General features: G+C 59.5%; 49 protein-coding genes (2 of these 49 cut by a window edge). 28 read left to right on the top strand and 21 right to left on the bottom strand.

Annotation, left to right across the window (positions count from 1 at the left end; genetic code table 11):
* The 23 genes from mnmA to ACM6IN_RS08970 form a co-directional block, all read left to right on the top strand.
* Window positions 1–49: the 3' end of a tRNA 2-thiouridine(34) synthase MnmA gene (mnmA, locus tag ACM6IN_RS09080; RefSeq protein ID WP_047601682.1), read on the top strand. The gene continues 1,076 nt to the left of window position 1, outside the view; the window shows 49 of its 1,125 coding nt (coding positions 1,077–1,125); the start codon falls outside the window, past its left edge; the stop codon is at window positions 47–49.
* Entirely contained in the window at window positions 46–669 is a 624-nt protein-coding gene (gene hflD / locus ACM6IN_RS09075; RefSeq protein ID WP_007920199.1) for a high frequency lysogenization protein HflD, read from the top strand. The genes mnmA and hflD overlap by 4 nt, the downstream gene beginning before the upstream one ends.
* Window positions 670–796: 127 nt before the next feature.
* Window positions 797–2,167, top strand: coding sequence for an adenylosuccinate lyase (gene purB / locus ACM6IN_RS09070; RefSeq protein ID WP_003223822.1), 1,371 nt, complete (start codon window positions 797–799; stop codon window positions 2,165–2,167).
* An 86-nt stretch (window positions 2,168–2,253) separates the two neighbouring features.
* Complete coding sequence (locus tag ACM6IN_RS09065) at window positions 2,254–3,423, top strand: JmjC domain-containing protein (RefSeq protein WP_414915824.1); 1,170 nt, start codon at window positions 2,254–2,256, stop codon at window positions 3,421–3,423.
* On the top strand, window positions 3,416–3,841 hold the full coding sequence (locus ACM6IN_RS09060) for a GNAT family N-acetyltransferase (RefSeq protein WP_034155132.1): 426 nt from the start codon (window positions 3,416–3,418) through the stop codon (window positions 3,839–3,841). Before ACM6IN_RS09065 ends, ACM6IN_RS09060 begins: the two co-directional genes overlap by 8 nt.
* A gap of 215 nt (window positions 3,842–4,056) precedes the next feature.
* Complete coding sequence (locus ACM6IN_RS09055) at window positions 4,057–4,818, top strand: secretin N-terminal domain-containing protein (protein WP_414915823.1); 762 nt, start codon at window positions 4,057–4,059, stop codon at window positions 4,816–4,818.
* Between the two features lie 473 nt (window positions 4,819–5,291).
* Window positions 5,292–6,617, top strand: coding sequence for an isocitrate lyase (gene aceA / locus ACM6IN_RS09050; RefSeq protein ID WP_007920195.1), 1,326 nt, complete (start codon window positions 5,292–5,294; stop codon window positions 6,615–6,617).
* 635 nt (window positions 6,618–7,252) lie between these two features.
* Complete coding sequence (locus ACM6IN_RS09045; protein ID WP_003223812.1) at window positions 7,253–7,666, top strand: NADH-quinone oxidoreductase subunit A; 414 nt, start codon at window positions 7,253–7,255, stop codon at window positions 7,664–7,666.
* A 10-nt stretch (window positions 7,667–7,676) separates the two neighbouring features.
* Window positions 7,677–8,351 (top strand): NuoB/complex I 20 kDa subunit family protein, encoded by a 675-nt coding sequence (locus ACM6IN_RS09040; RefSeq protein ID WP_007920192.1) that lies wholly within the window; start codon window positions 7,677–7,679, stop codon window positions 8,349–8,351.
* Between the two features lie 74 nt (window positions 8,352–8,425).
* A complete protein-coding gene (gene nuoC / locus ACM6IN_RS09035; RefSeq protein ID WP_007920189.1) occupies window positions 8,426–10,210 on the top strand; it encodes an NADH-quinone oxidoreductase subunit C/D in 1,785 nt (594 codons plus the stop codon).
* A 2-nt stretch (window positions 10,211–10,212) separates the two neighbouring features.
* The gene (gene nuoE, locus ACM6IN_RS09030; protein WP_007920186.1) at window positions 10,213–10,710 is read left to right on the top strand and encodes an NADH-quinone oxidoreductase subunit NuoE; all 498 of its coding nucleotides are present in this window, start codon (window positions 10,213–10,215) and stop codon (window positions 10,708–10,710) included.
* Window positions 10,707–12,062, top strand: coding sequence for an NADH-quinone oxidoreductase subunit NuoF (gene nuoF, locus ACM6IN_RS09025; RefSeq protein WP_007920184.1), 1,356 nt, complete (start codon window positions 10,707–10,709; stop codon window positions 12,060–12,062). The genes nuoE and nuoF overlap by 4 nt, the downstream gene beginning before the upstream one ends.
* 136 nt (window positions 12,063–12,198) lie before the next feature.
* Window positions 12,199–14,913, top strand: coding sequence for an NADH-quinone oxidoreductase subunit NuoG (gene nuoG, locus ACM6IN_RS09020; protein ID WP_414915822.1), 2,715 nt, complete (start codon window positions 12,199–12,201; stop codon window positions 14,911–14,913).
* Window positions 14,910–15,917, top strand: a complete 1,008-nt coding sequence (gene nuoH, locus ACM6IN_RS09015) for an NADH-quinone oxidoreductase subunit NuoH (RefSeq protein ID WP_007920179.1) — start codon at window positions 14,910–14,912, stop codon at window positions 15,915–15,917. The genes nuoG and nuoH overlap by 4 nt, the downstream gene beginning before the upstream one ends.
* An 11-nt stretch (window positions 15,918–15,928) precedes the next feature.
* On the top strand, window positions 15,929–16,477 hold the full coding sequence (gene nuoI / locus ACM6IN_RS09010; RefSeq protein WP_007920177.1) for an NADH-quinone oxidoreductase subunit NuoI: 549 nt from the start codon (window positions 15,929–15,931) through the stop codon (window positions 16,475–16,477).
* 9 nt (window positions 16,478–16,486) lie between these two features.
* Window positions 16,487–16,987 carry an NADH-quinone oxidoreductase subunit J gene (nuoJ, locus tag ACM6IN_RS09005; RefSeq protein ID WP_007920176.1) on the top strand — a complete coding sequence of 167 codons (501 nt, stop codon included), beginning with the start codon at window positions 16,487–16,489 and terminating at the stop codon, window positions 16,985–16,987.
* 3 nt (window positions 16,988–16,990) lie between these two features.
* Window positions 16,991–17,299, top strand: a complete 309-nt coding sequence (gene nuoK / locus ACM6IN_RS09000; protein ID WP_003223790.1) for an NADH-quinone oxidoreductase subunit NuoK — start codon at window positions 16,991–16,993, stop codon at window positions 17,297–17,299.
* On the top strand, window positions 17,296–19,149 hold the full coding sequence (gene nuoL, locus ACM6IN_RS08995) for an NADH-quinone oxidoreductase subunit L (RefSeq protein WP_007920175.1): 1,854 nt from the start codon (window positions 17,296–17,298) through the stop codon (window positions 19,147–19,149). The genes nuoK and nuoL overlap by 4 nt, the downstream gene beginning before the upstream one ends.
* Before the next feature lie 39 nt (window positions 19,150–19,188).
* Window positions 19,189–20,721, top strand: a complete 1,533-nt coding sequence (gene nuoM / locus ACM6IN_RS08990) for an NADH-quinone oxidoreductase subunit M (RefSeq protein WP_414915821.1) — start codon at window positions 19,189–19,191, stop codon at window positions 20,719–20,721.
* A gap of 7 nt (window positions 20,722–20,728) precedes the next feature.
* Complete coding sequence (nuoN, locus tag ACM6IN_RS08985; RefSeq protein WP_007920173.1) at window positions 20,729–22,192, top strand: NADH-quinone oxidoreductase subunit NuoN; 1,464 nt, start codon at window positions 20,729–20,731, stop codon at window positions 22,190–22,192.
* Between the two features lie 427 nt (window positions 22,193–22,619).
* Complete coding sequence (locus tag ACM6IN_RS08980) at window positions 22,620–22,970, top strand: toxin (RefSeq protein WP_093434372.1); 351 nt, start codon at window positions 22,620–22,622, stop codon at window positions 22,968–22,970.
* Window positions 22,960–23,274, top strand: a complete 315-nt coding sequence (locus ACM6IN_RS08975; RefSeq protein ID WP_027614657.1) for a helix-turn-helix domain-containing protein — start codon at window positions 22,960–22,962, stop codon at window positions 23,272–23,274. The genes ACM6IN_RS08980 and ACM6IN_RS08975 overlap by 11 nt, the downstream gene beginning before the upstream one ends.
* 173 nt (window positions 23,275–23,447) lie before the next feature.
* On the top strand, window positions 23,448–24,773 hold the full coding sequence (locus ACM6IN_RS08970; RefSeq protein ID WP_414915820.1) for an OprD family porin: 1,326 nt from the start codon (window positions 23,448–23,450) through the stop codon (window positions 24,771–24,773).
* 557 nt (window positions 24,774–25,330) lie between these two features.
* Here ACM6IN_RS08970 and ACM6IN_RS08965 read toward each other — a convergent pair.
* The 6 genes from ACM6IN_RS08965 to ACM6IN_RS08940 form a co-directional block, all read right to left on the bottom strand.
* A complete protein-coding gene (locus ACM6IN_RS08965) occupies window positions 25,331–25,711 on the bottom strand; it encodes a DUF6124 family protein (RefSeq protein WP_414915819.1) in 381 nt (126 codons plus the stop codon).
* Window positions 25,712–26,186: 475 nt separating this feature from the next.
* Window positions 26,187–26,519, bottom strand: a complete 333-nt coding sequence (locus ACM6IN_RS08960; protein ID WP_414916085.1) for a DUF2790 domain-containing protein — start codon at window positions 26,517–26,519, stop codon at window positions 26,187–26,189.
* A 78-nt stretch (window positions 26,520–26,597) separates the two neighbouring features.
* The gene (locus ACM6IN_RS08955; RefSeq protein ID WP_414915818.1) at window positions 26,598–26,801 is read right to left on the bottom strand and encodes a co-regulatory protein PtrA N-terminal domain-containing protein; all 204 of its coding nucleotides are present in this window, start codon (window positions 26,799–26,801) and stop codon (window positions 26,598–26,600) included.
* Window positions 26,802–27,023: 222 nt separating this feature from the next.
* Window positions 27,024–30,173, bottom strand: a complete 3,150-nt coding sequence (locus tag ACM6IN_RS08950; protein ID WP_414915817.1) for a CusA/CzcA family heavy metal efflux RND transporter — start codon at window positions 30,171–30,173, stop codon at window positions 27,024–27,026.
* Window positions 30,174–30,187: 14 nt separating this feature from the next.
* Complete coding sequence (locus tag ACM6IN_RS08945; protein ID WP_414915816.1) at window positions 30,188–31,375, bottom strand: efflux RND transporter periplasmic adaptor subunit; 1,188 nt, start codon at window positions 31,373–31,375, stop codon at window positions 30,188–30,190.
* A gap of 49 nt (window positions 31,376–31,424) precedes the next feature.
* Window positions 31,425–32,672, bottom strand: coding sequence for a TolC family protein (locus ACM6IN_RS08940; protein WP_095113694.1), 1,248 nt, complete (start codon window positions 32,670–32,672; stop codon window positions 31,425–31,427).
* A gap of 536 nt (window positions 32,673–33,208) precedes the next feature.
* On the opposite strand from ACM6IN_RS08940, the gene ACM6IN_RS08935 reads away from it, so the two are divergent.
* Window positions 33,209–33,883, top strand: coding sequence for a heavy metal response regulator transcription factor (locus ACM6IN_RS08935; RefSeq protein WP_007920164.1), 675 nt, complete (start codon window positions 33,209–33,211; stop codon window positions 33,881–33,883).
* A complete protein-coding gene (locus ACM6IN_RS08930) occupies window positions 33,880–35,313 on the top strand; it encodes a heavy metal sensor histidine kinase (protein ID WP_414915815.1) in 1,434 nt (477 codons plus the stop codon). The genes ACM6IN_RS08935 and ACM6IN_RS08930 overlap by 4 nt, the downstream gene beginning before the upstream one ends.
* Window positions 35,314–35,708: 395 nt before the next feature.
* Here the strand turns inward: ACM6IN_RS08930 and ACM6IN_RS08925 are convergent, their stop codons facing one another.
* From ACM6IN_RS08925 to ACM6IN_RS08900, 6 genes are read right to left on the bottom strand one after another with little or no spacing between them, the layout of a single operon-like run.
* Window positions 35,709–37,451: an ABC transporter substrate-binding protein gene (locus ACM6IN_RS08925; RefSeq protein WP_007912488.1), complete on the bottom strand. Its 1,743-nt coding sequence runs from the start codon at window positions 37,449–37,451 to the stop codon at window positions 35,709–35,711.
* Between the two features lie 47 nt (window positions 37,452–37,498).
* Complete coding sequence (locus ACM6IN_RS08920; protein WP_007912485.1) at window positions 37,499–37,771, bottom strand: DUF2160 domain-containing protein; 273 nt, start codon at window positions 37,769–37,771, stop codon at window positions 37,499–37,501.
* 10 nt (window positions 37,772–37,781) lie between these two features.
* Window positions 37,782–38,582, bottom strand: coding sequence for a carbohydrate ABC transporter permease (locus ACM6IN_RS08915; RefSeq protein ID WP_003192012.1), 801 nt, complete (start codon window positions 38,580–38,582; stop codon window positions 37,782–37,784).
* A 9-nt stretch (window positions 38,583–38,591) separates the two neighbouring features.
* Window positions 38,592–39,458, bottom strand: coding sequence for a carbohydrate ABC transporter permease (locus ACM6IN_RS08910; protein WP_007912484.1), 867 nt, complete (start codon window positions 39,456–39,458; stop codon window positions 38,592–38,594).
* A complete protein-coding gene (locus tag ACM6IN_RS08905; protein WP_007912482.1) occupies window positions 39,455–40,564 on the bottom strand; it encodes an ABC transporter ATP-binding protein in 1,110 nt (369 codons plus the stop codon). Before ACM6IN_RS08905 ends, ACM6IN_RS08910 begins: the two co-directional genes overlap by 4 nt.
* A complete protein-coding gene (locus ACM6IN_RS08900) occupies window positions 40,564–41,658 on the bottom strand; it encodes an ABC transporter ATP-binding protein (protein WP_007912480.1) in 1,095 nt (364 codons plus the stop codon). Before ACM6IN_RS08900 ends, ACM6IN_RS08905 begins: the two co-directional genes overlap by 1 nt.
* 257 nt (window positions 41,659–41,915) lie before the next feature.
* Here ACM6IN_RS08900 and ACM6IN_RS08895 point away from each other — a divergent pair, with 257 nt between their 5' ends.
* Window positions 41,916–43,754 (top strand): sigma-54-dependent Fis family transcriptional regulator, encoded by a 1,839-nt coding sequence (locus ACM6IN_RS08895; protein ID WP_007912478.1) that lies wholly within the window; start codon window positions 41,916–41,918, stop codon window positions 43,752–43,754.
* Between the two features lie 188 nt (window positions 43,755–43,942).
* Here ACM6IN_RS08895 and ACM6IN_RS08890 read toward each other — a convergent pair whose 3' ends face one another.
* The 3 genes from ACM6IN_RS08890 to ACM6IN_RS08880 all read right to left on the bottom strand — a co-directional run bounded on the left by ACM6IN_RS08890 (window position 43,943) and on the right by ACM6IN_RS08880 (window position 48,721).
* The gene (locus tag ACM6IN_RS08890; RefSeq protein ID WP_007912476.1) at window positions 43,943–45,160 is read right to left on the bottom strand and encodes an MFS transporter; all 1,218 of its coding nucleotides are present in this window, start codon (window positions 45,158–45,160) and stop codon (window positions 43,943–43,945) included.
* Window positions 45,161–45,619: 459 nt separating this feature from the next.
* Window positions 45,620–47,002, bottom strand: a complete 1,383-nt coding sequence (gene cysS, locus ACM6IN_RS08885; RefSeq protein WP_007912474.1) for a cysteine--tRNA ligase — start codon at window positions 47,000–47,002, stop codon at window positions 45,620–45,622.
* Window positions 47,003–47,023: 21 nt separating this feature from the next.
* The gene (locus ACM6IN_RS08880) at window positions 47,024–48,721 is read right to left on the bottom strand and encodes a glutamine--tRNA ligase/YqeY domain fusion protein (protein WP_123376214.1); all 1,698 of its coding nucleotides are present in this window, start codon (window positions 48,719–48,721) and stop codon (window positions 47,024–47,026) included.
* Between the two features lie 250 nt (window positions 48,722–48,971).
* Here ACM6IN_RS08880 and ACM6IN_RS08875 point away from each other — a divergent pair, with 250 nt between their 5' ends.
* Both ACM6IN_RS08875 and lpxH read left to right on the top strand, forming a co-directional pair.
* On the top strand, window positions 48,972–49,478 hold the full coding sequence (locus ACM6IN_RS08875) for a peptidylprolyl isomerase (RefSeq protein ID WP_007912469.1): 507 nt from the start codon (window positions 48,972–48,974) through the stop codon (window positions 49,476–49,478).
* Window positions 49,475–50,221, top strand: a complete 747-nt coding sequence (lpxH, locus tag ACM6IN_RS08870) for a UDP-2,3-diacylglucosamine diphosphatase (protein WP_414915814.1) — start codon at window positions 49,475–49,477, stop codon at window positions 50,219–50,221. Before ACM6IN_RS08875 ends, lpxH begins: the two co-directional genes overlap by 4 nt.
* A gap of 292 nt (window positions 50,222–50,513) precedes the next feature.
* On the opposite strand, the gene ACM6IN_RS08865 is transcribed toward lpxH, so the two are convergent.
* The 6 genes from ACM6IN_RS08865 to ACM6IN_RS08840 form a co-directional block, all read right to left on the bottom strand.
* Entirely contained in the window at window positions 50,514–52,043 is a 1,530-nt protein-coding gene (locus ACM6IN_RS08865) for a DHA2 family efflux MFS transporter permease subunit (protein ID WP_007912465.1), read from the bottom strand.
* A gap of 137 nt (window positions 52,044–52,180) precedes the next feature.
* Complete coding sequence (locus ACM6IN_RS08860) at window positions 52,181–53,383, bottom strand: efflux RND transporter periplasmic adaptor subunit (protein ID WP_008082123.1); 1,203 nt, start codon at window positions 53,381–53,383, stop codon at window positions 52,181–52,183.
* Window positions 53,384–53,398: 15 nt separating this feature from the next.
* Entirely contained in the window at window positions 53,399–54,868 is a 1,470-nt protein-coding gene (locus tag ACM6IN_RS08855) for an efflux transporter outer membrane subunit (RefSeq protein ID WP_414915813.1), read from the bottom strand.
* Window positions 54,858–55,340: a MarR family winged helix-turn-helix transcriptional regulator gene (locus ACM6IN_RS08850; protein WP_077573642.1), complete on the bottom strand. Its 483-nt coding sequence runs from the start codon at window positions 55,338–55,340 to the stop codon at window positions 54,858–54,860. The genes ACM6IN_RS08855 and ACM6IN_RS08850 overlap by 11 nt, the downstream gene beginning before the upstream one ends.
* 229 nt (window positions 55,341–55,569) lie before the next feature.
* Complete coding sequence (locus ACM6IN_RS08845; protein ID WP_414915812.1) at window positions 55,570–56,889, bottom strand: HdeD family acid-resistance protein; 1,320 nt, start codon at window positions 56,887–56,889, stop codon at window positions 55,570–55,572.
* 118 nt (window positions 56,890–57,007) lie between these two features.
* On the bottom strand, window positions 57,008–57,671 hold the end of the coding sequence (locus ACM6IN_RS08840; RefSeq protein ID WP_414915811.1) for a translocation/assembly module TamB domain-containing protein. The gene runs 3,011 nt beyond the window's last position; 664 of the gene's 3,675 nt are visible here — the last part of the coding sequence; its start codon lies beyond the right edge, outside the window; its stop codon occupies window positions 57,008–57,010.

The following is a 57,671-nucleotide window of genomic DNA, read 5'->3' as shown; positions in this document are numbered from 1 at the left end:
CGGTGGCGGCGTGATCGAAGTGGCCGAACCGTGGAGCGGCCAGGCATGAGCCCGACTCAGGAGCAACTGACGGCGCTGGGCGGTGTGTTTCTCGCCGCCGTACTGGTCGACCGGATCGCCAAGACCGGGCAGACCAGCGAGGCCGGCCTGACCTGCATGCTCGGCAGCCTGTTGGTGCGCGACCCGAAAGACACGCTGGACGTCTACGGCGGCGATGACCTCAATCTGCGCGAAGGCTATCGAGCGCTGATCGGTGCACTGGAACGCGACCCAAGCACGCTGCAACGCGAGCCATTGCGCTACGCCCTGTCGATGCTCGGCCTGGAACGTCAACTGGCCAAGCGCGACGACATGCTCGACACCATCGGCAAGCGCTTGCCGCAGATCCAGTCGCAGGTCGAGCATTTCGGCCCGGCCCACGAAAACGTGGTCGCGGCTTGCGGCGCGCTGTATCAGGACACCCTGAGCACCCTGCGCCAACGTATTCAGGTGCACGGCGACATGCGCAACCTGCAGCAGCCGAGCAATGCCTCGAAAATCCGCGCCCTGCTCCTTGCCGGTATCCGTTCGGCACGTCTGTGGCGGCAGCTCGGCGGCCATCGCTGGCAGTTGGTGATCAGCCGACGCAAGCTGCTCAAAGAGCTGTATCCGTTGATGCGCAGCGAGTAAAACGCCGCGCAATAAAAGCTTTGTAGTCTGTAACGCGTAATACGCCGGTCAGTTGGCAACGGACCGGCGGATTTTTTCATGTATGATACGCGCCCCATTTCGTTGCCCGACTGTCCGAGAACACCCCATGCAGCTTTCTTCGCTCACTGCGGTTTCCCCTGTTGACGGCCGCTACGCCGGCAAAACCCAGGCCCTGCGCCCGATTTTCAGCGAGTACGGTTTGATCCGTGCCCGTGTTCTGGTTGAAGTGCGCTGGCTCCAGCGCCTGGCCGCCCACGCGGGTATCCCTGAAGTGCCAGCCTTCTCCGCCGAGGCCAACGCCGTTCTCAATGAACTGGCTGAAAACTTCTCGCTGGAGCACGCCGAGCGCGTCAAAGAGATCGAGCGCACCACCAACCACGACGTCAAAGCGATCGAATACCTGCTCAAAGAGCAGGCGGCCAAGTTGCCGGAGCTGGCCAAGGTCAGCGAGTTCATCCACTTTGCCTGCACCAGCGAAGACATCAACAACCTGTCCCACGCCCTGATGCTGCGCGAAGGCCGTGACGACGTGATGCTGCCGCTGATGCGCCAGACCGCCAACGCCATCCGCGAACTGGCCATCCGTTTCGCTGACGTGCCGATGCTGTCGCGCACCCACGGCCAACCAGCCTCCCCGACGACTTTGGGTAAAGAGCTGGCGAACGTGGTTTACCGTCTCGAGCGTCAGATCGCTCAAGTCGCTGCCGTGCCGCTGCTGGGCAAAATCAACGGCGCCGTCGGCAACTACAACGCACACCTGTCGGCCTATCCGCAGATCGACTGGGAAGCCAACGCCCGCGCCTTCATCGAAGACGAGCTGGGCCTGGGCTTCAACCCGTACACCACGCAGATCGAACCGCACGACTACATCGCCGAACTGTTCGACGCGATCGCGCGCTTCAACACCATCCTGATCGACTTCGACCGTGACATCTGGGGCTATATCTCCCTGGGTTATTTCAAGCAGCGCACCATCGCTGGCGAAATCGGTTCGTCGACCATGCCGCACAAGGTCAACCCGATCGACTTCGAAAACTCCGAAGGCAACCTGGGTATCGCCAACGCGCTGTTCCAGCACCTGGCGAGCAAACTGCCGATCTCCCGCTGGCAGCGCGACCTGACCGACTCCACCGTACTGCGCAACCTCGGTGTTGGCTTCGCCCACAGCGTGATCGCCTACGAAGCCAGCCTCAAAGGCATCAGCAAACTGGAGCTCAACGAGCAGAAGATTGCCGCTGACCTCGACGCTTGCTGGGAAGTGTTGGCCGAGCCGATCCAGACCGTGATGCGCCGCTACAACATCGAAAACCCGTACGAGAAGCTGAAAGAACTGACCCGCGGCAAGGGCATCAGCCCGGAAGCGTTGCAGACTTTCATCGATGGTCTGGACATGCCTGCCGAAGCGAAAGCCGAGCTCAAGCAACTGACCCCGGCCAACTACATCGGCAACGCTGTAGCGCAAGCCAAACGCATCTGATCGACCGCTTGATCCGTTTGAGACGCCCGGCCGCGCCGGGCGTTTTTATTCCCGTCTGAAAAGTGCTTTTTTTCAATAGGTTACATATGAATTCCGATATTCCTCTTCAACTTCTGGGCGGCCTCACTGCACGCGAATTCCTGCGCGACTACTGGCAGAAAAAGCCACTGCTGATCCGTCAGGCGATTCCTGACTTCGAAAGCCCGATCGACGCCGACGAACTGGCCGGCCTGGCCCTGGAAGAAGAAGTCGAATCGCGCCTGGTGATCGAGCACGGCGAGCGTCCATGGGAACTGCGTCGCGGCCCGTTCGCTGAAGACGAGTTCAGCAAATTGCCGGAAAAAGAGTGGACCTTGCTGGTGCAAGCGGTCGACCAATTCGTGCCGGAAGTCAGCGAGTTGCTGGAAAACTTCCGCTTCCTGCCGAGCTGGCGCGTCGATGACGTGATGATCAGCTTCGCCGCCCCGGGTGGCAGCGTTGGTCCGCACTTCGACAACTACGACGTGTTCCTGCTGCAAGGCCACGGCAAGCGCAACTGGAAAATCGGCCAGATGTGCGACTCCGAGAGCCCGCTGTTGCAACACGCGGACCTGCGCATCCTCGCTGAATTCCACGAGACCGAAGAGTGGGTACTGGAACCGGGCGACATGCTCTACCTGCCGCCGCGTCTGGCTCACTGCGGTGTCGCGGTCGACAACTGCATGACCTACTCGGTCGGTTTCCGTGCGCCAAGCGCTTCCGAAGTGCTGACTCACTTCACCGACTTCCTCAGCCAGTTCCTGACTGACGAAGAGCGCTACACCGATGCCGACGCACAGCCAGCAGCCGATCCGCACCAGATTCAACAAGACGCACTGGATCGCCTGAAAGCGCTGCTCGCCGAGCACATGAGCGACGAGCGCCTGCTGCTGACCTGGTTCGGCCAGTACATGACCGAACCGCGTTATCCGGAGCTGGTGGCTGGCCCGGAAGAAATCGAAGAAGAAGACTTCCTCGCCGCCCTGCAGGATGGCGCCATCCTGATCCGCAACCCGAGTGCGCGCCTGGCCTGGTCGGAAGTCGATGACGACCTGCTGCTGTTCGCCAGCGGCCAGAGCCGTTACCTGCCGGGCAAGCTGCGCGAACTGCTGAAGCTGATCTGCGCCGCTGATGCCCTGCACACCGACAACCTCGGTGAGTGGCTGAACGACGAAGACGCTTGCGGCCTGCTGTGCCAGTTGGTCAAGCAAGGGAGCCTGGGGTTCGCCGATGAATAAGATTCGCGTACGTGTCGCAGACTGGCAGAAGGACATCGCCGAGATCCGGCGCATTCGTGAAACGGTGTTTATCGCCGAGCAATCGGTGCCACCTGAGCTGGAATGGGACGCGGACGACGCGACCGCCGTGCATTTTCTGGCGTTTGAAGGCGACTTTCCGATTGGCACTGCGCGCTTGTTGCCCGACGGGCACATTGGCCGCGTTTCGGTGCTGAAAGACTGGCGCGGGATGAAGGTCGGTGATGCGCTGATGCAAGCGGTCATTGCTGAAGCTGAAGAACGTGGGTTGAAGCAGCAGATGCTCAGTGCTCAGGTTCAAGCCACGGCGTTCTATGAGCGCTTGGGTTTCAGCCTGGTCAGCGAGGAATTCCTCGAAGCCGGGATTCCGCATGTCGATATGGTTCGCCATTCGGCTTAAGACCGCGGCGCGGCGATCGCGAGCAGGCTCACTCCTACAATTGAAATGCGATTCCCTGTAGGAGTGAGCCTGCTCGCGATGGCGCCCGCAAGAACACCACAAAACGCCCCGACATCCGCCGATGCCGGGGCGTTTTGCTGTCTACGATTCAACTTGCCCCACCCCAGGCCGACAAACTGGCAATATCAAGCCTTTCGAAAGCGGAGATAACGGACATGTCCCTACGCACCCTGCTCACCACCCTGCTGCTCGGTTGCAGTTTTTCGGTGATGGCAGCCACAGAAATCGTGCCCCTCAATTACCGCACCAGCGCCGACATGCTGCCGATGGCACAAGACTTCCTCGGCAAGGACGGTCAGGTCAGCGCCTACGGCAACCAGCTGATCATCAAGGCCGAGCCGGACAAGATTCAGGAACTCAAGGCGCTGATCAGCCAACTGGACACTGCGCCCAAGCGCTTGCTGATCAGCGTCGACACCAATGAAAACAATGGCCGTGGCGATGAAGGCTATGCGGTCAACGGCGCCCAGCCGAATCAGACCCGTATCATCAGCCGCAGCACCACCAGCCGCGAAGGCGGCGTCCAGCAGGTGCAGGCCACCGATGGCATGCCCGCGCTGATTCAGGTTGGCCAGAGCGTGCCGATCACCAATGTTCAGAGCGACTCCTACGGCGGTTACAACAGCCAAACCCAATACCGCAACGTCACCCAGGGTTTCTATGTCACCGCCAGCGTCACCGGCGACATCGTTCACCTGGCGATCAGTACCAACCGTGACCGTATGAGCCAGGAACGTCCCGATGTAGTGAACGTGCAAAGCACCGACACAACTGTCAGCGGACGTCTCGGCGAATGGATCACCCTTGCCGGCGTCAATCGCCAGACCCAAGCCGACAAACAGGGCCTGACCCGCAGCTACTCGACTCAAGGCCGGGATGACATGACCTTGCGGGTGAAAGTCGACGCCTTGGACTAAAGCACCGAAAACTGACTGATTAGTCGTATTAGACGAAAGATGTAGTGCTTTAAAAAAAGCACTACAAAACGTTTGACGGGGTAAAAAAGCGAAGGCATGATGGCCTCGCTCCCGCTAATCAGAGGCCCTGGCAAGGGCCTTCGAAGCGACGTTCGCACCTACCCCGCGAACCGCTTCGTGTCTGTACCGCCCACAAGGTGTGTTTGACGAGGTTGCCGACTGGAACGAAGTTGTCCCGAGGGACGGAAGCGTATTTAGGTAACCCGGCTTCACACTGTAGACCGTATAAAGGCCCACGACGCCCGAATGCGCCCGCAGTCCGCCACTACCTGCTCACTTCCCCTCGAGCCCATCGTTCATCCCGTCGCCTACCCCGCCGAATCCGACTTGACCACCTAAGCTTCTGGTCAGCGAGCGCAGGAATTTTCCACCGCAGAACAACTTTTCATAAAGACGCGACGAGGTTTATCTCCATGGCACTGACACGCGAACAGCAAATTGCAGCCCTCGAAAAAGACTGGGCTGAAAACCCGCGCTGGAAAGGCGTGACACGCACTTACTCCGCTGCTGACGTCGTCCGTCTGCGTGGCTCGGTTCAACCTGAGCACACCTTTGCAAAAATGGGCGCCGACAAGCTGTGGAACCTGGTCACCCAGGGTGCCAAGCCGTCCTTCCGTCCTGAGAAAGATTTCGTCAACTGCATGGGCGCCCTGACCGGCGGCCAGGCTGTTCAACAGGTTAAAGCCGGTATCCAGGCAATCTACCTGTCGGGCTGGCAAGTGGCTGCGGACAACAACTCCGCAGAATCCATGTACCCGGACCAGTCGCTGTACCCGGTGGATTCGGTTCCAACCGTGGTCAAGCGCATCAACAATTCGTTCCGTCGTGCTGACCAGATCCAGTGGAAAGCCGGCAAGAACCCGGGCGACGATGGCTACATCGACTACTTCGCACCGATCGTGGCTGACGCTGAAGCCGGTTTCGGCGGCGTGCTGAACGCCTACGAGCTGATGAAGAGCATGATCGAAGCAGGCGCCGCCGGCGTTCACTTCGAAGACCAACTGGCTTCCGTGAAGAAGTGTGGTCACATGGGCGGCAAAGTACTGGTTCCGACTCAGGAAGCCGTACAGAAGCTGACCGCTGCGCGTCTGGCTGCTGACGTTGCCGGCACCCCGACCATCATCCTGGCCCGTACCGACGCCAACGCTGCTGACCTGCTGACCTCCGATTGCGACCCGTACGACCAGCCGTTCGTGACTGGCGAGCGCACTCAGGAAGGTTTCTACAAGGTCCGTGCCGGCCTCGATCAAGCCATCGCTCGTGGCCTGGCTTATGCGCCGTACGCCGACCTGATCTGGTGCGAAACCGCCAAGCCGGATCTGGACGAGGCTCGTCGCTTCGCCGAAGCGATCAAAAAGGAATACCCGGACCAACTGCTGTCGTACAACTGCTCGCCTTCCTTCAACTGGAAGAAAAACCTGGACGACGCGACCATCGCCAAGTTCCAGCGCGAACTGTCCGCCATGGGTTACAAGCACCAGTTCATCACCCTGGCCGGCATTCACAACATGTGGCACAGCATGTTCAACCTGGCGCACGACTACGCCCGCAACGACATGACTGCCTACGTGAAACTGCAAGAGCAGGAGTTCGCTGACGCCGCCAAGGGTTACACCTTCGTGGCTCACCAGCAGGAAGTGGGCACCGGCTACTTCGACGACATGACCACTGTGATCCAGGGTGGCTCGTCCTCGGTAACCGCACTGACCGGTTCGACTGAAGAAGAACAGTTCCACTGATTCGGCTTCGCTGAGCAAACGGCCTTTGCGGATCGTATAGAAAGCTAACCGCAGAGCCGCAAAACTGACGCCCCGACTGGTTCGGGGCGTTTTTTTTGCCCCCGGAAAACACATCCTCCCCTGTAGGAGCTGCCGAAGGCTGCGATCTTTTGACTTTGTTTTTTCAGAATCAAAAGCAGGATCAAAAGATCGCAGCCTTCGGCAGCTCCTACAGGAATCGGTGGCGTTCGGAGAAAACATTGATCCAGCGCGGTACATCCGTCAGAAAAATCCGCTAAAACGGGCGCCGTCGCTACTTGCAGTAACGTGCAAGTAAGACAACTTCCCAACTGACATCCCGTTAAACAGTTACAAAACCCCTGCAAACGATATCAATTATCATTTAGCCGCAACTATGTTCGTTACATTCCCTACAAAACATTATTTGCATAAACCCGCCTAATGCCCGCAACGCATGGGCTGCAGGGCATTGGAGATGCGCTATGTCCTTATTCCAATAAATAATTTCGCTATAGGAATTTTACTTGCAGGGTGTTTAGCCATAAAATCAGCGCGATTGATTGCTGCGACATATCGTCACTGCCTATTTCTTTATCAAGCTCAGAGACCTTTGCTCTCTGTTAAGGATTACCAGCATGCCCGAAGCGACAGGACTCATGGCCCACAACTGGGGCTTTGCCATTTTCCTTCTGGGTGTCGTCGGCCTGTGTGCCTTCATGCTTGGCGTCTCCAGCCTCCTTGGGTCAAAAGCCTGGGGTCGCAGCAAAAACGAACCGTTCGAGTCCGGCATGCTACCTACCGGTGGCGCCCGCTTGCGGCTCTCAGCCAAATTCTATCTGGTCGCGATGCTCTTCGTGATCTTCGATATCGAAGCCCTCTTTCTCTTTGCATGGTCTGTGTCCGTCCGCGAAAGCGGCTGGACCGGATTCGTCGAAGCTCTCGTTTTCATAGCAATTCTGTTGGCAGGTCTTGTCTACCTGTTCCGAGTGGGCGCCCTTGACTGGGCTCCGGAAGCTCGTCGCAAGCGGCAGGCGAAGCTGAAACAATGAGGCTTTGGCAATGCAATACAATCTCACCAGGATCGACCCCGATGCTCCTAACGAGCAATATCCGATTGGCGAACGGGAAACCGTTTCCGATCCGTTAGAAGATCAAGTTCACAAAAACATTTTCATGGGCAAGCTGGAAGACGTGCTGAGTGGCGCGGTCAACTGGGGACGTAAGAACTCCCTGTGGCCGTACAACTTCGGCTTGTCGTGCTGCTATGTGGAAATGACCACCGCCTTCACGGCGCCCCACGACATCGCGCGCTTTGGCGCCGAAGTGATCCGGGCATCGCCGCGTCAGGCCGACTTCATGGTTATCGCCGGTACCTGCTTCATCAAGATGGCGCCGATCATCCAGCGTCTCTACGAGCAGATGCTCGAGCCGAAATGGGTTATCTCCATGGGTTCGTGCGCTAACTCCGGTGGCATGTACGACATCTACTCTGTGGTTCAAGGGGTGGACAAGTTCCTGCCCGTGGACGTCTACGTACCTGGCTGCCCTCCTCGTCCGGAAGCATTTCTGCAAGGCTTGATGCTGTTGCAGGAATCGATCGGCAAGGAGCGTCGTCCGCTTTCCTGGGTCGTTGGCGATCAAGGCGTTTATCGCGCCGACATGCCTTCGCAAAAAGAAGAGCGCCGCGAACAGCGAATCGCAGTCACCAACCTGCGCAGCCCTGACGAAGTCTGATCCAGATCTGTTCTTACAAAAGAAACGAGAAGCTGGCTTCATTCTTTACGTTGACCGAAAGCGAAAAAATAACCATGACTACAGGCAGTGCTCTGTACATCCCGCCTTATAAGGCAGACGACCAGGATGTGGTCGTTGAATTGAACAACCGTTTTGGCGCCGAAGCGTTCACCGCTCAGTCGACCCGTACCGGCATGCCGGTACTGTGGGTCGCGCGCGCCAGGCTCGTTGAAGTCCTGACTTTCCTGCGCAACCTGCCCAAGCCGTACGTCATGCTCTATGACCTGCACGGCGTGGACGAGCGTCTGCGCACCAAGCGTCAAGGGCTGCCGAGTGACGCTGAGTTCACCGTGTTCTATCACCTCATGTCGCTGGAGCGTAATAGTGACGTGATGATCAAGGTCGCCTTGTCCGAGAGCGACCTCAGCTTGCCGACCGTCACCAGCATCTGGCCGAACGCCAACTGGTACGAGCGTGAAGTCTGGGACATGTTCGGTATCGACTTCAAAGGTCACCCGCACCTGTCGCGCATCATGATGCCGCCGACCTGGGAAGGTCACCCGCTGCGCAAGGACTTCCCTGCGCGCGCCACCGAATTCGATCCGTACAGCCTCAACCTCGCCAAGCAACAGCTTGAGGAAGAAGCCGCGCGTTTCCGTCCTGAAGACTGGGGCATGAAGCGCTCCGGCCCGAACGAGGACTACATGTTCCTCAACTTGGGTCCGAACCACCCTTCGGCGCACGGTGCGTTCCGCATCATTCTGCAACTGGACGGTGAAGAGATCGTCGACTGCGTACCGGACATCGGTTACCACCACCGTGGTGCCGAGAAGATGGCCGAGCGTCAGTCGTGGCACAGCTTCATTCCGTACACCGACCGTATCGACTACCTCGGCGGCGTGATGAACAACCTGCCGTACGTGCTCTCGGTCGAGAAGCTGGCCGGCATCAAGGTGCCTGAAAAGGTCGACGTCATCCGCATCATGATGGCCGAGTTCTTCCGGATCACCAGCCACCTGCTGTTCCTCGGGACTTACATCCAGGACGTCGGTGCGATGACCCCGGTGTTCTTCACCTTCACCGACCGCCAGAAGGCGTACACGGTGATTGAAGCCATTACCGGTTTCCGTCTGCACCCGGCCTGGTACCGCATCGGTGGCGTCGCCCACGACCTGCCGCGCGGCTGGGAAAAACTGGTGAAAGACTTCGTTGAATGGCTGCCAAAACGCCTCGACGAATACACCAAGGCTGCCCTGCAGAACAGCATCCTCAAGGGTCGTACCATCGGCGTCGCCCAGTACAACACCAAAGAAGCCCTGGAATGGGGTGTCACCGGTGCTGGCCTGCGTTCGACCGGTTGCGATTTCGACCTGCGTAAGGCGCGTCCGTACTCCGGCTACGAGAACTTCGAGTTCGAAGTACCGCTGGCTGCCAACGGCGATGCCTACGACCGCTGCATGGTTCGCGTCGAAGAAATGCGCCAGAGCATCAAGATCATCGACCAGTGCATGCGCAACATGCCGGAAGGCCCGTACAAGGCGGATCACCCGCTGACCACGCCGCCGCCGAAAGAACGCACGCTGCAGCACATCGAAACCTTGATCACGCACTTCCTGCAAGTTTCGTGGGGCCCGGTGATGCCGGCCAACGAATCCTTCCAGATGATCGAAGCGACCAAGGGCATCAACAGTTATTACCTGACGAGCGACGGCGGCACCATGAGCTACCGTACCCGGATCCGCACTCCAAGCTTCCCGCATCTGCAACAGATCCCTTCGGTGATCAAAGGCAGCATGGTCGCGGACATGATTGCGTACCTGGGTAGTATCGATTTCGTTATGGCCGACGTGGACCGCTAAGCATGAACAGCACGCTTATCCAGACAGACCGTTTCACCCTCAGTGAAACCGAGCGCTCGGCCATCGAGCACGAGCTGCATCACTACGAAGACCCGCGCGCGGCGTCGATCGAAGCCCTGAAGATCGTTCAGAAAGAACGCGGCTGGGTGCCGGATGGCGCCCTGTACGCGATCGGCGAGATCCTCGGCATCCCGGCCAGCGACGTTGAAGGTGTGGCGACGTTCTATAGCCAGATTTTCCGTCAGCCGGTTGGCCGTCACATCATTCGCGTCTGCGACAGCATGGTCTGCTACATCGGCGGCCACGAGTCGGTGGTCAGCGAAATCCAGAACAATCTGGGCATCGGCCTGGGTCAGACCACCACCGACGGTCGTTTCACCCTGCTGCCGGTCTGCTGCCTCGGCAACTGCGACAAGGCACCGGCGCTGATGATCGACGACGACACCTTTGGTGATGTGCAGCCTGCTGGCGTCGCCAAACTGCTCGAGGGCTACGTATGACCCTGACATCTTTCGGCCCGGCCAACCGCATTCAGCGTTCGGCCGAGACTCACCCGCTGACCTGGCGTCTGCGTGACGACGGCGAAGCCGTTTGGCTCGACGAATACCAGGCCAAGAACGGTTACGCTGCGGCGCGCAAAGCCTTCGCCGACATGGATCAGGACGCCATCGTCCAGACCGTGAAAGACGCAGGCTTGAAAGGTCGCGGCGGTGCAGGCTTCCCCACGGGCGTGAAGTGGGGCCTGATGCCCAAAGACGAATCCATCAACATCCGCTACCTGCTGTGCAACGCGGATGAAATGGAGCCGAACACCTGGAAAGACCGCATGCTGATGGAGCAACTGCCCCATCTGCTGATCGAAGGCATGCTGATCAGTGCTCGCGCGCTGAAAACCTACCGTGGCTACATCTTCCTGCGTGGCGAGTACACCACCGCCGCCAAGCACCTCAACCGTGCCGTGGAAGAAGCCAAGGCTGCGGGCCTGCTGGGCAAGAACATTCTCGGCAGCGGTTTTGATTTCGAGCTGTTCGTCCACACCGGCGCCGGGCGTTATATCTGCGGTGAAGAAACCGCACTGATCAACTCCCTCGAAGGCCGCCGCGCCAACCCGCGCTCCAAGCCGCCCTTCCCTGCCGCCGTCGGCGTGTGGGGCAAGCCGACCTGCGTGAACAACGTAGAGACCCTGTGCAACGTGCCGGCGATCATTGCCGACGGCGTTGACTGGTACAAATCGTTGGCGCGTGAAGGCAGCGAAGACATGGGCACCAAGCTCATGGGCTTCTCCGGCAAAGTCAAAAATCCGGGCCTGTGGGAACTGCCATTCGGCGTCACCGGTCGCGAGTTGTTCGAAGACTACGCCGGCGGCATGCGCGACGGCTTCAAGCTCAAGGCCTGGCAGCCAGGCGGCGCCGGTACCGGTTTCCTTCTGCCAGAACACCTCGACGCGCAAATGTATGCCGGCGGCATCGCCAAAGTGGGCACCCGTATGGGTACCGGCCTGGCCATGGCGGTGGACGACAGCGTCAACATGGTCTCCTTGCTGCGCAACATGGAGCAGTTCTTCGCTCGCGAGTCGTGCGGTTTCTGCACCCCGTGCCGTGATGGTTTGCCATGGAGCGTCAAGCTCTTGATGGCCATCGAACAAGGCCGTGGTCAGCCAGGCGACATCGAGACCCTGCTGGGTCTGGTCAACTTCCTCGGCCCGGGCAAGACCTTCTGTGCTCACGCACCGGGTGCCGTGGAGCCGTTGGGCAGTGCCATCAAATACTTCCGTCCAGAGTTCGAAGCCGGTATCGCGCCAGTCAGCGCCGCCGTCCCGCCTCTGGCAAGGCCGATCGTAATCGGCGCGTAAACGCTTAAAAAGGCGAAGGGTCCGTGCCCTTCGCCTTTCGTCCGATGACGCCTTTCGGGGCTGACTGGATTCGGACGGATAACAAGATTCCATTAGCCACGCCCGCTGACACCGGGCCAACGAAGACCTTTGAACCATGGCCACTATCCACGTAGACGGCAAAGCGCTCGAAGTCGACGGGGCAGACAACCTGTTACAGGCATGTCTGTCGCTGGGCCTCGACATCCCTTATTTCTGCTGGCACCCCGCGCTTGGTAGCGTCGGGGCTTGCCGCCAGTGCGCGGTCAAGCAGTACACCGACGAGAACGACACCCGTGGTCGCATCGTCATGTCCTGCATGACCCCGGCCACCGACAACACCTGGATCTCCATCGACGATGAAGAATCCAAGGCGTTCCGCGCCAGTGTTGTCGAATGGCTGATGACCAACCACCCGCACGACTGCCCTGTGTGCGAAGAAGGCGGTCATTGCCACCTGCAAGACATGACAGTAATGACCGGCCACAACGAGCGCCGTTATCGCTTCACCAAACGCACCCACCAGAACCAGCAACTGGGCCCGTTCATTTCCCACGAAATGAACCGCTGCATCGCTTGCTACCGCTGCGTGCGTTTCTACAAGGATTACGCTGGCGGCACCGACCTCGGTGTGTTCGGCGCCCACGACAACGTGTACTTCGGTCGCGTTGAAGACGGCACCCTCGAAAGCGAGTTCTCCGGCAACCTCACCGAGGTCTGCCCGACCGGTGTGTTCACCGACAAGACTCACTCCGAGCGTTACAACCGTAAATGGGACATGCAGTTCGCGCCGAGCATCTGCCATGGCTGCTCGAGCGGTTGCAACATCTCTCCGGGCGAGCGTTACGGCGAACTGCGTCGCATCGAAAACCGTTTCAACGGTTCGGTGAACCAGTACTTCCTGTGCGACCGTGGCCGTTTCGGTTATGGCTACGTCAACCGCACCGACCGTCCTCGTCAGCCACTGCTGGCCGACGGCACCAAGCTCGGTCTGGATGCTGCGCTGGATAAAGCTGCTGATCTGCTGCGCGGGCGCAACATCGTCGGTATCGGTTCGCCGCGTGCCAGCCTCGAAAGCAACTACGCGTTGCGCGAACTGGTCGGCGCCGAGCACTTCTACTCGGGTATCGAAGCCTCCGAACTGGAGCGCATCCGTCTGGTCCTGCAAGTGCTGAAAGACAGCCCGCTGCCAGTGCCGAACATGCGCGACATTGAAGACCACGACGCGATTTTCGTGCTCGGTGAAGACCTGACCCAGACCGCCGCCCGCGTGGCGCTGTCGCTGCGTCAATCGGTCAAAGGCAAAGCTGAAGACATGGCCGAAGCCATGCGCGTTCAGCCTTGGCTCGACGCGGCGGTGAAGAACATCGGTCAGCACGCGCTGAACCCGCTGTTCATCGCCAGCCTGGCGGAAACCAAGCTCGACGACATCGCTGAAGAATGCGTACACGCTGCTCCGGATGACCTGGCGCGCATCGGTTTCGCCGTTGCTCATGCTCTGGACGCCAGCGCCCCGGCCGTTGAAGGTCTGGACGCTGAAGCACTGGAACTGGCTCAGCGCATCGCTGACGCCCTGCTCGCTGCAAAACGTCCGCTGATCATCGCCGGTACTTCGCTGGGCTCCAAAGCCTTGATCGAAGCCGCGGCGAACATCGCCAAGGCGCTGAAGCTGCGCGAGAAGAACGGTTCGATCAGCCTGATCGTGCCGGAAGCCAACAGCCTTGGTCTGGCCATGCTCGGTGGCGAATCGGTCGACGCGGCTCTGCAAGCAGTGATCGACGGCAAGGCTGACGCGATCGTTGTACTGGAAAACGATCTGTACACCCGCACCGCCAAAGAGAAAGTCGATGCCGCACTGAACGCTGCGCAAGTGGTGATCGTTGCTGACCATCAGAAGACGGCTACCAGCGACCGCGCGCACTTGGTTCTGCCAGCCGCAAGCTTCGCTGAAGGCGACGGTACGCTGGTCAGCCAGGAAGGTCGCGCGCAGCGCTTCTTCCAGGTTTTCGACCCGCAATACATGGATGCGAGCATCCTGGTTCACGAAGGCTGGCGCTGGCTGCACGCCCTGCGCGCGACCCTGCTGAACCAGCCAATCGACTGGACGCAACTCGACCACGTCACCGCTGCCGTTGCTTCGAGCACCGAGCAACTGGCGCGTATCGTCGACGCTGCACCGTCCGCCGCGTTCCGCATCAAGGGTCTGAAACTGGCGCGTGAGCCGCTGCGTTATTCCGGTCGCACCGCGATGCGCGCCGACATCAGCGTTCACGAACCACGCACCCCGCAAGACAAAGACACCGCGTTCGCCTTCTCCATGGAAGGTTACTCGGGCTCTGCCGAACCGCGTCAGCAAGTGCCATTTGCATGGTCGCCGGGCTGGAACTCGCCACAAGCGTGGAACAAGTTCCAAGACGAAGTCGGTGGCCACATCCGTGCAGGCGACCCGGGCACCCGCCTGATCGAAAGCAACGGCGATTCGCTGAACTGGTTCGCTGCCGCACCGCGCGCGTTCAACCCGGCGCCGGGCACCTGGCAAGCCGTGCCGTTCTTCCACCTGTTCGGCAGCGAAGAAAACTCTTCGAAAGCCGCGCCGGTTCAAGAGCGTATTCCGGCTCCGTACGTTGCTCTGGCCAAGTCCGAAGCGGATCGTCTGGGCGTCAACGACGGTGCACTGCTGAGCCTGAACGTGGCTGGTCAGACCCTGCGTCTGCCGCTGCGTATCAATGAAGAACTGGGCGCCGGTCTGGTGGCATTGCCTGCGGGCATCGCCGGCATTCCACCGGCATTCGCCGGCGTATCCGTCGACGGTCTGCAGGAGGCAGCGCAATGACCTGGTTCACCCCTGAAGTGATCGATGTGATCCTCTCGGTCGTCAAAGCCATCGTGATTCTGCTGGCCGTTGTGGTTGCAGGCGCGTTGCTCAGCTTTGTCGAACGTCGCCTGCTGGGCTGGTGGCAGGACCGTTACGGTCCGAACCGCGTTGGCCCGTTCGGTATGTTCCAGATCGCCGCCGACATGCTGAAGATGTTCTTCAAGGAAGACTGGACCCCGCCGTTTGCCGACAAGGTGATCTTCACCCTGGCACCGGTGGTGGCGATGTCCGCCTTGCTGATCGCCTTTGCGATTATCCCGATCACCCCGACCTGGGGCGTCGCGGATCTGAACATCGGCCTGCTGTTCTTCTTCGCCATGGCCGGTCTGTCGGTCTACGCGGTGCTGTTCGCCGGTTGGTCGAGCAACAACAAGTTCGCCCTGCTCGGCAGCTTGCGTGCGTCGGCGCAGACCGTGTCCTACGAAGTGTTCATGGGCCTGGCCCTGATGGGCATCGTGGTTCAGGTCGGCTCGTTCAACATGCGCGACATCGTCGAGTACCAAGCGCAGAACCTGTGGTTCATCATTCCGCAGTTCTTCGGCTTCTGTACCTTCTTCATCGCTGGCGTCGCCGTGACTCACCGTCACCCGTTCGACCAGCCGGAAGCGGAACAGGAACTGGCCGACGGTTACCACATTGAATACGCCGGTATGAAATGGGGCATGTTCTTCGTCGGTGAATACATCGGCATCATCCTGATCTCGGCGCTGCTGGTCACCCTGTTTTTCGGTGGCTGGCACGGTCCGTTCGGCATCCTGCCGCAACTGGCCTTCGTCTGGTTCGCACTGAAGACCGCGTTCTTCATCATGCTGTTCATCCTGCTGCGCGCTTCTATCCCGCGTCCGCGTTATGACCAGGTGATGGATTTCAGCTGGAAATTCTGCCTGCCACTGACCCTGATCAATTTGCTGGTGACCGCTGCGGTCGTGTTGTGGAACACGCCTGCAGTCGCGGTTCAGTGAGGATTTGACCCATGTTCAAATATATTGGCGACATCGTTAAGGGTACTGGTACCCAGTTGCGCAGCCTGGTCATGGTCTTCGGCCATGGTTTTCGCAAGCGCGACACCCTGCAATACCCGGAAGAAGCGGTCTACCTGCCACCACGCTACCGTGGTCGTATCGTCCTGACCCGTGACCCCGATGGCGAAGAGCGTTGCGTTGCCTGCAACCTGTGCGCCGTGGCTTGCCCGGTGGGTTGCATCTCGCTGCAGAAAGCTGAAACCGAAGACGGTCGCTGGTACCCGGACTTCTTCCGTATCAACTTCTCGCGCTGCATTTTCTGCGGTCTCTGCGAGGAAGCCTGTCCGACCACCGCGATCCAGCTGACACCGGATTTCGAGATGGCCGAGTTCAAACGTCAGGACCTGGTGTACGAGAAAGAAGATCTGCTGATCTCCGGCCCCGGCAAAAACCCTGATTACAACTTCTATCGTGTTGCAGGTATGGCAATCGCTGGCAAGCCGAAAGGCTCCGCGCAGAACGAAGCCGAACCGATCAACGTGAAGAGCTTGCTGCCTTAAGGAAGAACGATGGAATTCGCTTTCTATTTCGCATCGGGTATCGCTGTTGTGTCCACGCTTCGCGTAGTCACCAACACCAACCCTGTGCACGCCCTGCTCTACCTGATCATCTCGTTGATCGCCGTGGCCATGACCTTCTTCGCACTCGGCGCACCGTTCGCCGGCGTGCTGGAAGTGATCGCTTACGCCGGCGCCATCATGGTGCTGTTCGTGTTCGTGGTGATGATGCTGAACCTGGGTCCCGCCTCGGTTCAGCAAGAACGCGTCTGGCTCAAGCCCGGCATCTGGGCCGGTCCGGTGATTCTCGCCGCGCTGCTGCTGGCCGAACTGCTGTATGTGCTGTTCGCTCACCAGAGCGGTCAGGCCATCGGCCACACCACCGTAGACGCGAAAGCCGTGGGCATCAGCCTGTTCGGCCCGTACCTGCTGGTGGTCGAACTCGCCTCGATGCTGCTGCTTGCTGCAGCCGTCACGGCGTTCCATTTGGGCCGTAACGAGGCGAAGGAGTAAGACATGCCTGCTATCCCTCTCGAACATGGTCTGGCGGTTGCCGGCATCCTGTTCTGCCTTGGTCTGGTCGGCCTGATGGTCCGCCGCAACATTTTGTTCGTGTTGATGAGTCTGGAAGTGATGATGAACGCCTCTGCACTGGCGTTCATTGTTGCAGGCGCCCGTTGGGGCCAGCCGGATGGGCAGATCATGTTCATCCTGGTGATCAGCCTTGCAGCCGCCGAGGCCAGTATTGGTCTGGCGATCCTGCTGCAACTGTATCGCCGCTTCCACACGCTCGATATCGACGCTGCCAGTGAGATGCGCGGATGAATCTTATCTTTCTGACTTTCGTATTCCCTCTGATCGGTTTCCTGCTGCTGTCGTTCTCCCGTGGACGCTGGTCGGAAAACCTCTCGGCGCTGATCGGCGTGGGTTCCATTGGCTTGTCGGCGATTGTCGCCGCCTACGTCATCTGGCAATTCAACGTCGCGCCACCGGAAGGCGGTCACTACACGCTGGTACTGTGGAAGTGGATGGCGGTCGAAGGCTTCAAGCCTGACTTCGCCCTCTACGTCGATGGCCTGTCGATCACCATGCTCGGCGTGGTCGTTGGCGTCGGTTTCCTGATCCACCTGTTCGCGTCCTGGTACATGCGCGGTGAAGCGGGCTACTCGCGCTTCTTCTCGTACACCAACCTGTTTATCGCCAGCATGCTGTTCCTGGTACTCGGCGATAACCTGTTGTTCCTGTACTTCGGCTGGGAAGGCGTGGGCCTGTGCTCGTACCTGTTGATCGGTTTCTACTACAGCAACCGCAACAACGGTAACGCCGCACTCAAGGCCTTCATCGTGACCCGGATCGGCGACGTGTTCATGGCCATCGGCCTGTTCATCCTGTTCCAGCAAGTGGGCACGCTGAACATCCAGGAACTGCTGGTGCTGGCACCGCAGAAATTCCAGGTCGGCGACTTCTGGATCACCCTGGCGACCCTGATGCTGCTGGGTGGTGCGGTCGGTAAATCGGCACAACTGCCGCTGCAAACCTGGCTCGCGGACGCGATGGCTGGCCCGACCCCGGTTTCGGCACTGATCCACGCCGCGACGATGGTTACTGCCGGTGTCTACCTGATCGCCCGTACCCACGGTCTGTTCACCCTGGCGCCGGAAATCCTCCACCTGGTCGGCATCGTCGGTGGTGTGACGCTGGTTCTCGCAGGCTTCGCCGCACTGGTACAAACCGACATCAAACGTATCCTCGCCTACTCGACCATGAGCCAGATCGGCTACATGTTCCTGGCGCTGGGCGTTGGCGCCTGGGATGGCGCGATTTTCCACCTGATGACCCACGCCTTCTTCAAGGCCCTGCTGTTCCTTGCTTCCGGTGCGGTGATCGTTGCCTGCCACCACGAGCAGAACATCTTCAAGATGGGCGGTCTGTGGAAAAAACTGCCACTGGCCTACGCCAGCTTCATCGTCGGCGGTGCCGCTCTGGCCGCTCTGCCACTGGTCACCGCCGGCTTCTACTCCAAGGACGAAATCCTTTGGGAAGCGTTCGCCAGCGGCAACCACGGTCTGCTCTACGCAGGTCTGGTCGGTGCGTTCATGACTTCGCTGTACACCTTCCGCCTGATCTTCATCACGTTCCACGGTGAAGCCAAGACCGAAGCCCACGCCGGTCACGGCATCTCGCACTGGCTGCCACTGTCGGTGCTGATCGTGCTGTCGACGTTCGTCGGCGCGATGATCGTGCCACCGCTGCACGGTGTGCTGCCAGAAAGCGTTGGCCATGCCGGTGGCGAAGCCAAGCACAGTCTGGAAATCGCTTCGGGCGCCATCGCCCTGGCCGGTATCCTGCTGGCAGCGCTGCTGTTCCTCGGCAAGCGTCGCTTCGTCACGGCCATCGCCAACAGCGGCATCGGCCGTTTCCTTTCGGCCTGGTGGTTCGCTGCCTGGGGCTTCGACTGGATCTACGACAAACTGTTCGTCAAGCCTTACCTGGCGATCAGCCACGTACTGCGCAAAGACCCGCTCGACCAGACCATCGGTCTGATCCCGCGTATGGCCAAGGGTGGTCACACCGCCCTGAGCCGCACCGAGACCGGTCAACTGCGTTGGTACGCTGCTTCGATGGCTGCTGGTGCCGTGCTGGTAATCGGCGCCATCGTGCTGGTAGCGGTCTGATATGAACCTTGCGAATTTGCGAAAGGAAACGAGCCCGTCATGATTCTGCCTTGGCTAATCCTGATCCCCTTCATCGGCGGCCTGCTGTGCTGGATGGGTGAGCGCTTCGGCGCTACCCTCCCGCGCTGGATTGCGCTGTTGACCATGACCCTGGAACTCGCCCTCGGCCTCTGGCTGTGGGCCCACGGTGACTATTCATTTGCGCCGGCGCCTGGCGCCGATCCGACCTGGGCGCTTGAGTTCAAGCATGTCTGGATCCAGCGCTTCGGCATCAACGTGCACCTGGCCCTCGACGGCCTGTCGCTGTTGATGATCCTGCTGACCGGTCTGCTGGGTATCCTCTCGGTACTCTGCTCGTGGAAAGAGATTCAACGTCACGTTGGCTTCTTCCACCTGAACCTGATGTGGATCCTGGGCGGCGTTGTCGGCGTGTTCCTCGCCCTCGACCTGTTCATGTTCTTCTTCTTCTGGGAAATGATGCTGGTGCCGATGTACTTCCTCATCGCGCTCTGGGGTCACAGTTCTTCGGACGGCAAGAAAACCCGGATCTACGCGGCGACCAAGTTCTTCATCTTCACTCAGGCTTCCGGCCTGATCATGCTGGTGGCGATCCTCGGTCTGGTGCTGGTCAACTTCAACAACACTGGCGTGATCACCTTCAACTACGCCGACCTGTTGAAAACCAAGATGTCGATGACCACCGAGTACATTCTGATGCTCGGCTTCTTCATCGCCTTCGCGGTCAAGCTGCCGGTGGTTCCGTTCCACTCGTGGTTGCCTGATGCCCACGCCCAGGCGCCGACTGCCGGTTCCGTCGACCTCGCCGGTATCTTGCTGAAAACCGCTGCCTACGGTCTGCTGCGTTTCGCCCTGCCGCTGTTCCCGAATGCTTCGGCCGAGTTTGCGCCGATTGCCATGACCCTCGGTCTGATCGGGATCTTCTACGGTGCGTTCCTCGCTTTCGCACAAACCGACATCAAGCGTCTGATTGCCTTCTCGTCCGTTTCCCACATGGGCTTCGTGTTGATCGGCATCTACTCCGGCAGCCAACTGGCTCTGCAAGGTGCAGTGATCCAGATGTTGGCGCACGGTGTGTCGGCGGCGGCACTGTTTATCCTCAGCGGTCAGTTGTACGAGCGTCTGCACACTCGTGACATGCGTGAGATGGGCGGTGTGTGGTCGCGTATCGCATACCTGCCGGCGATCAGCCTGTTCTTTGCAGCCGCTTCGTTGGGTCTGCCGGGTACCGGTAACTTTGTCGGTGAGTTCCTGATCCTGATCGGCTCCTTCGCGAGCTGGCCGGGGATCACCGCAATTGCCACCTCCGGTCTGGTGTTCGGTTCGGTCTACTCGCTGATCATGATCCACCGTGCTTACTTCGGTCCGGCGAAATCGGATTCGATCCTGCACGGTATGGACGCTCGCGAACTGATCATGGTGCTAGGCCTTGCGGTGTTGCTGATCTACATCGGCGTCTACCCGCAACCGTTCCTCGACACGTCTGCCGCCACGATGCATGGCGTTCAGCAGTGGCTCGGCACCGCCTTCACTCAACTCGCTTCGGCCCGGTAAGAGCGCTATGGAATTCACGATTCAACACTTTATTGCGCTTGCGCCACTGTTGATCACCAGCCTCACCATTATCGTGGTGATGCTGGCAATCGCTTGGCGCCGCAACCACTCGCAGACCTTCCTGATCTCGGTCGCCGGTCTGAACCTGGCCTTGCTGTCGATCCTGCCAGCCCTGAAAGTCGCGCCTCTGGCCGTGACTCCACTGCTGCAAATCGACACCTTCGCTTGCCTGTACATGGCGCTGATCCTGGTCGCCACCCTCGCCTGCGTCACCCTCGCCCACGCCTACTTGGGTGATGGCGGTTCGGGTTACCCGGGCAACCGTGAAGAACTCTACCTGCTGATCCTGATGGCCGCCGCCGGCGGTCTGGTTCTGGTCAGCGCGCAGCACCTGGCCGGTTTGTTCATCGGTCTGGAACTGCTCTCGGTACCGGTTTACGGTCTGGTGGCTTACGCCTTCTTCAACAAGCGTTCGCTGGAAGCCGGCATCAAATACATGGTGCTGTCGGCCGCCGGTTCTGCATTCCTGTTGTTCGGTATGGCGCTGCTGTACGCAGACTCGGGTTCGCTGAGCTTCGTTGGCATCGGTCAGGCATTGGCTGCGACTGGCCTGCCTAGCTCGCTGGCACAACTGGGCCTGGGCATGATGCTGATCGGTCTGGCGTTCAAGCTGTCGCTGGTACCGTTCCACCTGTGGACGCCGGACGTTTACGAAGGTGCTCCGGCACCGGTGGCTGCGTTCCTCGCGACCGCTTCGAAGGTTGCGGTGTTTGCGGTGATGGTGCGTCTGTTCCAGATCTCCCCTGCTGCCAGCAGCGGCGTACTGAGCGACGTGCTGACCGTTATCGCCATCGCCTCGATTCTGTTCGGTAACCTGCTGGCCCTGACCCAGAGCAACCTCAAGCGTCTGCTCGGTTACTCGTCCATCGCGCACTTCGGCTACCTGCTGATCGCGCTGGTGGCGAGCAAGGGTCTGGCGGTGGAAGCCATCGGCGTGTACCTGGTGACGTATGTGATCACCAGCCTCGGCGCCTTCGGCGTGATCACCCTGATGTCCTCGCCGTACAACGGCCGTGACGCGGATGCCCTGTACGAATACCGCGGCCTGTTCTGGCGCCGTCCGTACCTGACCGCCGTGCTGACCGTGATGATGCTGTCGCTGGCGGGTATCCCGCTGACCGCTGGCTTCATCGGCAAGTTCTACATCATCGCTACCGGTGTTGAATCGCACCAATGGTGGCTGGTCGGGTCCTTGGTACTGGGCAGCGCCATCGGCGTCTTCTACTACCTGCGCGTGATGGTCACCCTGTACCTGATCGAGCCAAACCTGCGTCGCCACGACGCCCAACTGCACTGGGAACAGAAGGCAGGCGGCGTGATGCTGCTGGCCATCGCCCTGGTCGCGTTCTTCCTGGGTGTATACCCGCAGCCATTGCTGACGCTGGTTCAGCAGGCGGGTCTGGCGGGCTGATTGCTCCGTCGCTTTTAGCTACAAATAGAAACGGTACCTTCGGGTGCCGTTTTTGTTTTTGCGGGTAAGCCCGGCTCCCACAGGTTTCGATGGTGTTCACAAAGTCTGTAGTCCCGCCCACCCCTTCAAGTCTAAACATACAAGCGAGCCTGCTCGCGAAGGCGTCGGCACATTCAACCTCTTCTTCGCCTGACACCCCGCCGCTATCACCATTCGGCGTTGGGCACTGCTTGCGGGATTGTTCCGACACGGCAGCTGCGAAGCCTCTTCATAGATCAATCGAACGTTCTCACCACACGCGGCGATTCGTCCTACAGGTGTTTTTACGAGCGGCGTCTACCGTTGAAAAAGGGACGAAAAGCAAGGCCAGGAGGCCTTGACCGATTCGATTATCGAGACAACACTATACGTAGGTAGCGTACAGAACATGGATGCTCTATTTATCGAATTGCCTGTATTTCAGAAGCACCGAGACGACTATCTGGATGACGATCTGTTTCGCAGCTTTCAACTGGAGCTGCTGAAAAATCCGGAAGCGGGCGATCTCATCGAGGACACAGGCGGGCTTCGTAAAATTCGCTTTGGCGACCAACGAAGAGGGAAAGGTAAGCGCAGCGGATTACGAGTGATTTATTACTGGTGGTCAGGCTTCGATCAGTTCTGGCTCTTTACCGTATACAACAAAAACGAGCAGGACGATTTGACGCCTGCCCAGAAAAAACTTTTCAGAAAAACGCTGGATAGAGAACTCAACGCGAGAACCCACTATGAAACGTGACATTTTTTCCGAACTGATGGATGGACTGGAAGCACTGGCCGATGAACGCCAAGGCAAAATCACCTTACGTACCCACAAAGTTCAACTGCCAAAACTGATGCCGATCACTGCTGAAGAAGTGATAGCCATCCGTCAGCAACTTAATCTTTCCCGGTCAGTATTCGCGATGTATCTACGCACCAACACGCGAACGCTCGAAAACTGGGAGCAAGGACGAGCAACGCCCAATGCTCAGGCCACAACCCTGATCCGTCTGGTCGAGCGTTTTCCACAGACAATCGAACAACTCGCAGCCCTGACCTGACACAGGGTTTTAATTCCAGCCACATGACGAAATTGTAATTCCCTCATCACCTTGGCGTTATCCGCAGCTTGCAACGATGTCACCCGGCGACCATGCCGGCGGGCTCTGCTCCGCCGAACAACAAAACCCACGCCGAAGCACGTTCCCGTTCTGCCGAACCCAAGGAGTGTTTGATGGTTAACCCTACAAAAATATCGATGGCCGCTTTAGCGGTGGTGGTCGGCGCCGGGCCGTCCATGGTGTTTGCAGAAGACAAGCCTGAAGGCTTTGTCGAAGGCAGCAGCCTGACGGTGCTCAACCGTAACTTCTACTTCAATCGTGATCATCGCAACGGCCAGTCCAGCCCGACCGGCAACGGTTATTCCGAAGCCTGGGCGCATGCCGTGATCAGCAAATTCGAATCCGGTTTCACTCAAGGCACCGTCGGCGTCGGTGTCGATGCGTTTGCGATGATTGGTCTGAAACTCGACACCGGTGATGGCCGTAATGGCGGGCGCAGTTCGTTTGATGTGTTGCCGGTCAACAGCGACGGCGAAGCGCGGGACGAATACACCAAGGTCGGTGGCGCTGCGAAAGTGCGGGCGTTCGATACGGTGGTCAGGGTCGGTGATGTGTTCCCGGCCAACCCGATGGTCGCGGCCGGTGACTCGCGCTTGTTGCCGGAAAGTTTTCGCGGCGTGACGGCGACCAACACCAGCATCGAAGATCTGTCGGTGCAGGGTGGCCGGTTGCATGCGATGAGCCAACCGGTGTCCAGCGACATGCGAGAGAACTTCGCGACCTTCTACGCAGGCCCAGTCAATTCGCCGTGGATCGCGTATGGCGGCGGCGATTATGTGCTGAACAAAAACCTCAGTTTCAGCCTCTATTCCAGCCGCCTCAAGGATGCGTGGAATCAGTATTACGCCGGTACTGCCTGGACCTATCCGCTGTCCGATGATCTGTCGCTGTTCGGTGGCCTGAACTATTACAAAGCCGTCGATGAAGGCAAACAACTGCTCGGCGAATTCGACAACAACATCTGGAGCGGTCGCGTCGGCGTGAAACTCGGCGCCCACTCGGTCGCCCTCTCCCACCAGCGCAACAACGGCAATGACGACTTCGATTACCTGCGCCAGTCCGATTCGATCTTCCTCGACAACTCGATCCAGTACAGCGACTTCAACTCGCCGAAAGAGCGTTCGTGGATGGTGCGCTATGACCTCGACATGAGCACTTATGGCGTACCCGGCCTGTCGTTCATGACTCGCTACGCGCGCGGCACCGATGCTGATTATTCCAACGCCAACGCGGTGTACATGCGCCGCGATGCCGAGGGTAATCCACTGACCGATCAAAAACGTTGGGAGCGCGATATCGAAGTCAAATACGTGGTGCAGAGCGGCTCGATGAAAGACCTGTCGCTACGCTTGCGCCAAGCCACGACCCGCGCCACGGCGTTCGAGTCGGATCTGGATGAAGTGCGGGTGATTGTCGAGTATCCGTTGGCGATTCTCTGATTACGCGGTTGATGCAAATTCACCTTTAGAAGCTCCTTGCTCCTTTGGTAAGAGGTGAATCTTTTGGCGTCCTTCGGGGCGCCTTTTTTGCTTTGCGTTTTGCCGTGGTTATGTTTTCCAGGTTTAGGCCCGGCCCTCACCCTAGCCCTCTCCCAGAGGTAGAGGGGACTGACCGAGCTGCTTATTGGAAATCCATCGACCTGAAAAACCGGGGCGTACTCTGGTTTTGAATGGCTTGAAGATCTGCTCCCTTTCCCATTGGGGGAGAGAGGACAGACCGAGTTGGTTGTCGAAGATACACCGACCCAAAAAACCGGGGCGTACTCTGATTTTGAATGGCTTGAAGATCTGCTCCCCTCGCCCCCCTGGGGGAAAGGGGACTGACCGAGCTGGTTGTTGAAGATGTATCGACCTGAAAAACCGGGGCGTACTTTGGTTTTGAATGGCTTGAAGATCTGCTCCCTTCTCCCTCGCCCCCTCGGGGGAGAGGGCTGGGGTGAGGGGGCAGGATTTTGAGGTCAACGCAAAAACAACGGATAAAACCCGGCCATTGATAGCTACGACGCAGGATCTACGTTATCCAATGCCTTGTTCACCGCAAGTTCGCCAAGCATGACGACCTGCGCGATGCCGAGCAGGGTCTTGCGATGGGTGCCGCCTAGCAGCGCGGCGAAGTCACCGAGCATTACCGTGGCCGAGGCCAGGGATTCGCTGGCGTTGGCCAGTAGTGATTCGGTGTCGGCTTTGGGATTGACCAGGAACATCTGGTTAGGGATGTACGGTGCGGACATGATGGCGGCTGAGGGTTTGAGGTAGAAATCGAGGGCGCGGTCGGCGGCTTCGTGGAGTTTTCTAGTCTCAATGGAGACGTAGGGGGATGTTGAGGTGGCGTCAGGGGTGGCGTCTGTTTCGGGGGGATTCGGGGTTGGCTTTTTCATGATATTTCTCCTTCATAACGTTGAAGCTGATCCATTCGGTTCCACGCGAAGGGGTGGCAGCTGTACGCAGGTTGGAACCCGGGGAACGGAGAAACCCGGCAGACTCGAAAGTCTCCCGCGCACAGCCGCCATAACAGACTGCACACCATGAAGGTGGGCAAGCATACGTCATGAAAGACGCTTTGGCGCTGACACGTTCTCCGGGGTTCCAATCCCGATCGCTGAATTGGCAGCGACCCACACAGGCTAGAGAGCGGACGTCCGACGGACAACCTGAAAACATTGTGGGAAGGTTCCGCACTTCCCACACAACCTTTAAACATCGCGAATTGAAATACGCATCGTTATATTGAAATTCGGCCCCTGTAGGAGCTGCCGAAGGCTGCGATCTTTTGATCTTGATCGTTAAAATCAAAGTCAAAAGATCGCAGCCTTCGGCAGCTCCTACACGGGACCGCGTTTTGGCGTAGCGGATTCAGCTCCCGCCGTTTCGACACACACCCATCACGCTGTACTTGATGGTGTTGAGCTGGCCTTTTGAATCCTCGTAGGTCATCGCGGTGGGCACGACATTGCACGCCGCCTGCGGCTTCACAACACTCACCACTTTGACCACGTCCAGCTTCATTCCGTATTCGTAATCCTTTACCACCGGCGGCGCTTTGCCCTGGTTGGCGGCGTACTGTTCCATAGCTTTGCTGTTGGCGCTGAGCGCGCGTTCGAAAGTGCGGTCACCACCGCCTTCGGCCAGCACATTTACCGACGTCGCCATGACAGCCGCGAATGCGATCAAGTTGAGTACTTTCATATCCATTTGCTTCCCGTCCGGGCGTAAAAAAAGTCCGGCATCGATGCGCGATATCGGGCTTGTTCAGGTGCAGCAGACTTACAGATCGCGGGTCTTGTCGTCTTTCTTGTCAGTGACGACTACCGGGTTGCCGGCGGCTTTTTCCTTGGCGACGAACAGTTCCATGGAGCGGTCGTTGCTGGTCATCATCCGCTCGAATGTGCGGTCGCCGCCACCTTCGGCCAGGGCCACGGAAGAGATCGCCAGAGCGGCTGCGAAGGCAGTGAGTTGGGCAAGTTTCATCGTTGATTCCTCGTTTAAGTAACTGACGGGATCAAGGTAACAAGGCGCACCTTTCGTGACGGTGGCGGGGAAATTACATATCCGTTATGTGCCCGGCACTCTCCTGAAGTCGAACACAAAACCTGTAGGAGTGAGCCTGCTCGCGATAGCCGTGGGTCAGTCAATGTAGATCTGACTGATAGACCGCTATCGCGAGCAGGCTCACTCCTACAGTGGGATTGCCTAGTTAGATGGAACGGTGTCCTCATCCCGGCGATGGGCGAGTTGATAGAGCGCCGGCAAGATCAGCAGCGTGAGGATCGTGGAAGACAGGATTCCGCCGATCACTACGGTGGCGAGCGGCCGCTGCACTTCGGCGCCGGTGCCGGTTGCAAGCGCCATCGGGATGAAACCCAGCGACGCCACCAACGCCGTCATCAACACCGGCCGCAAACGCGTCAGCGCGCCTTCATGAATCGCATCCGACAGCGAACGCCCCTCTTCCCGCAAATTACGAATAAACGCAATCATCACCAAGCCGTTTAACACCGCCACCCCGGACAACGCGATAAACCCGACGCCAGCGGAAATCGACAACGGAATATCCCGCAACCACAGCGCCATGACCCCACCGGTCAAGGCAAACGGAATCCCGGTAAACACCAGCAAACCGTCCTTCAGGTTGTTGAACATCATGAACAACAACCCGAACACCAACAGCAGCGCCACCGGCACGACAATCTGCAAGCGTTTGGCCGCTGATTGCAGTTGCTCGAACTGCCCGCCCCAACTGGTCCAGTAACCCGCCGGGACCTGCACATCACGCTCGATCACCTCGCCGGCCTCGCTGACGAACGAGCCGATATCACGCCCGCGCACGTTGGCGCTGACGATCACCAGACGCTTGCCGTTTTCGCGGCTGACCTGATTCGGCCCGAGCACCAGGTCGAGGCTGGCGACGTCTTGCAGCGCGATGAAGCCGATCTGATTCGCAGCGCCGCTCAGTGCTGGCACCGGGATCAGCAATGCCGACAAGCCGTCGATGTCCTTGCGCATGGCATCGGACAAACGCACAACCATGTCGAAACGCCGATCGCCCTCATACAAGGTCCCGGCCTGCCGCCCGCCCACCGCGACCGCAATGGTGTCCTGCACATCACCGACATTCAGCCCATATCGCGCAACCTTGTCGCGATCAATGTTGATGGTCAGCACCGGCAGCCCGGTGGTTTGTTCGACCTTCACTTCAGAGGCACCGTTGACCTTCTGCATCGCCGCAGCAATCTTCGCCGCCGTGGCATTGAGCACGTCCATATCATCACCGAACACCTTCACTGCAACGTCACTGCGCACACCGGAGATCAATTCGTTGAAACGCAACTGAATCGGCTGCGACAGCTCATAGTTGCTGCCCGGCAACATCGCGGCCGCAGCTTGCAGTTCGGCCATCAGGGTTTCGCGGGACTTGCCCGGATCCGGCCACTGCTCTTTCGGCTTGAGCATCACGTAGCTGTCAGAGATGTTCGGCGGCATCGGGTCGGAGGCGATTTCGGCGGTGCCGGTGCGGGCAAAAACACGTTCGACTTCTGGCACCTTCGCCAGTATCAACGTCTCCAAGCGCTGCTGCATGTCCACCGATTGCGTCAGGCTGGTGCCCGGCACGCGCAACGCTTGCAGGGCAAAATCCCCTTCGCTCAGGCTAGGAACAAACTCGCTGCCCATGCGACTTGTGAGCACACCACTAAGGACAATCACGCCCAGCGCCGCGCCCACTGCGATTGCGCGATGGGACATGACCCAGGCCAGCGCCGGCGCATAAACACGACGTGCGCCACGCATCACCGCGCCCTCTTCTTCCTTGACCTTACCGGTCACGAACAACGCAATCGCCGCCGGCACAAAGGTCACGGAAAGCAACATCGCGCCAAGCAAAGCGATGACCACGGTGAACGCCATCGGGTGGAACATTTTCCCTTCGACGCCGCTCAAGGCGAAAATCGGCAGGTAAACGACCATGATGATCAACTGGCCGAAAATCAGCGGTCGTCGCGCCTCTTTCGCTGCGGCAAAGACTTCCTTGAAACGCTCGGCACGGGTCAACAATCGTCCGTGATGCTGCTGCGCATGGGCGAGTCGACGCAGGGTGTTTTCGACGATCACCACCGCGCCGTCGACAATAATCCCGAAGTCGAGCGCGCCGAGGCTCATCAGGTTGGCGCTGACCTTGTTGCTGAACATGCCGGTGAAGGTGAACAGCATCGACAGCGGAATCACCATCGCCGTAATCAGCGCCGCGCGGATGTTGCCGAGGAACAGGAACAGAATCGCGATCACCAGAATCGCGCCTTCGATGAGGTTCTTTTTCACCGTGGCGATGGCTTTGTCGACCAGGTGCGTGCGGTCGTAAACCGGCACGGCGATCACGCCTTGCGGCAGGGACTTATTGATCTGTTCGAGCTTGCTGGCGACCGCTTGCGAGACCGTGCGGCTGTTCTCGCCGATCAACATGAACACCGTGCCAAGCACCACTTCACGACCGTTTTCCGTGGCCGCACCGCTGCGCAATTCGCGGCCGATTTCCACGCTGGCGACGTTCTTCACCCGGATCGGTGTGCCGTCGACATTGGCCATGACGATGTTGGCGATGTCCTCGGTGCTCGCCACTTGGCCCGGCGCGCGGATCAGCAACTGCTCGCCGCTGCGCTCGATGTAACCGGCACCGACGTTAGCGTTGTTGCGCTCCAGCGCGGTGACCAGATCGGTCAGCGTCAGCTTGTACGCGGCCAAGCGTTTCGGGTCCGGCGCGATCTGGTATTCCTTGGCGAAACCGCCGATGGTGTTGATCTCGGCGACCCCGGGTACGTTGCGCAACTGCGGCTTGATGATCCAGTCCTGAATCACCCGCAGATCGGTCGGTGTGTACGCGCTGCCGTCGTCCTTGAGCGCGCCCTCCTTCGCCTCGACCGTCCACAGAAAGATCTCGCCGAGACCGGTGGAAATCGGCCCCATCACCGCTTCCGCGCCTTCGGGCAATTGCTCCTTGGCGATCTGCAGACGCTCGTTGACCAATTGGCGGGCGAAAAACAGGTCGGTGCCGTCCTTGAAGATCACCGTGACTTGCGACAGGCCCGAGCGCGACAGCGAACGGGTCTGTTCGAGTGCCGGCAGACCGGCCATGGCGGTTTCAATCGGGAAGGTGATGCGCTGCTCGGTTTCCAGCGGCGAAAACCCGGCGGCGCCGGTGTTGATTTGCACCTGGACGTTGGTGATGTCCGGCACGGCGTCGATCGGCAGTTTTTGATAACTGGCGATGCCGAGGCCGGCCATGAGCAGAACGGCGAGCAGGACGATGATGCGCTGCTCGATGGCAAACTGGATCAGGCGTTCGAACATGGGATTCTTCCGGATCAGTGGCTGTGCTCGGCTGAGGCTTTGCCCAGTTCCGACTTGAGGACGAAGCTGCCGGCGCTGGCGACTTGCGCGCCCGGTTCCAGCCCTTGAGTAATTTCCACATGGCCGGCTGCGCGGCTGCCCAGCTCCACCGCGCGCGCTTCGAAACCGTCGTCGGTACGCACGAACACCGTGGATTTGTCCTCGACGGTCTGGATCGCGGTTTCCGGCACGGCGACTTTCGCTTCGCGGCTGTCGGTCGCCACCAGCGCGGTGACGAACAGACCGGGGCGCCACGAGCCTTGTGGATTTTCCAGGGTGACGCGGACGGTCGCGGTGCGGGTTTGTTCGCCGAGCAAGCTGCCGACGTAAGCCACGCTGCCGACCACTTCTGCGTTCAACTCCGGGGCGCTGACGGTGACCGCTTTGCCTACTTGAACCTTGTTCAAATCCTTCGGTGAAACGCCGAACGTCACCCACACTCGCGACAGATCCGAGAGGGTGAACGCCGCTGTACTTTCATCAACGACTTCCCCCGGCGTCAGATGTTTTTCCACAACCACGCCGTCGAACGGTGCGCGCAATTCATAGCGGTTGCCGCCAGTGGCGACCCCGCTGCCGCTGAGCACGCTGATCTTTTGCTGCGCATTGCTCACGGCAATTTCTGCTTCTTGCAAGGCCTGGCGCGCCTGGAGGAAATCCTGCTCGGCGGAGATCTTGTCCTGCCACAGCTTTTTCTCGCGCTCGTAGGTGGTGCGCGCCAGGGCCAGGCGACGTTGCGCGGCGGCCTGTTCGCTGCGTTGATCGGAGATCTGCTGACTGGCGATCACCGCCAGCAACTGGCCCTTTTTCACCGTTTGCCCGAGGTTGACCGCCACCGATTCGACCACGCCCGGAACGCGCGGTACGACGTGGGCGGTGCGGTCTTCGTCGAAGCGCACTTCGCCGGGGACTGGCAGGCCGCGGCTGATGTTTTGCGCCCGTGCTTCGGCGAGTTGAATACCGGCAGCCGTGATCTGCTCGGCGCTCAATTCGATGTGCCCTTCTTCGGCATGTTCAGCCGCTGCACCTTCTTCGGCGTGATCGGCATGCTCAGAAGTCTCGTCGGCATGCGCGTCGATGCTTGCGTTACCTGACCACTGCGAGCCGATACCAATGCCCAGCGCCAACGTCGCCACCGCGACCACCATCAGTTTTTTATCCATGGAAACTCCTCTGCGCCGAGCCATCGCGCAGTTGTCTGAAAAATGAAATTCAACGGCTGACGCTGAGGTCGCCAAAAATTCGTTCGATGCGTACGCGGGCGTCGGTCGCCTCGCTGACGGCCTGGATGTACTGGCTACGAGCGCTGATCAATGTGCGTTGCGCATCGAGCACATCGAGAAAGCCGAACTTGCCCATTTCGAAACCGCGCGTGGCGCTGTCGACCGCACTTTGCGCGGCGGGCAGGATGGTCTGGTTGAACGCGGTGACTTCGCCGTTGGCGGTCTGCCATTGCTCAAGGCTGGTCTGGATTTCCGTGCGCAATCGCAGCTCGGTGGCGTTGCGCAGATCCCGCGCCTGATCGGTTCGGCGGGCGGCCGCGAGGACGTTGCCCTGATTGCGGTTGAACAGCGGAATCGGCATCGACAGGCCGACCACGTTGACCCGCTCGCGCTCGGTTTCGCTGTACTGGCTGCCGATGCTCACGGTGAGATCGGGGATGCGCTGGGACTTTTCCAGGCCCAGCGATGCTTCGCGCTGATCGATCTGCAACTTGGCCAGACGCAGTTCGGCGGTTTCGTTCAGACGCTCGAGCAATCTTGTCGGTGGTGGAACGGCCGGCATGCTTTGCGTGGGCGCCTGCACCTTGGTCGAGGTTGGTAGAGGCGCGCCCATGACCTGCGCCAGTTGTTGGTACGCGGTGGCCTGATCACGTTCGGCGCGGCTCAGTTCAAGGCGCACTTCCGAGAGCTGCACTTGCGCCCGCGTGCCCTCGACCGGCGACGATTTACCCGCCTCGATCCGCCCTTGCGCCACCCGCACACCGTGCTCGGCCAATTGCAGGGATTGCCGGGACAGCTGCAAACGCTGCTGCGCGGTTTGCGCACTGTTGAACGCCTGAATCACATCGGCACGCAAAGCATTGCGCTTGCGCTCCAGTTCGATGCCGGCAGCGTCCTGCGCGCGGCTGGCAACGTCGATCCGTGCGCCGCGTTTGCCACCCAGTTCGATCGGCTGACTGAGCATCACCGTGGTTGTGCGCGACTCGCGGCGAGTGTCTTCGGCTTCCCACGACACTTCGGGGTTGGGGATCAGGCCGGCCTGTTGGCGGTCACCTTCGGCGATGCCGATTTCCCATTGCGCTGCGGCCAGTTCCGGGTTGCCGGCGAAGGCACTTTGCAGGGCTTGCTCCAGCGTCAGGGTCGCTGCGTTCGCGAGGCTGGTACAGGCCAACAACAGGATGCCGCTGGCGGTTTTTTTCAGGCGTGATCGCGCCGTCAGTTCTATTAAACCGGGCAATGGAAGACTTCCTTTATTCAAGAATCTCGGATGCCGCCACGGTAGGGTTTTGAACTTATCGACAAGGTGACTGGAACATTACAAATCCGTTATCCACGGTTTTCCGAAGTTGTTTTGTTCTAGGATGCGAAGTGCAAATGGTTTTATCGAAATACATCGAAACAAAAACACGGTAGTTATCTGCTGAATCGCACTTGCCGGAATCAAACTCATGGGAATTTTGTGGCTTTCGCTGCGACCGGCTGTCGCAGAGCACCGTTTTAAGGCGCTTGGTGGTTGACCCTGTAGCCACTACAACCTTTATCGTCCGAACCTCCCCTCACCCCAGCCCTCTCCCAGAGGGAGAGGGAGCCGACCGAGATGTCTGGCGTTATATATCGACCTGTTACATCTAGTCGATTATGGATTCAGTAATGTTTTTTCACGTCGGCGTAGTTCTGAAATATCCCGCATTCAGTCCCCTCTCCCCCCGGGAGAGGGCTAGGGTGAGGGGCCTTTTTAATTAAATACCCATTAAATAAAAGTGGTGAAAGATCATGCGAATCCTTGTCGTCGAGGACGAGCTTAAAGCTGCCGAATACTTGCATCAGGGTTTGACCGAAAGTGGTTATGTCGTTGACCACGCGGCCACCGGTGCCGATGGCCTGCACCTGGCGCAACAACAAGCCTATGACCTGATCATTCTCGATGTGAACCTGCCGGAACTCGACGGCTGGGGCGTGCTGGAACAACTGCGTCGCACCCATTCGACGCGGGTGATGATGCTCACCGCGCGCGGGCGCCTGGCGGACAAGATTCGTGGTCTTGATCTGGGCGCTGACGATTATCTGGTCAAGCCGTTCGAGTTCCCCGAACTGCTGGCGCGGGTGCGCACCTTGATGCGTCGCAGTGAAAACATCCCGGTGCCACAGGTACTGAAAGTCGCCGATCTGGAACTCGATCCGGGCCGCCATCGCGCGTTTCGAGGCGCGCAGCGTATTGACCTGACCACCAAGGAGTTCGCCCTGCTGCATCTGCTGATGCGTCAGTCCGGCGAAGTGCTGACGCGCACGCAGATCATCTCGCTGGTGTGGGACATGAATTTCGACTGCGACACCAATGTGGTCGAGGTGTCGATCCGCCGTTTGCGGGCGAAGATCGACGACCCGTTCGACAGCAAACTGATTCACACCCTGCGCGGTGTCGGCTATGTGCTGGAGGCACGGGAATGAAGCCCTCCAGCCTGTCGATGCGCCTCGGTTTGACGGTGAGTATTCTCGGCGCGCTATTGGTGGTGTTCCTCGCGATCCTTGCCTATTTCGCGTTGACTCATGAACTGAACGCGCTGTCGCGCGACAGTCTGGAAAAGAAGATGGCGCAGGTCGAACACAGCCTGTCGTTGTACGTCGATGCCAATGAAATCACCGGCAAACCGCATATTCTGCTCGATCAGGTGATGGGGCATGACAACCTCACGCTGACCATTTATGACCGCCTCAATCAGCGCTCGCCGCTGCTCAAATCCGGCTCGGGATTGAGCGATCCGCGCGTCGAATTGAAAGCGGTGCGCGCCACCACCGATCAACTGACTTACAGCGACAGCACCGACGCGGAAGGCAAGAAATTCCTCACCGCCTCGAAACTGATTCGCCTCAAGGACAGCAGCAGCGTGCCGGTGCTGCTGTCAGTGGATAACGCCCACGATGAGGCGCTGCTCAGCGCCTATCTGCGCTCAACGCTGATTGCCTTGCCGTTGTTGCTGGTGTTTATCGGTCTGACCGCTTGGGGTGCGGTGCAGCGTGGCTTGGCGCCGTTGCGCGAGTTTCGCAAAGTCGCAGCGATGGTCTCGACCCAGGATCTGGAGCACCGGCTGTCCGTGGTGAACATGCCGCAGGAGTTGAGCGAATTGGCGCAAGGCATCAACTTCATGCTGCATCGGCTCGATGCAGGAGTGCAGCAGTTGTCGCAGTTCTCCGATGACCTGGCGCATGAGCTGCGCACGCCGATCAACAACCTGATGGGCAAAGCGCAGGTGACCTTGTCCCGCGAGCGCACGACCGAGGAATACAAGGACGTGCTGGTGTCGTGCACCGAGGAACTGGAGCGCGTGGCGCGGATTGTCTCGGACATGTTGTTTCTCGCGCAGGTCAGTCATCCGTCGGCGCTGGCGCCGTTTGAATCGGTGGCGCTGGAGGACGAGGCGGCGAAGGTCGCTGAGATGTTTTCGCTGTCGGCGCAGGATAAGAACATTCACTTGAATGTCGTTGGCAGTGCGACGGTAATGGGCGATCGGCTGATGATTCAGCGGGCAATTTCCAATCTGTTGTCGAATGCGCTGCGCCACTGCCCGAACGGGAAAACCGTGACGTTGCTGATCGAACAAGGTGCGACCCAGACCTCCCTGTTGGTCAGCAACCCCGGCGCCGGGATTGAGGCGCAACACCTGCCACATCTGTTCGACCGCTTCTACCGTGTCGACAGCAGCCGCTCGCGCTCGCAGGGCAGCACCGGGCTGGGCCTGGCAATTGTGCGCTCGATCATGAGCCTGCATCAGGGTGTAGCGGAGGTTAAGAGCTTGCCGGGGGCGATGACCGTGTTCCGGCTCGGGTTTCCTGCGGTGCCGCCAATGGCCCCTTCGCTTGCAGGCAAGCTCCCACAGTGATCTGCGGCGTGCCCGGAGTTTGTGAACATCACAGAAACCTATGGGAGCCTGGCTTGCCAGCGATGGCGGCGGGTCGGTCGATATCAATGTTGAATGTCAGATCGAATCGCTGGCAAGCCAGCTCCCACAGTGATCTGCGGCGTGCCCGGAGTTTGTGAACATCACAGAAACCTGTGGGAGCCTGGCTTGCCAGCGATGGCGACGGGTCAGTCGATATCAATGTTGAATGTCAGATCGAATCGCTGGCAAGCCAGCTCCCACAGTGATCTGCGGCGTACCCGGAGTTTGTGAACATCAAAGAAAACTGTGGGAGCTTGCCTGCAAGCGAAAGCGGTAGATCAGGCAGCAAAAAAAACGGCACCTTCCGGTGCCGTTCGCCTTTCACAGTTCCACTATCACTTACGCGCATCCGCCCACGATTTCAGCAGTTCGTTGTAGCTCACGGTCTCGCCTTTCGGCTTCTCGTTGGCCAGTTTCGGTTTCGGTGCGCCCGGTTGATCAAACCAGTACTGAGCATCGCGCTCCGGATTCATCTTCGGTGCACAAACCGCCTGGGCTTTGGAGCGTTCCAGACGCGTCATGATCGCGTCCTGATCCTTGGCCAAGCCATCCAGCGCCTGTTGCGGGGTCTTCTCGCCGCTGGCCGCTTCGGCGATGTGGCTCCACCACAGTTGCGCCAAACGCGGGTAGTCCGGCACGTTGGTGCCGGTCGGGGTCCATTGCACGCGGGCCGGGCTGCGGTAGAACTCGACCAGACCACCGAGTTTCGGCGCCAGATCGGTCATCGCCTGCGAGTTGATGTCCGACTCGCGAATCGGCGTCAGACCGACGATGGTTTTCTTCAGCGACACGGTTTTCGACGTGACGAATTGCGCGTACAGCCACGCCGCCAGTTTCTGTTTCTCAGGCGTGGATTTCATGAACGTCCACGAACCCACATCCTGATAACCGAGCTTCATGCCCTCTTCCCAATACGGCCCACGCGGCGATGGCGCCATCCGCCATTTCGGCGTGCCGTCGGCGTTGACCACCGGCAGGCCCGGTTTGGTCATGTCGGCGGTGAACGCGGTGTACCAGAAGATCTGCTGAGCAATGTTGCCCTGCGACGGCACCGGGCCAGACTCGGAGAAGGTCATGCCCGCCGCTTCCGGTGGCGCGTACTTCTTCAACCAGTCGACATACTTGGTGGTGGCGAACACCGCGGCCGGGCCGTTGGTATCGCCGCCACGGGTCACACTGGAGCCGACCGGATGGCAATCCTCAACACGAATCCCCCATTCGTCCACCGGCAAACCGTTGGGCAGGCCTTTGTCACCGCCGCCGGCCATGGAGAACCAGGCATCGGTGAAACGCCAGCCCAGCGACGGGTCTTTCTTGCCGTAGTCCATGTGCCCGTACACACGTTTGCCGTCGATTTCCTTGACGTCTTCGCTGAAGAATTTGGCGATGTCTTCATAGGCCGACCAGTTCACCGGCACGCCCAATTCGTAGCCGTATTTTTCCTTGAACTTGGCTTTCAGATCGGCACGCTCGAACCAGTCGGCGCGGAACCAGTACAGGTTGGCGAATTGCTGGTCAGGCAGTTGATAAATCTTGCCGTCCGGCGCGGTGGTAAACGAGATACCGATGAAGTCCTTGATGTCGAGGGTCGGCGAAGTGAAGTTCTTGCCTTCGTTGGCCATCAGGTCGGTGATCGATTCGGTCTTGCCGTAGCGAAAGTGCGTACCGATCAGGTCCGAGTCGTTGACCCAGCCGTCATAGATATTCTTGTCCGACTGCATCACCGTCTGCATTTTCTCCACCACGTCGCCTTCTTGCAGCAGGTCGTGGGTGAGCTTGATCCCGGTGATTTCGCTGAACGCCTTGGCCAGCACTTTCGACTCGTATTCATGGGTGGTCAGGGTCTCGGAAACGACCTTGATGTCCATGCCGCGAAACGGCTCGGCGGCCTTGATGAACCACTTCAGTTCTTCGAGTTGCTGCTCGGCCGTCAGGGTCGACGGTTTGAATTCACTGCCGATCCATTTTTTCGCCGCGTCCTCGTAGGCATCGGCCCAGGCGGATGCGCTCAAACCGCTGAGTGCCAGCATGGCTGCCAATGAAATGCTATGTCGCAGCTTATTGTTTTTGTCGAACATAGAGACCTCCTGTTTAAGTTGTGGAGCCGCATTGCCGAACGACTCGACTAGCCCCAACGCATCACAGCCAACAGCCACACCAGGGACAACGCGGACGCCACCCAGATGCTCCAGTCGGTGGCGCCGATCACCAGCAAATGCAGGTAGGCGCTGCCGAGAAGACCGATAAACAAACGATCACCACGGGTGGTGGCAATCGGCAGAAAACCTCGCCGCAGGATGCTCGGCGAACGCAATTCCCAAGTGGTCATGCCGACCAGAATCAGGCCGATGACGATGAAGAATGCTGCGGTAGGCGTGGTCCAACTCATCCATTCCATCATCAGCTCCTCAGACCCGACCGAGGGCAAAGCCCTTGGCCACGTGGTTGCGAACAAACCAGATCACCAGCATGCCCGGCAGAATGGTCAACACCCCCGCCGCTGCCAGCACGCCCCAATCGATACCCGACGCCGACACCGTGCGCGTCATCACCGCCGCAATCGGCTTGGCGTTTACCGAGGTCAACGTGCGCGCGAGCAGCAGTTCGACCCAGGAAAACATAAAGCAGAAAAACGCCGTCACACCGATGCCGGAGCCGATCAGCGGGATGAAAATCTTCACGAAGAACTTGGGAAAACTGTAGCCGTCGATGTAGGCGGTTTCGTCGATTTCCTTCGGAACCCCAGACATGAACCCTTCGAGAATCCACACCGCCAATGGCACGTTAAACAGGCAATGCGCCAAGGCCACGGCAATGTGCGTATCGAACAGCCCAATCGACGAATACAACTGGAAGAACGGCAGCAGAAACACCGCCGGCGGCGCCATGCGGTTGGTCAGCAGCCAGAAAAACAGGTGCTTGTCGCCGAGAAAACGGTAGCGCGAAAACGCATACGCCGCCGGCAACGCCACGCTCAGCGAGATCACCGTGTTCAGGCTGACGTAATACAGCGAGTTCAGATATCCGGTGTACCAGCTCGGATCGGTGAAGATCACCTTGTAGTTCGCCAGCGTGAAGTCCTGTGGGAAAAGTGTGAGGCCACCAAGGATTTCGGTGTTGCTCTTGAACGACATGTTCAGCAGCCAGTAGATCGGCACCAGCAGGAACAGGATGTACACCAGCAATGGAATCAGCTTTCTCTTGCTCATGGCCGGGCCTCAGCGGTTGGCGTCGGAGTGCGTCATGGCGGTGTAAAACAGCCAGGACACCAACAGGATGATCAGGAAGTACACCAGCGAAAACGCCGCTGCCGGACCGAGGTCGAATTGCCCTACGGCCATCTGGGTCAACGTCTGACTCAGGAAGGTCGTGGCATTGCCCGGCCCGCCGCCGGTGAGCACGAACGGCTCGGTGTAGATCATGAAACTGTCCATAAACCGCAGCATCACCGCGATCAGCAGCACACTTTTCAACTTGGGCAACTGGATGTGGCGGAACACCGCCCAGGCCGAAGCCCGATCGATGCGCGCGGCCTGGTAATACACGTCGGGAATCGCCCGCAAACCGGAGAAGCACAGCAGCGCCACCAACGAAGTCCAGTGCCAGACGTCCATCACCAGCACTGTCACCCAGGCGTCCATGGTGTTGGCCGCATAGTTGTAGCTGATGCCCATCGCGTTGAGGCTGGAACCGAGCAAACCAATGTCGGCACGGCCGAAGATCTGCCAGATGGTGCCGACCACGTTCCACGGGATCAGCAACGGAATCGCCAGAATGATCAGCACCACCGACGACCAGCGGCCCTTGGTCGGCATGGTCAGCGCAACGGCAATGCCCAGCGGAATTTCGATCAGCAACACACACGCGGAGTAGATGAACTGGCGCAGTAATGAGTCGTGCAAACGTGGATCGAGCAGAACCTGCTTGTACCAGTCAGCGCCGACGAAGTAGCGGCTGGACTGGTCGAAGATGTCCTGCACCGAATAGTTGACCACGGTCATCATCGGGATCACCGCACTGAATGCCACCAGCAGGAACACCGGCAACACCAGCCACCAGGCCTTGTTGTTCTGCACCTTGTTCATGGCTGCACCTCATCGTCGGCTTCGAGCAGAAATTCATCGGCATAAACCATCAACCACTGCGCCGGGAAACTGATGTACGCCGTGCCCTGCGGCACCGGTTTGTCTTCGGCCAGTCGCACTTTCAACGGCGCGCCGTCGAGGTCGAGTGTCATGATCTTGTAGGTGCCGAGGTCTTCGACGTGTACGACCCTGGCCTGCATCGCGTCATCAAACGGCTCGTCCCAGACATGAATAAACTCCGGGCGGATGCCGACCTTCAGATTTTTCCATTGACCGTGTTCGATATGGCGCTGCATGGCGTCGGACAACGGCAGGTGCGTCGAGGCGAAACCGACGCCGCCGGGCTGCGGCTGCACCTCGATCAGGTTCATCCCGGGGCTGCCGATGAAATAGCCGACAAAGGTGTGGCTCGGCCGCTCGAACAATTCCCGTGGCGTGCCGAACTGGACGATCTGACCGCCGTACATCACCGCAATCTTGTCGGCGAAGGTCGAGGCCTCCAGTTGATCGTGGGTCACGTAGACCATGGTGATGTTGAACTGCTCGTGGATCTGCTTGAGCTTGCGCCGCAGTTTCCACTTCAGGTGCGGATCGATCACCGTCAGCGGTTCATCGAAGAGGATCGCCGAGACATCGTCACGCACCAGACCACGGCCCATCGAGACTTTCTGTTTTTCGTCGGCGGTGAGGTTGCGCGCCTTCTTGCTCAGGAGGTTTTGCAGGTCGAGGACTTCGGCAATTTCCTGCACCTTGCTGTGCACTTTCGCCTCGGCCATGCCCTGATTGCGCAGGGGGAAAGCCAGGTTATCGAACACGGTCATGGTGTCGTAGACCACCGGAAACTGGAAAACCTGGGCGATGTTGCGCTTCTCCGGCGTCAGGTCGTTGACCGCTTTACCGTCGAACAACACATGCCCCTGCGAAGGGCTGAGCAGGCCGGAGATGATGTTGAGCAAGGTCGACTTGCCGCAACCCGACGGCCCGAGCAAGGCGTAAGCACCGCCCTGCTCCCAGACGTGATCCATCTCGCGGATCGCATAATCCTCGGCGCCGCTGGGGGTTTTGCTGTAGCTGTGGGCGAGGTGCTGCAAACGGATTTCGGCCATCAGGCAACCCTCGCGACACGCCGGCCCGGTGCTTGCACCAGACGGCCCTGCGCATCGAAAACGAACAGTTTGTGAGTCGGGATGTAAATGCGGATTGGCGCATCGACGTCGTATTCGTGAACGCCGGGCAAGTGCAGCACCAGCAGGAAATGCTCGTTGCGCACATGCAGGAAGGTTTCCGAACCGCTGATCTCGGCGACTTCGACGGTGACTGCCAGTTCGAGGTCGTCATCGTTGCTCGGCACCAGCGAGATGTGGCTGGGGCGCACGCCAAAGCGGAACTCGCCCTCGCCCACCGGGCGCAGATCGACGTTCAACGGGAAGTGCACAAAATTGGCGAAGCTGACTTCGTTGCCGGCGATGCGCCCGGGCATCAGGTTGATCGGCGGTTCGGAGAACAATTCGGCGGCGAGCACGGTTTGCGGCTGGTGATAGACCGAAGTCGACGGGCCGCTCTGAATCACCCGGCCTTCGTGAAGAATCGTCGTGGTGCCGCCGAGTGCCAGCGCTTCGTTGGGTTCGGTGGTGGCGTAGATGGCGATGGTGTGGCGCGCCTTGAACAGCTCGCGCATTTCCTGACGCAGCTCTTCGCGCAGTTTGTAGTCGAGGTTGACCAGCGGCTCATCGAACAGGATCAGCTCGGCGTCCTTGACCAACGCGCGGGCCATGGCCGTGCGCTGCTGTTGACCGCCGGACAGCTCCAGCGGATAGCGCTGCAGAAACTTCTCGATGCGCAGCATCTTCGCAGTTTCCTGCACTTTGCTGTGGATGATCTCTTTCGAGACACCGGCCTGCCGCAGCGGCGAGGCGATGTTCTCGAACACGGTCATGGTCGGGTAGTTGATGAACTGCTGATAAACCATCGACACGTTGCGCAAACGCACCGGGCGCTGGGTGACGTCGACGCCGTTCATCAGGATGCGACCGCTGTCGGGCTTATCGAGCCCGGCCATTAAACGCATGAGGCTGGTTTTGCCGGACAGGGTGCGGCCGAGCAAAACGTTGAACGAACCGGGTTCGAATTTCAGGCACGCATCGTCGATCCAGGTCTGGCCCTCGACGGTACGGCTGACGTGCTCCAGGGTGAGTGACATGGCTCGGCCTTTTTATTATTGGAGTCAATCGACCTGTGCACGGGAGCGAGTTTCGTGCCAAAAATACTAAGTGATTGATTTGTCGCGAAAATCGGTGAAAGCGTGGGGAAACGGCGTTCATTGCTGAACACATTTGAACAGTTGGCCGATTGACAATGAACAATAGTGAACAACACTCTATGAACGCTTTTTGCGAACCGATCCCCCTGTAGGATCGAATAACAATAATAAGAATGCTGCATCAGAGGCTGACTGCCATGGCCGCACCTGCCCCGCCGCTGTCCCACGACGCGATCGTCCAGACGTCCTGGCAACGTTGTCGCGCGTTCGGTCTCGACCACCAAAGCACGCCGGCCTTCGATCAACTGCCTGCCGCCGGCATTGCGCAGTTGCTCGACAGCCATCATTCACTGGTGCAGACCACGCACCAGGAAGTCCTGCCCTACTACGAAAACATCCTCAGCAACTCCAACTGCCTGATCATGCTCGCTGACAATCAGGGCCAGGTGCTGACCTCGTGGGGCACGCAACGCTTTATCGAACCGAATCTGGCCAGGGGTTTTCAGGCTGGGGCGAGCTGGATGGAGCGCTGCAGCGGTACCAATGCGATCGGCACGGCACTGGCGTGTGAGCAAGCGGTGCACATTGAACACGACGAACACTTTCTCAAGGCCAACCGCTTCATGACCGGTTCTGCCGCGCCGATTTTCGACGCCGAGCGCAAGGTGATCGCGGTGCTCGATGTGTCCAGCGACAGCTATCTGCCGCCCTCGCACACGCTGGGCATGGTCAAGATGATGAGCCAGACCGTGGAAAACCGGCTGATCCTCAACCTGTTCCATGGCCAGCATTTTCAACTGACTTTCAACACCGGGTTGAACAACCTCGACAGTCAGTGGGCCGGGTTGTTGATCTTTGATGAGAGCGGTCAGGTGCTGTCGGCCAATCGCCGGGCGGACAATTTGCTCGGCGTGCGTTTGTCGCGGGTCAGCGTTGAGAGCCTGTTCAAAGTGTCGCTGCTGGAATTGATCAACCAGCCGGACGGTTTGCCGTTTGCCTTGCAGACCTCTGGGCGTAACCGTTTTCAATGTTTGTTGAAGCGGCCGAAACAGGCGTCGATTCAACCGCGCGTTTTTGCTGCTGAACCCAAAACCGCCGCGCCCACCGCCATCAGCCTCAACACCCTGCACTTCGGCGACAGTCGCGTGGAAAAAGCCGTGCGGCAGGCTGAGCGGTTACTGGAAAAAGACATTCCGCTGCTGATCCATGGCGAAACCGGGGTCGGCAAAGAGGTCTTCGTCAAAGCCCTGCACCAGGCCAGCTCACGGAGCAAACAGGCGTTCATTGCCGTCAACTGTGCGGCGATCCCCGCCGAACTGGTCGAGTCCGAGTTATTCGGTTATGAGAAAGGCGCATTCACCGGGGCCAACCAGAAAGGCAGCATCGGGCTGATTCGCAAGGCGGACAAAGGCACGCTGTTTCTCGACGAGATTGGCGATATGCCGTTGCCGACGCAGGCGCGGTTGTTGCGGGTGTTGCAGGAGCGCTGCGTGCAACCGGTGGGCAGTAGCGAATTGTTCCCGGTGGATTTGCGGATTATTTCGGCGACTAACCGTTCTTTGCGTGAACAAGTGCAATTGGGGCGGTTTCGTGAGGATTTGTATTACCGCATTGGTGGACTGACGCTGGAACTGCCGCCGCTGAGGGAGCGTAGTGACAAGGAGGCGTTGTTTAAGCGATTGTGGGAACAGCATCGTGAACCGACGCAGTGGGCGGGGTTGAGCCAGGAAGTGCTGGAACTGTTCAGCCGTCATCCGTGGCCGGGGAATTTGCGTCAGGTCAGTAGTGTGATGCAGGTGGCGTTGGCGATGGCTGAGGAACAGCCGGTGAGGCTGGAGCATTTGCCGGATGATTTTTTTGTGGATCTGGAGATGGAGCCGGTTGAGAGCGCGGCGCCGTTGGGGCTGGATTTGAATGATGTGGAAGCGTTGAACCGGGAGTTAAAGGCTTCCGGGGGCAATATTTCGCATCTGGCGCGACGTTTGGGTGTTAGCCGCAATACGCTCTATAAACGGTTGCGGCAGATTGAAGGTTGAGTGAACCCCTTCCCCTCATCGGAACGCCGCCCGCCCATCCCTCTCCCCCAAGAGAGGGAGCCGACCGAGGTGTCTGGCGCCGGACATCGACCTGAAACATCGTGGCGATTATGGATTCAGCGCAAATCGCTCAGGTCGGTGTATTTCCTGAACATCCCCCATTCAGTCCCCTCTCCTGGGGGAGAGGGCTAGGGTGAGGGCGAAAGTTCTGGCTCAACATGCGCAACCGAAGCCGCCTCCAATGTGCGCAACCCCACCAGCACAACAACCACCATCATCAAACCCGCACCAATAGCCACCGCAAATCCCGCGCGCGCGCCGAAGGCATCAATAACCAACCCTGCCAGCATGCCGCCCAGCGCAACACCAACGCTGATACCGGTAGTCATCCATGTCAGCCCCTCCGTGATCCGCGACGGAGGAATAATGATCGTCCCCATTTTCATCACCACGACCATCGTCGGCGCAAATGAGATGCCGGCGATAAACAGCGCCGCTGTCAGCACATAAACATCCGTTGCAAAAACAGGCAGTACACCGGTGAACGCCGTCACCAATATCCCGATCAGAAACTGTTTTTCAATCGCCAGGGAAACCCTCATCGCACCGAACGTCAAACCCGCCACCAGTGAACCGAACGCATAGGCCGCGAGGATAAAGGTCGCCGACGCTGGCCAGCCCTGCGCATTGGCGAACGCGACGACGGCCACATCGATTGCTCCGCCAATGACACCCATCGCCAACAGCGCCAGCACAATGGTGCGTACGCCGGGAATCCGCAGGGTTGAGCCGCCATGACTGGCGTGGCCCACGACAACTTTAGGTTCAGTCTGGCGTTGCAGGAGAAACGCCGTCACCCCGACGGCCAGCAGCCCGACCGCGACCAGTGGCCCCGCCTCGGCAAAGAAACTCACGCTCAAGCCGATCGCCAGCGGCGGACCGACGATGTAGGCCATTTCGGTGAGGACCGTGTCCAGCGAAAACGCCGTGTGCAACTGCGGCTTGCCCCGGAACAACTGCGACCATCGCGCGCGGATCATCGACGGCATGCTCGGCATCGTCCCCGCCAGTGCGGCCAGAACAAACAGCAGCGCGGCCGGTGCCCGCATGTAAACCGCAAGGATCAGGGCCAGCAACATGGCAATGCTGAACGCCGTGACAACGGGTAGCACACGGCTCTGGCCATGTTGATCGACCAGTCTCGAGATGTACGGGCCGAGCAGTGCGTTGGCCAGGGTGAACGTCCCGGCGACGGTGCCGGCCAGCCAGTAAACCCCGGTCTGCTGCACCAGCATGGTGATGATGCCGATGCCGATCATTGCCTGTGGCAAGCGGGCGATAGAACTCGCGAGCACTAACCCGGTGGCGCCGGGGGTCGTTAGCAGCTCGCGGTAGTGATTGGCCATGGTGTCTCCATTCGATATTCATCGCCGCTCAGCATCCGGCTGAACGCGTTGCCGACATCAAGACCTACGCGAACGTCAAAAGCAACCCTCACCCCAGCCCTCTCCCGGTGGGAGAGGGAGCTGACCGAGGTGTCTCGAGTCATCCATCGACCTGAAAGAACCAGTCGATTATGGATTTGGTACGGAGCGTTGAGGTCGGTGGATCGCTTTGACACCATTCCCCTCACCCCAGCCCTCTCCCAGAGGGAGAGGGAGCTGACCGAGGTGTCTGGCGTTGTGCATCGACCTGAAAGATTGTGTCGATTATGGATTCGGCAGAAATCGCTCAGGTCGGCGTATCTCGCAAGCATCCCCCATTCGGTCCCCTCTCCCTCTGGGAGAGGGTTAGGGTGAGGGGCTTTTCTCGCGGCCAAACAAAAACCCGCACACGGCGGGTTTTGTTTGTAACAAGTACAGCTTTCAGTCAGCCAGACGCCAGGTCGTCCCACCCTTGCCGTCTTCCAACACAACACCCATGGCAGTGAGCTGGTCACGGATACGATCAGACTCAGCCCAATCCTTACCCGCCCGTGCCGCCAGACGCGCCGCAATCAACGCATCAACCTCAGCCGCATCGACACGCCCTTCAGCGCCCGCCTGCAGGAAGTCATCCGCTTCCAACTGCAACACACCCAGCACACTCGCCAGCTCTTTCAGACGCGCCGCCAGACCTGCCGCTGCATCAAGATCGCTCTCGCGCAGACGGTTGATCTCACGCACCATCTCGAACAGCACGGCACAGGCTTCCGGCGTACCGAAGTCGTCGTTCATCACCGCAGTGAAGCGTTCAACAAACGCTTCGCCGCCAGCCGGCGCCACAGTCGGCAGGCCTTTCAACGCGTGGTAGAAACGCTCCAGCGCGCCTTTGGCGTCCTTGAGGTTGTCTTCCGAGTAGTTGATCGCGCTGCGGTAGTGGCTCGACACCAGCAGGTAACGCACGACCTCAGGGTGGTACTTTTCCAGCACGTCGCGAATGGTGAAGAAGTTGTTCAAGGACTTGGACATCTTCTCGCCATTGATGCGAATCATGCCGCAATGCATCCACGCATTGGCGTAGGTCTTGCCGGTGGCCGCTTCGCTCTGGGCGATTTCGTTTTCGTGGTGCGGGAACTCAAGGTCGCTGCCGCCGCCATGAATGTCGAAGGTCTCGCCGAGGCAGCAGGTGGACATCACCGAGCACTCGATGTGCCAGCCCGGACGCCCGGCGCCCCACGGCGATTCCCAGCTCGGCTCGCCCGGTTTGGCGGCTTTCCACAGGACGAAGTCGAGCGGGTCCTGTTTCGACTCGTCGACTTCGATGCGGGCGCCGATGCGCAGGTCTTCGATTTTCTTGCGCGACAGTTTGCCGTAGCCCATGAACTTGGCGACGCGGTAGTACACGTCGCCGTTGCCAGGAGCGTAGGCGTAGCCCTTGTCGATCAAGGTCTGGATCATCGCGTGCATGCCCGGAATATGATCCGTGGCGCGCGGCTCCATGTCCGGCTTCTTGATGTTCAGGCGCGCTTCGTCTTCGTGCATCGCGGCGATCATGCGCTCGGTCAACGCTTCGAACGATTCACCGTTCTCGTTGGCGCGATTGATGATCTTGTCGTCGATGTCGGTGATGTTGCGCACGTAGGTCAGGTCGTAACCGCTGAACCGCAACCAGCGGGTCACCAGGTCGAACGCGACCATGCTGCGGCCGTGGCCGAGGTGGCAGTAGTCGTACACGGTCATCCCGCAGACGTACATGCGCACCTTGTTGCCATCCAGCGGCTTGAAGACTTCTTTGCTCTTGGTGAGCGTGTTGTAGATCGTTAGCACGTTATTTCCTTTGACGCTGAATCACTGGCCCCACGAATCACGCAGGGTCACGGTACGGTTGAATACCGGCTGACCTGGTTTCGAGTCCTTCAAATCCGCGACGAAGTAGCCTTCGCGCTCGAACTGGAAACGGTCTTCCGGCTGTGCATTGCCAAGCGATGGCTCAGCACGACAACCGGTGAGTACCTGCAGCGAATCAGGGTTGATGTTGTCGAGGAAACTCGCGCTGTCTTCGGCCTTCTCAGGGTTGGCCGAACGGAACAGGCGATCGTACAGACGCACTTCGCACTCGACGCTGGCCGCGGCCGGCACCCAGTGGATCACGCCTTTGACCTTGCGGCCTTCAGGGTTCTTGCCGAGGGTTTCCGGATCGTACGAGCAACGCAGTTCGACGATGTTGCCATCGGCGTCCTTGATCGCTTCGTCGGCACGGATCACGTAGCTGCCGCGCAGACGCACTTCACCGGCCGGTTCCAGGCGCTTGTAGCCCTTCGGTGGCTCTTCCATGAAGTCGTCACGGTCGATGTAGATTTCCCGAGCGAATGGCAGCGCGCGTACGCCCATGTCTTCTTTCGGGTGGCGCGGCAGTTCGAGGTTTTCGACCTGGCCTTCCGGGTAGTTGGTGATGACGACTTTCAGCGGACGCAGCACGCACATGGCGCGTGGCGCGGTGTGATCGAGGTCGTCACGGATGCTGAATTCGAGCATGCCGAAGTCAACCACGCCATCGGAACGGTTGGTGCCGACCATTTCGCAGAAGTTGCGGATCGACTTCGGCGTGTAGCCACGGCGGCGGAAACCCGACAGCGTGGACATGCGCGGATCGTCCCAGCCGTTGACGTGCTTTTCATCGACCAGTTGCTTGAGCTTGCGCTTGCTGGTGATGGTGTAGTTGAGGTTCAGACGGCTGAACTCGTACTGACGCGGGTGCGCCGGCACTGGCAAGGCGTCGAGGAACCACTCGTACAGCGGACGATGGCTTTCGAATTCCAGGGTGCAGATCGAGTGGGTGATGCCTTCGATGGCGTCCGACTGACCGTGGGTGAAGTCGTAGTTCGGGTAGATGCACCACTTGTCACCGGTCTGGTGGTGATGCGCGTGACGGATGCGATACATGATCGGGTCACGCAGGTTCATGTTCGGCGAGGCCATATCGATTTTGGCACGCAGCACGCGGGCGCCGTCCGGGAACTCACCGGCGCGCATGCGCGCAAACCAGTCGAGGTTTTCTTCTACCGAACGGTCGCGGAACGGGCTGTTCTTGCCCGGCTCGGTCAGGCTGCCACGGTACTCCTTGGCCTGCTCCGGGGTCAGGTCGTCGACGTAGGCCTTGCCGGCCTTGATCAACTCGACGGCCCAATCGTGCAACTGGTCGAAATACTGCGAGGCGTAGCGCACTTCGCCGGACCACTCAAAGCCCAGCCATTTGACGTCGGCTTCGATCGCGTCGATGTATTCCTGATCTTCCTTGGCCGGGTTGGTGTCGTCGAAACGCAGGTGCGTGACGCCGCCGAACTCCTGGGCCAGGCCGAAGTTCACGCAGATCGACTTGGCGTGGCCGATGTGCAGGTAGCCGTTGGGCTCCGGCGGGAAACGGGTGACGATCTGGGTGTGCTTGCCCGAGTCCAGGTCTGCCTGGATGATCGGCCGCAGGAAATTGACCGGCACGGCAGGGCCGGACTTGGCATTCGAGGTAGGGTCGACAGTGGGCTTGCTCATAGGATCCTTGACTTACATGTGCGCGGCCGCAGAGGGGGCCAGACAAAACAAAGCCGCTATCATAGCCGATGCTGTCAAGGGGCTGACAGAGCACGGCCTATAAAGGAGCGCATTTAATCGCAGGGATTTGGAAAAACTGCCTCGAAATTCGCGCCTGTCACGCTAAACTGCGCACCTTGGCCGATGGGCTGAACCGGTAACGGGTCGAAATGTCCCATTACCCACGAATTCCTTATAAAGAGTAGCGATCATGACTCAAGTCAAACTGACCACCAACTACGGCGACATCGTCATCGAACTGGACGCGGAAAAAGCGCCGATCACCGCTGCCAACTTCCTCGAATACGTTAAAAACGGTCACTACGAGAACGTGGTATTCCACCGCGTGATCAAGGGCTTCATGATCCAGGGCGGCGGTTTCGAGCCTGGCATGCAAGAAAAGAAAGACAAGCGCCCAAGCATCCAGAACGAAGCCGACAACGGCCTGAAGAACGAGAAGTACACCCTGGCCATGGCTCGCACCATGGACCCGCATTCGGCCTCGGCGCAGTTCTTCATCAACGCCACCAACAACAGCTTCCTCAACCACACCGCCAAGACCGCTCAGGGCTGGGGCTACGCCGTATTCGGTAAAGTGGTTGCCGGCACTGATGTCGTCGACAAGATCGAAGGCGTTGCCACTACCTCCAAGGCCGGTCACCAGGACGTGCCAAAAGACGACGTGATCATCGAGAAAGCCGAGATCATCGAAGCGTGATATTGCTGATTTCAGACTTGCATCTGGAAGAGGAGCGCCCGGACATTACCCGGGCGTTTCTGGATTTGCTCGCCGGACGCGCGCGCTCGGCGAGTGCGCTGTACATTCTCGGCGACTTCTTCGAAGCGTGGATTGGCGACGACGCCATGACGCCCTTCCAGCGTTCCATCTGCCAGGCCCTGCGCGAACTCAGCGACAGTGGCACGGCGATTTTCCTGATGCACGGCAATCGCGACTTCATGCTTGGCAAGGCCTTCTGTAAACAGGCCGGCTGCACCTTGCTGAAGGATCCGAGTGTCGTGCAGTTTTACGGCGAGCCGGTGCTGTTGATGCACGGCGACAGCCTCTGCACCCGCGACGTCGACTATATGAAGCTGCGGCGTTATCTGCGTAATCCGATCACGCTGTTCATCCTGCGTAACCTGCCCTTGAGCAGCCGCCACAAACTGGCGCGCAAGCTGCGCAGCGAAAGCAAGGCACAGACGCGGATGAAGGCTAATGACATTGTCGATGTCACGCCGGAAGAGATTCCGCGGATCATGCAGGAATTTGGCGTGAAAACCCTGATCCACGGGCACACTCACCGCCCGGCGATTCACAAGTTGCAGCTTGGTGAACAAGCGGCGAAGCGGATTGTGCTGGGGGATTGGGATCGGCAGGGTTGGGCGTTGCAGGTGGATGAGAGCGGCTACGCGTTGGCGCCGTTCGACTTCGCCCCGCCGCTGGCTTTGCCGCACGGCTAAAAGCTTTACCCCCTCACCCCAGCCCTCTCCCCCAAGGGGGCGAGGGGGAAAGGGAGCCGATCTCTATGCTTTTCAAAACCTGAGTTCGACTCGGTATTGCAAGTCGGTGTACCTCAAACAATCAACTCGGTCAGTCCCCTCTACCCTAGTGAGCGAGGGGATATGGGAGCCGATCTCTGTGCTTTTCAAAACCTGAGTTCGACTCGGTATTGCAAGTCGGTGTACCTCAAACAATCGACTCGGTCAGTCCCCTCTCCCTCCGGGAGAGGGTTAGGGTGAGGGGCTTTTGACTTTAGTGCCCTGAAGCCGCCGGCCCCGCCTTCGCGGCAAACGGTGGCTTAGCCAGCCACACAATCAGAATCAACCCCATAAACCCCCAGCCCAGCAGCGTGAAGTAATCCACGGTGGAGAGCATGTACGCCTGGCTGGTGAGGATCTGATCCATCTGCGCATAAGCCGACTGGCTCGCCCCGCCCAACTGATTCAAGGTCTCGCGGGTCGCCGGTTCGAAAGTGCTGATGCTTTCACTCATATACGCATGATGCTGATCCGCGCGGCGAATCCAGATCCATGTGGTCAGCGACGCCGCAAAGCTACCGCCCAATGTCCGCAGAAAAGTCGCAAGACCCGCGCCATCGGCAATCTGGCTCGGCGGCAAGTCCGACATCAGAATACTCAGGGTCGGCATGAAGAACAGCGCCACACCAATACCCATGAACAACTGCACCAACGCGATGTGCTGGAAGTCCACCTCATTGGTGAATCCCGCCCGCATAAAGCAACTCAAACCAATCGCCAGAAACGCCAATCCGGCCAGCAATCGCAGGTCGAATTTGTTCGCGTACTTGCCGACAAACGGCGACAGCAGCACCGGCAAAATACCGATCGGCGCCACGGCCAGACCCGCCCAGGTTGCGGTGTAGCCCATTTGCGTCTGCAACCACTGCGGCAGGATCAGGTTGATGCCGAAGAACCCGGCATAACCCAGCACCAACACCAACGTGCCGATGCGGAAGTTGCGGTAAGCGAACAACCGCAGATTCACCACCGGATGCTGGTCGGTCATTTCCCAGATAACGAACACCGCCAGCGCGATCACCGAAATCGCCGCGCCGATGATGATGAAGTTCGACTCGAACCAGTCCAGATCATTGCCCTTGTCGAGGATCACCTGCAACGCGCCGACACCAATGATCAGCGTGATCAGACCGACGTAATCCATCGGCTGACGGCTGGTTTCCACCGGACGCTTGGCCAGTTGCGAACGCACCACCATCACCGCAAAGATGCCGATCGGCACGTTGATGAAGAAGATCCACGGCCAGCTGTAACTGTCGGTAATCCAGCCACCGAGAATCGGCCCGGCAATCGGCGCGACCACCGTGACCATCGCCAGTAACGCCAGGGCCATGCCGCGCCTGGCGGGCGGATAAACTGCGATCAACAGGGTCTGCGTCATCGGGTACAGCGGGCCGGCGACCAGACCTTGCAGCACACGGAAGCCGATCAGTTCCGGCATCGACGTCGAGATACCGCAGAGAAACGAGGCCAGCACGAACAGAATCGTGGCCCAGAGAAACAGCTTCACCTCGCCGAACCGACGGCTAAGCCAACCGGTCAGTGGCAGCGCAATCGCGTTGCTCACGGCGAACGAGGTAATCACCCAGGTGCCCTGCTCCGAACTCACCCCGAGGTTGCCGGAAATCGTCGGCAGTGCCACGTTGGCGATGGTGGTGTCGAGCACTTGCATGAACGTCGCCAGCGACAGGCCGATGGTGCTGAGCAACAGGCTGGGCGGCGTGAAAGAGGCGTTATTGCTCATTGTGAATCCTATGAAACCTGATGGTCGCCGCAGCCCTGTAGGAGTGAGCCTGCTCGCGATAACGGTGTATCAGTCGAGGAATTGGGTCTGACACACCGCTATCGCGAGCAGGCTCACTCCTACAAAGTCAGTGCAGGTCAGCGTTGTGCGGTTTTGCTCACCGCTGCGCTGTTGTCGTGGATCAGCTGCGCAATCATCGCGTCGGCTTCGGCCAGTTGGCGGTCGTAGACGTTGGTGCTGAACGAGGCTTTTTGCGGCGGCTGCTGTGCGAGCACCGGGCCGCTCTGGTCGTGCAAGTTCACTTCAACGTTGGTCGACAGACCGACGCGCAGCGGATGCTTGGCCAGTTCTTCGGCGTTGATGTGAATCCGCACCGGCACACGCTGCACGATCTTGATCCAGTTACCGGTGGCGTTCTGCGCTGGCAGCAGAGCAAACGCGCTACCGGTGCCGGCGCCGAGGCTGTCGACGGTGCCGCTGTACTTCACGTCGCTGCCGTAGATGTCGGACTCGATATCGACCGGCTGACCGATGCGCATGTCACGCAGTTGGGTTTCCTTGAAGTTGGCGTCGATCCACAGTTGATCCAGCGGAATCACCGCCATCAACGCCGTGCCCGGCTGCACGCGCTGACCGAGTTGCACGGTGCGCTTGGCGACGTAACCGGTGACCGGCGCAATCAACGTGCTGCGGGCATTGGTCAGGTAGGCCTGACGCAGATCGGCAGCGGCCGACATCACGTCCGGGTGCGACGACACCACGGTGTCATCAACCAGTGCGCTGGTGGTTTTCAGTTGCTGTTTGGCGTTGGCCAGGGCGTTTTGCGCCGAGGTCAGGTCGTCGCGAGCGTGGGACAGTTCTTCCTGGGAAATCGCCCCGCCCTGCGCGAGGTTTTTCCGGCGGTTGTAGTTGTCCTGGGCTTTCTGCACTTCGGCCTGTTGCGCGTTGACCTGGGCTTTCATGCCATCAACGTTGCTATACAGACCGCGCACCTGACGCACGGTGCGCGCCAGTTTCGCCTGGGCACTTTGCAGGCCGACTTCAGCGTCGTTCGGATCGAAGTTGATCAGCACCTGACCTTCGTGCACCAGATCACCATCGTCAGCGCCAATGCTGACCACGGTGCCAGTCACCAGCGGGGTGATTTCGACGACGTTACCGTTGACGTAGGCGTCGTCGGTGCTTTCGTTAAAGCGCCCGATGAATTCGTGATACGCCCAGACGCCGGCGCAGGCGAGCGCGACGACAACGGCGAGCACCAGCAGCATGACTTTGCGTTTGCGCGGGTTGCCGGTGTCCGGGGTGTTGCCTTGAGCTTGGGTGTTTTCGGCAGTGGCCATGACAAGTACCTTGAATTAGTTGTGCGGCGTGGCTGGGGTGGCGTTGGCTGCGGTCAGGGTGTCACCCTGGAAGCCGCCGCCCAGCGCTTGCATCAGTTGAATCGACAGGTCGATCTGCTCGGCATTGAGGTTGGCCAGTTGACGCTGGGCCTGCAGCAATTGCTGCTCGATGCTGAGCACGTCCAGGTAGTTGCCGATGCCGGAACCGTAACGCTGGACGACGGTGTTGTAAGAATCCTGGGCAATGTCGGTGGCGTGTTGCTGCGCACCGATCTGCCGGCCGATGTCACGCAACTGGTTGATCGTGTCGCTGACATCGCCCAGTGCCTTCACCAGACTTTTGTTGTACTGCGCCACCGCCAGGTCGTAATCGGCGTCGCGCGCATCGAGGTTGGCGCGCAGGCGTCCGCCGTCGAAGATCGGCACCGAAATGGTCGGGGCAATGTTGAAGAAGCGACTGGCCGAGCCGAACATCGCGTCACCCAAAAGGGATTCGGCGCCGGCCGAGGCCGTCAGGTTCAGGTTCGGATAGAACTGGGTTTTCGCCGAGTCGATATCCTTGCTCGCCGCTTCTACACGCCAGCGCGCAGCGACCAGATCCGGGCGCCGACCGAGCAGTTCCGCCGGCAACACCGACGGCACGGCGACGGCGCTGGCTTGCAGGACTTTCGGTCGGGCGATTTCGTTGCCGCGATCCGGGCCTTTGCCGAGCAGCACGGCCAAGGCAATCTTGGCGCTGTTCAAGCGTTTTTCTGCGTCGATCAGGCTGGCTTCGGAACTAGCTTCCAGGCTCTGGGTTTGCTGGAACTGGTACTGACTGTCGATCCCGGAACTCAGGCGACGCTGGCTGAGGTCGAGCATCTGCTTGGTGCGCTTGAGGTCTTCGTTCGCCAGGTCATAAACGATGTGCGCCTGACCGAGATCGCTGTAGGCACGAGCGACATCGGCAGCAAGCGTCAACTGCGCAGCCTGACGATCAACTTCAGCGGCGCGGGCCTGACCGAGTGCAGCTTCCCAGGCATCACGCTGGCCGCCCCAGAGGTCGAAGTTGTAATTGAACCCGGCGCTGACGTTACGCACGGTGGCGTAGGCATCGCCCTGCCCTCGCGGGTCCTGATCCTTGGCCAGACGCGAACGGCTGATGCCGGCGCTGGCGTCGAGGGTCGGATAACGTTCGGCATCGGCGGCATACGCGGCGGCGCTGGCCTGATGGGCGCGGGCTTCGGCGATTTGCATGTCCGGGCTATCGTGCAGCGCTTCGCGGATCAGACCGTCGAGTTGCGGATCGCCGAGGCTGGTCCACCAGTCGCTTTTCGGCCACGCGGCCGGCGACAGCGTTACGCCACTAAGCGATTGGCCAGTTTTCAGGGTTTTCGCATCGAGGCTCGCACCGGAAGTATCGAGGCCGCTGTAGTTGGCGCAACCGGCGAGGATCATCGCCGACAGCACCAGCGTCAGGCTGCTGCGCAAGGTTTTACCGCTCATTGTGTTCACCTAAGCGCTGGATGGTGATCGGGTCACCGGCTGCCAGCAGAATTTTCTTGAGGATGTATTCCAGGGTCTTCAACTCGTCCGGAGTGACGGCGCCGGCCAGTTCATTCATCGCGTCGGCGCCGATGTGCGGCAGGCGATCGGCCAGTTGCTGGCCTTGTTCGGTCAGCTTGAGCTGCACCTGACGGCGATCGCCTTCGCTGCGCTGGCGAGCCAGAAAGCCTTTCTGCTCCAGACGATCGAGCATGCGTGTCATCGAACCGCTGTCGAGCGACAGATGCCGGCACAGTTCGGCCGGGGTATCGACGCCGAACTGGGCCATGATGATCAACACCTTGAACTGCGCGGCGGTGATGCCGTGGGGTTCCATGTGGGTGTCGATGATCCGGTCCTTGAGCAGCGCGGCACGGCCAAGCAACAGGCCGAGATGGCAATGTTTGAATTCGTCCGGGGTGAAATGCTTCATTTGCTCACCTAATAACTGCCTAGGCAGTGAATGTATGTCGAGATGTTACTGCCTAGGCAGCGAATGTCAACGCAATAGTTAGGCTGCTTTGCAATTAGTTGACCAGTGGAGTTGGTTTTTGTGTTGCACAGGCGGACGCCATCGCGAGCAGGCTCACTCCTACAAGGGAACGCATTTCGAATGTAGGAGTGAGCCTGCTCGCGATTGGAGCGACTCGGTGTGAAGTCGGTCAGGATTCGTCAGTTGGATGCACAGGTGGCGGCTGCACAGGATGTACCTCGCGCCCCCGCAACGCAGCGCCCACATACCCAAACGCACGCTTGCTCACCGCATAAATGCTGTGCCAACCCGGCGGTGCCGGCTCGATGGCGGCATGCAACGCCCGCGCATAATCGAGCACCAGTCCGGGCGTCCACGCCATCGCCTCTGCCCGTTTGCGCACTTGCGCGGCAACCCAGAACTCGGGGCTGAAAATGACCCGGGCGAAATCCAGCATGCTCGAATGGCCCCGGTTCATCGCTCCCTCAAGGGCCGCTTCGAGGCTATGAGCGACGGCGCTGGAACAATTGCGACTGGTGAGGTTGTACGTGCTGTTCTGCCGATACGCAGTCCAGAACGCATGCAGGCGTCGGGCGTCGTAATGGGCAAAACTGACCTGCACCGAAGACGGACACCAGTCAGCCACCTCCCCCGCATAATCCGGCAAAAACCTGCCGGCAACATCGTTGTTCGGCGTCGCCCGCAGCAGTCGCACAAAATCCCCCGCCGAACGATCGATGTCGTCCTGCGGGTAATGGCTGATGTAAATGTCCGGGCCACATTCCAGCGCCGCATGACCGGCGGAGATCACGCCGTTGATATCGACCGCCGCGATGTAGCGGTTGAGCAGGCGGTTGCGCACTAAGGTGTCGTCGACGGTGCCACTGGGGGTCCAGACGTGAATCACCAACGCATCGCTGCTGGCCGGCGCACTGACCGACAAAGGGCTTGTCAGCGGCGGCTGGTTTTTGAAGCGCACGGCTTGCCGCAACAAGGCGCAACCGGTCAGGAAAAGGCTCATGCCAATGCAAAACGGCACCGTGCCCTTATACAGCGTCGGATACGGCTCGAGGATAAACACGCCAAAGCCGATTTCGAACAACCCCGCCAGCAACGACACCTGCCAACCGACAAAGCGCACCACCAGCGCCGCCGCCAACCGAAAGCCGCCATCGAGCAGAAAAGCCCCACCAAACAGCACCGCCAGAATCAGCCCGGCGGCATGTTGCCGGTCGACGATCAGCAGCCCCAGCATGAGAAAAGCCAGTCCGCGCGCTCTGCGCAGGGCCGCAGCGGTCCCGGCTTGTGGTGCCGGCACCAGCAGCAGGATCAGCGCTTCGAGCAACAACAGATAGCCGAAGAGATGCAGCGGGAAATACAGCACGCCGTCCAGCGCATCAATGAAGATGCCCACACCGGCCGCGCCCCAGACAATGCCCGTCAGCGCCAGCGCGGACCAACGCTTGCGGACGAATTCGTGACCGAGCAAGACCATACTCAAGCGGATCATAGGCGTCTCTGTTGTTTTCGGGCAGCCGCCAATCGCGCAGCATTCAAGTAGCGCTGAGTCTAATTCATTCTGCAAAAGCCGGATCGCAGCGACGCGACCCGGCCATGGGAAACGCGCGTTAGAAATCGCGTTTGTAGAAGATATCCAGCGAACTCGCAACGCCACTCGCCGCTTCGACGTAAACCTTCTTGCTCAGCTTGTAGCGCAGCGCAATGGTGCTGGCCGGTTCAAACACGCCCACGCCATAACGCAAACTGAGCTTCTCGGTAATATTGCCGCTGGCCACAACACTGGTGGCATCGCCGCTGCCCGCCGTGTCGAGCTGGAAGTCCTGAATCCCCAGATCCTTGGCGAGGCTGCTGGTGACCCCGGAACTGCCCATCAAGCCCAGACCCAACGCCGCTTGCGCGAGCATGTTGTTGTCTTCGCCGTTGGTGCTCAGCGGTCGGCCGAGGACCAGATAGGAAAGCGCCTGCTCCTGGCTCATCGCCGGCTCGGAGAAGATCTGTGTGGTCGGCTGCTCGGCGCTGCCGCTCAGGCGAATACCGGCGATCACGTCGTCGGTCTGGCGGATCGCTTCGATGTCCAGATACGGCTGATCGAGGGGGCCGGCGAACAACAGACGTGCACGCCGCACTTGCAGGCGCTGGCCGTAGGCACTGTAGCGGCCGTCGTTGAGCCACAGCTCGCCACGGGTATCCATGTTGTCGCCGATGTGCACATGACCTTGCACGTTGGCGGTCAGACCAAAACCGGCGAAGGCCAGTTTGTCTTCACCGACC

It is taken from the genome of Pseudomonas sp. IT-P395, from assembly GCF_949767675.1.
Taxonomy (GTDB): domain Bacteria; phylum Pseudomonadota; class Gammaproteobacteria; order Pseudomonadales; family Pseudomonadaceae; genus Aquipseudomonas.
The sequence above is the reverse complement of the archived record's forward strand: the minus strand, read 5'-3'. Positions and strand labels throughout refer to the sequence as shown.

Bases quoted from the DNA above. Each gene is read 5' to 3' on its own strand.
- nuoG (WP_414915822.1), top strand. From the start codon at position 12,199: ATGGCCACTATCCACGTAGACGGCAAAGCGCTCGAAGTCGACGGGGCA.
- nuoL (WP_007920175.1), top strand. From the start codon at position 17,296: ATGAATCTTATCTTTCTGACTTTCGTATTCCCTCTGATCGGTTTCCTG.
- nuoI (WP_007920177.1), top strand. From the start codon at position 15,929: ATGTTCAAATATATTGGCGACATCGTTAAGGGTACTGGTACCCAGTTG.
- nuoH (WP_007920179.1), top strand. From the start codon at position 14,910: ATGACCTGGTTCACCCCTGAAGTGATCGATGTGATCCTCTCGGTCGTC.
- ACM6IN_RS08865 (WP_007912465.1), bottom strand. From the start codon at position 52,043: ATGAGCAATAACGCCTCTTTCACGCCGCCCAGCCTGTTGCTCAGCACC.
- ACM6IN_RS08935 (WP_007920164.1), top strand. From the start codon at position 33,209: ATGCGAATCCTTGTCGTCGAGGACGAGCTTAAAGCTGCCGAATACTTG.
- ACM6IN_RS08905 (WP_007912482.1), bottom strand. From the start codon at position 40,564: ATGGCCGAAATCCGTTTGCAGCACCTCGCCCACAGCTACAGCAAAACC.
- ACM6IN_RS08925 (WP_007912488.1), bottom strand. From the start codon at position 37,451: ATGTTCGACAAAAACAATAAGCTGCGACATAGCATTTCATTGGCAGCC.
- hflD (WP_007920199.1), top strand. From the start codon at position 46: ATGAGCCCGACTCAGGAGCAACTGACGGCGCTGGGCGGTGTGTTTCTC.
- nuoJ (WP_007920176.1), top strand. From the start codon at position 16,487: ATGGAATTCGCTTTCTATTTCGCATCGGGTATCGCTGTTGTGTCCACG.
- ACM6IN_RS08980 (WP_093434372.1), top strand. From the start codon at position 22,620: ATGGATGCTCTATTTATCGAATTGCCTGTATTTCAGAAGCACCGAGAC.
- ACM6IN_RS08950 (WP_414915817.1), bottom strand. From the start codon at position 30,173: ATGTTCGAACGCCTGATCCAGTTTGCCATCGAGCAGCGCATCATCGTC.
- ACM6IN_RS08855 (WP_414915813.1), bottom strand. From the start codon at position 54,868: ATGAGCGGTAAAACCTTGCGCAGCAGCCTGACGCTGGTGCTGTCGGCG.
- nuoC (WP_007920189.1), top strand. From the start codon at position 8,426: ATGACTACAGGCAGTGCTCTGTACATCCCGCCTTATAAGGCAGACGAC.
- ACM6IN_RS08975 (WP_027614657.1), top strand. From the start codon at position 22,960: ATGAAACGTGACATTTTTTCCGAACTGATGGATGGACTGGAAGCACTG.
- ACM6IN_RS08880 (WP_123376214.1), bottom strand. From the start codon at position 48,721: ATGAGCAAGCCCACTGTCGACCCTACCTCGAATGCCAAGTCCGGCCCT.
- ACM6IN_RS09040 (WP_007920192.1), top strand. From the start codon at position 7,677: ATGCAATACAATCTCACCAGGATCGACCCCGATGCTCCTAACGAGCAA.
- ACM6IN_RS08860 (WP_008082123.1), bottom strand. From the start codon at position 53,383: ATGGCCACTGCCGAAAACACCCAAGCTCAAGGCAACACCCCGGACACC.
- purB (WP_003223822.1), top strand. From the start codon at position 797: ATGCAGCTTTCTTCGCTCACTGCGGTTTCCCCTGTTGACGGCCGCTAC.
- nuoE (WP_007920186.1), top strand. From the start codon at position 10,213: ATGAACAGCACGCTTATCCAGACAGACCGTTTCACCCTCAGTGAAACC.
- ACM6IN_RS08960 (WP_414916085.1), bottom strand. From the start codon at position 26,519: ATGAAAGTACTCAACTTGATCGCATTCGCGGCTGTCATGGCGACGTCG.
- ACM6IN_RS08895 (WP_007912478.1), top strand. From the start codon at position 41,916: ATGGCCGCACCTGCCCCGCCGCTGTCCCACGACGCGATCGTCCAGACG.
- nuoF (WP_007920184.1), top strand. From the start codon at position 10,707: ATGACCCTGACATCTTTCGGCCCGGCCAACCGCATTCAGCGTTCGGCC.
- ACM6IN_RS08850 (WP_077573642.1), bottom strand. From the start codon at position 55,340: ATGAAGCATTTCACCCCGGACGAATTCAAACATTGCCATCTCGGCCTG.
- ACM6IN_RS08845 (WP_414915812.1), bottom strand. From the start codon at position 56,889: ATGATCCGCTTGAGTATGGTCTTGCTCGGTCACGAATTCGTCCGCAAG.
- nuoN (WP_007920173.1), top strand. From the start codon at position 20,729: ATGGAATTCACGATTCAACACTTTATTGCGCTTGCGCCACTGTTGATC.
- ACM6IN_RS08875 (WP_007912469.1), top strand. From the start codon at position 48,972: ATGACTCAAGTCAAACTGACCACCAACTACGGCGACATCGTCATCGAA.
- ACM6IN_RS08955 (WP_414915818.1), bottom strand. From the start codon at position 26,801: ATGAAACTTGCCCAACTCACTGCCTTCGCAGCCGCTCTGGCGATCTCT.
- ACM6IN_RS08890 (WP_007912476.1), bottom strand. From the start codon at position 45,160: ATGGCCAATCACTACCGCGAGCTGCTAACGACCCCCGGCGCCACCGGG.
- ACM6IN_RS08945 (WP_414915816.1), bottom strand. From the start codon at position 31,375: ATGGATAAAAAACTGATGGTGGTCGCGGTGGCGACGTTGGCGCTGGGC.
- nuoK (WP_003223790.1), top strand. From the start codon at position 16,991: ATGCCTGCTATCCCTCTCGAACATGGTCTGGCGGTTGCCGGCATCCTG.
- nuoM (WP_414915821.1), top strand. From the start codon at position 19,189: ATGATTCTGCCTTGGCTAATCCTGATCCCCTTCATCGGCGGCCTGCTG.
- ACM6IN_RS08900 (WP_007912480.1), bottom strand. From the start codon at position 41,658: ATGTCACTCACCCTGGAGCACGTCAGCCGTACCGTCGAGGGCCAGACC.
- ACM6IN_RS09055 (WP_414915823.1), top strand. From the start codon at position 4,057: ATGTCCCTACGCACCCTGCTCACCACCCTGCTGCTCGGTTGCAGTTTT.
- ACM6IN_RS08920 (WP_007912485.1), bottom strand. From the start codon at position 37,771: ATGGAATGGATGAGTTGGACCACGCCTACCGCAGCATTCTTCATCGTC.
- ACM6IN_RS09045 (WP_003223812.1), top strand. From the start codon at position 7,253: ATGCCCGAAGCGACAGGACTCATGGCCCACAACTGGGGCTTTGCCATT.
- ACM6IN_RS09065 (WP_414915824.1), top strand. From the start codon at position 2,254: ATGAATTCCGATATTCCTCTTCAACTTCTGGGCGGCCTCACTGCACGC.
- ACM6IN_RS09060 (WP_034155132.1), top strand. From the start codon at position 3,416: ATGAATAAGATTCGCGTACGTGTCGCAGACTGGCAGAAGGACATCGCC.
- ACM6IN_RS08970 (WP_414915820.1), top strand. From the start codon at position 23,448: ATGGTTAACCCTACAAAAATATCGATGGCCGCTTTAGCGGTGGTGGTC.
- ACM6IN_RS08915 (WP_003192012.1), bottom strand. From the start codon at position 38,582: ATGAGCAAGAGAAAGCTGATTCCATTGCTGGTGTACATCCTGTTCCTG.
- aceA (WP_007920195.1), top strand. From the start codon at position 5,292: ATGGCACTGACACGCGAACAGCAAATTGCAGCCCTCGAAAAAGACTGG.
- ACM6IN_RS08910 (WP_007912484.1), bottom strand. From the start codon at position 39,458: ATGAACAAGGTGCAGAACAACAAGGCCTGGTGGCTGGTGTTGCCGGTG.
- ACM6IN_RS08930 (WP_414915815.1), top strand. From the start codon at position 33,880: ATGAAGCCCTCCAGCCTGTCGATGCGCCTCGGTTTGACGGTGAGTATT.
- ACM6IN_RS08965 (WP_414915819.1), bottom strand. From the start codon at position 25,711: ATGAAAAAGCCAACCCCGAATCCCCCCGAAACAGACGCCACCCCTGAC.